The organism is Embleya sp. NPDC059237 (assembly GCF_042754105.1).
Classification (GTDB): Bacteria; Actinomycetota; Actinomycetes; order Streptomycetales; family Streptomycetaceae; genus Embleya.
Genome location: NZ_JBHZAE010000013.1, coordinates 115344 through 173014, shown reverse-complemented (window position 1 = coordinate 173014; position 57671 = coordinate 115344). Strand labels below are relative to the sequence as shown.

The following is a 57671-nucleotide window of genomic DNA, read 5'->3' as shown; positions in this document are numbered from 1 at the left end:
GGTGCGTACGGCGTGGTGATCCGCAAGCTGCGCTCGATCACCGCGAAGACCGTGGACAGGGAACCCAAGTGGCGCCACAGCGGGCGCGCGCTGACCACCGGCTACCGCCCGCCCTGGTGAGCGGATCGCCTTCGCGTAGTCCCCGATCCCGCGGCCGGCCCCAAGCGTGCCGCAGTCCTCACCGCAGAAGGGCACAACACACGATGGCACCCTCGACCAAGACGGCCGGTGACGGCAGCGGCCTGACCGAGATGTCCTGGGACCCGATCACCCGGATCGTCGGCAGCCTGGGTATCCACACCAAGATCGACTTCAAGCGGAAGCAGGTCGCCGAGTGCTACAGCACCTCGTCGGTCTTCCGCGGCTACAGCGTGTTCATGCAGGGCAAGGACCCGCGCGACGCGCACTTCATCACCAGCCGGATCTGCGGCATCTGCGGCGACAACCACGCCACCTGCTCGGTTTACGCGCAGAACATGGCCTACGGCGTCAAGCCGCCGCACCTGGCCGAGTGGATCATCAACCTCGGCGAGGCCGCCGAGTACATGTTCGACCACAACATCTTCCAGGAGAACCTGGTCGGGGTGGACTACTGCGAGCGTATGGTCCGTGAGACCAACCCCGGCGTACTGGACATGGCCGAACGCACCGAGGCGCCGCACGCCGCCGAACACGGCTACCGCACCATCGCCGACATCATGCGCTCGCTCAACCCCATCGAGGGCGAGTTCTACCGCGAGGCGCTGGCGGTCAGCCGCTACACCCGGGAGATGTTCTGCCTGATGGAGGGCCGGCACGTACACCCCTCCACGCTCTACCCGGGCGGCGTGGGCACCGTCGCCTCGGTGCAGTTGTTCACCGACTACCTCTCCCGACTGATGCGCTACGTCGAGTTCATGAAGCGCGTCGTTCCGCTGCACGACGACCTCTTCGACTTCTTCTACACCGCCCTGCCCGGCTACGAAGAGGTCGGACGGCGGCGGGTGTTGCTCGGATGCTGGGGTGCGCTCAACGACCCCGACCACTGCGACTTCACCTACCGGAACATGACCGACTGGGGCCGTCGCATGTACGTCAGCCCCGGCGTCGTGGTCGACGGCAAGCTGATCACCAACGATCTGACCGAGATCAACCTGGGCATCCGAATCCTGCTCGGCAGCTCCTACTACCAGGACTGGGAGGGCCGGGAGCCGTTCGTCACGCACGACCCGCTGGGCAACCCGGTCGACCCGCGCCACCCGTGGAACCAACACACCATCCCCGCCCCACAGAAGCGGGACTTCGACGGCAAGTACAGCTGGGTCATGTCGCCGCGCTGGTTCGACGGCACCGACTACCTCGCCCTGGACACCGGCGGCGGCCCGCTCGCCCGACTGTGGTCCACCGCGCTCAACGGACTGGTCGACACCGGCTTCGTCAAGGCCACCGGGCACAGCGTGGTGATCAACCTGCCCAAGTCGATGACCAAACCCGAAACCACCTTCGAGTGGAAGATCCCGCAGTGGAGCAACGCCCTGGAGCGCAACCGCGCGCGCACCTACTTCCAGGCGTACATGGCCGCCATGGCGGTGTACTTCGCGGAGAAGGCACTCGACGAGGTGCGCTCGGGCCGGACCAAGACGTGGGAGAAGTTCGAGGTGCCCGAGCAGGCGGTCGGCGTCGGCTTCACCGAGGCCGTGCGCGGCGTGCTCTCGCACCACATGGTGATCCGGGACGGGAAGATCGCCAACTACCACCCGTACCCGCCGACCCCGTGGAACGCCAGCGTTCGCGACACCCTCGGCACCCCCGGCCCGTACGAGGACGCGGTGCAGAACACGCCGATCTTCGAGGAGAACCCCCCGGAGAACTTCAAGGGCATCGACATCATGCGAGCCGTGCGCAGCTTCGACCCCTGTCTGCCGTGCGGTGTTCACATGTATCTCGGCGACGGCAAGACCCTGCAGAAGCTGCATGTGCCCACCGGGCTGAGCGGACTGAGCGGATGAACGCCGAACAGACCGGACTGCGGGTCGAGGAGATCCTGACCCGTCTCGGCGACAGCGCCGACCCGAAGGTGCGCGTCGGTGCCGAGGAACTGGTCCGCGCCCTGATGGACTTCTACGGCACCGGCCTGGCCCGGCTGGCCGCGCTGCTGCGCGACGCCGGCGCGGATCGACGCGCCGTGCTCGACGACGAACTGGTCACCGGTCTGCTCGTCCTGCACGACCTGCACCCCGACGACGTGCCCACGCGGGTCACGCGAGGCCTCGCGGCGCACCCCGAACACCGAGCCGAGTTCCTCGACTACGACGAGCACAGCCGGACCCTGCGACTGCGGATCACCGCCACGAGCGGCGGATGCGGATGCGCGAGCGCGAGTGGGAACGCCGCAGGCTCACCCGAGGGTGTGGAAGGGCTCCTGGCCGGCTACGCACCCGAGGTCGAACGGATCGAGATCGAGGACGCCCCGGCCGTGTCGCCCGAACCCGTGCTGCTTCAGATCGGCACCCGACCGGCCGATCCGGCCCGGGCGACACGGTGAACGCGCCGTTCCCGACGACCGCTCGACCGGCGGGAGGGCTGCGCCGATTCCGCCTCCCGACCGGGCCGCGCCCGGAACGCTGCGAGCTGTGCGCCCAGGAGGTCGGTGCCGGACACCGCCACCTCGTGGACACCGACGCGCGGGTCCTGGCCTGCGCGTGCCGGGGCTGCGCCATGCTCTTCGAGCGGCGCGGCGCGGCCGGCGGTCGCTACCGGGCGGTGCCCGAGCGCTACCTCGCCGACCCCGGGCACAGCCTGGACGAAGCCGCCTGGGACGCCCTGCAGATCCCGGTCGGCCTGGCGTTCTTCCTGCGCAACGCCGCGCTCGACCGGCTGATCGCCCTCTACCCGAGCCCGGCCGGCGCCACCGAGAGCGATCTGGACCCACAGCTGTGGCAGGCGGTGCTCGGCGAGAGCCGGCTCGCCGAGCTGCTGCGTCCCGACGTCGAAGCGCTGTTGTTGCGCCGCACCGACGGGTCGAGCGAGTGCTTTCTGGTCCCGATCGACGTCTGCTACGAGCTGGTCGGCCGGATGCGCCTGCGGTGGCGGGGCTTCGACGGCGGCGCCGAGGCCCGTGAAGACCTGGCCGCGTTCCTCGCCGACGTCCGTTCGCGCGCGCGGGTACCCGGAGGGGACGAAGCACCGTGACCGAGCTGGACTTCTCCTGCGTCGGCGTGCGCGCGGACGGGTACGCGGCGGGCCCCACGCTGGTCTTTCGGCTGCGGATCACCGCCGCCGAGCGGTCCCGGGTGCACGCGCTCGCGTTGCGTGTCCAGATGCGGATCGAGCCCGCCCGGCGTCGCTACGGGACGGTCGAGGGCGCCCGGCTGGGCGTGCTGTTCGGCGAACGTTCCCGCTGGGGCGGCACGCTCCACCCGATCGAGTTCGCCCAGGTGGCGTCGAACGTGCCGGGCTTCACCGCGGAGACCGAGGTGGATCTGGCGGTGCCGTGTACCTACGACATGGACATCGCCTCGTCCCGCTACTTCCACGCGCTGGACGAGGGAGAGGTGCCGCTGCTGATGCTCTTCTCCGGGACCGCGTTCACCGGCGCGGGTGGCTTCCGGGTGGAACCGGTGCCCTGGCACAAGGAGACCGCCTATCGCATGCCGGTCACCGTATGGCGGGAAATGGTCGAGCAGCACTTCCCCGGTTGCGGCTGGTTGCGGCTACCGCGCGAGGAGATGGACGCGCTGCTCGCCTACCGGGCTCGGCACGCGTTGCCCTCCTGGGAGGCCACGATGCGGGCGCTGCTGGCGAGCGCGGAGCCGGACACCGCGCCCGTGCGGGCCTTCGGTGTTCGCCGTGATCGCCCCGGCGCCTCGGACCGCACCCGCCTCACCGAGGGGAGTGAACGATGACGCTGTTCGAGCCCGCGATCCAGGAGCGGTTCGCCGTCGCGCGACAGATCGCCGACGCCGTGCTCTTCGAGGGCTATGTGCTGTACCCGTACCGGGCCTCGGCCGCCAAGAACCGGATGCGCTGGCAGTTCGGCGTGCTGGTGCCGCCCGCCTGGGGGCAGGGCAGCGGCGAACATCACGACCAGCGCACCGAGTGTTTGATCGAGCCTCGCGCGCAGGCGAACCTCTCGATCGAGCTGCGCTTCCTGCACGCCCAGCGGCGCACGGTGGAACAGGTCGGCGCCGACGGCGAGTTCGCGGCGGCCGAGGCGCTGGAGCTGCCTGATCGGGTGCTTGTCCCATGGGACGAGGGCGTCGAGGAGCGGGTCGAACTGGTGCTGCCGGTCGCGGCGTCGGCAGGGGACGGGTTGGTCCTGCCGTTCGATCGGGCCGAGCGCGAGGAGACCGAGACGGTCGAACTCGACGGCCGCGTGTGCGGGCGACTGGTCCGCCGACGGGCACGGGTCGAGGGGGAGATCCGGGTGCGCACCACCGAAATGCCCGGCCCGTACCGCACACTCAAGCTGACCGTCGAGGTGGCCAACACCAGTGGGTGGACGCCCGACGCGGGTGCCGACCGGGACGCCGCGCTGCCGTATGCGCTGGTGTCGGCACATGTGCTGCTCGGCCTGGACAACGGCTCGTTCCTGTCCGTGACCGACCCGCCCGAATGGGCCCGGGCCGCCGTCGCGACGTGTGCGAACCTACGGACCTGGCCGGTGCTGGCCGGAGAGCGGGACGACGTGATGTTGTCCTCGCCGATCATCCTGGAGGATCACCCGCGGGTGGCCCCGGAAAGCCCCGGCGTGCTCTACGACGCGACCGAGATCGACGAGATCCTCGCGCTGCGCACCTCGGCCCTGACCGAGCGGGAGAAACGCGAGGCACGCGGCACCGACGCCCGCGCGGGCGCCGCCGTGGACCTGGTCGACTCGCTTCCCCCGGAGGTGTGGGACCGGTTGCACGGCACGGTGCGGGCGCTGCGTGAGAGCACCGGGTCGGCCGGGCCGACGACCCTGATCGAACCGGGCACATCCGATCCGGGCACGTCGGGAACCGACCGGCCCTGGTGGGACCCGGCAAGCGACGCCGGATTCGATCCCGCCTCGGATCGGGTGCCGGTCGACGGGCGTTCGATCGGTCCCGGCAGTCGGGTTCGGCTGCGGCCGGGGCCGCGCCGTACCGACGCCCAGGACCTGTTCCTGCACGGTCGGGACGCCTTGGTCGAGGCGGTGCTGCACGACGTCGACGGCGCGGTGCACCTCGCGGTGACCGTGGACGGCGACCCCGGCGCCGACATCCGGCGGGCCCAGGGCCGGTTCCTGTATTTCCAACCGGATGAACTCACGGTCCTGGAGGACACGTGATCGGTCACGGTCCGCCGGCCGAGGGCGTCGAGCGGGTGCTCGTCGCCGGAGTCGGCAACATCTTTCTCGGTGACGACGGCTTCGGGGTGGAGACCGTCGCCAGGCTGACCGGGCACCCGTTGCCGGATGGTGCCGAGGTGGTCGACTTCGGCGTGCGCGGCGTGCATCTGGCCTACCAACTCCTGGAGGGCTACGACACGTTGATCCTGGTGGACGCCACCGCGCGTGGCGGCGAACCGGGCACCGTGTACCTGATCGAGGCCGCCGTGCCGGGCTCGGTCGAGACCGGTACGGCGCTCGTGGACGGCCATCGCATGGGGCCTGACGCGGTCCTCGCGCTGCTGGGCACGCTGAGCGCGGGTACCGGCGGCATCCCGCCTCGCCGGGTGCTGGTCGTCGGCTGCGAACCGGCCGACCTGGACGAGCGGGTGGGGCTCAGCCCACCGGTCGCGGCGGCCGTGGACGAGGCGGTCGCGCTGATCCTGCGGGTGCTGCGCCGGCAGGAGCCCATCGAATCACCGACCGGTGCGCCGGACGCGCCGGACGCGGTCGATGTCCGACCCGCCGCCGCGGACGCGGTGCGCGGTCTCGAGTCTGGAGAGGTGCCGACGTGCGAAGGATTCTGATCGGCGCAGTGGCCCTGTTCGGGCTTGTCGCGTTCGCGAACCGGGCGGACATTCGACGCTATCTGCGGATGCGAGCCATGTAGCCCGCCCCGCGAGGCATCCCCTCGACGGAGCCCCGCACTGCGGCGAACGGCGTACGTGCGGCGTCGGACACGGCGTGGGTGCCCGTGCGCGGCGCCGTCGGGGCCTGTAATGGAGCGCGGGCCCGTCGACTCGGTGAGCCGGCGGCGGTGGATCGTCGAGCCCGGGAGAGGGTCGATGCACGAGATGTCGATTGCGTTGGCCGTCATCGAGCAGGTCGAGGCGGTCGCCGCGCGAACCGGGGAGCGGGCCGCGCTGACCGTTCGGCTGCGGGTCGGCGAACTGGCCGGGGTGGTTCCCGACGCGCTGGCCTTCGCGTTCGAGGTCGCGCGCGCCGAGACGGTGCTGCGCGACGCGGAGTTGGTGGTCGAAGGCGTCCCGGGCCGGGCCCGCTGCGGCATGTGCGCCGTCGAGTGGGCGGTGGGCGTGCCACCCGACCTGTGCTGCCCCGAATGCGCGGGCGCGAGCACCGAACTGCTGTGCGGGCGCGAATTGCAGATCGTCGACGTGTGCTGGGCGGATCCGGTCCAGGCCGTCGGATATGCCCAGGCCACCCAGGAGGGTTGACTTAACATGTGCCGAGTCGACGAGTTGCGGCAGGCGGTGCTCGCCCACAACGATCGCGGGGCGAACGACCTGCGCGCCGAACTGGCCGCACGCGGGGTGATCGCCGTCAACCTGCTGTCCAGCCCCGGCAGCGGCAAGACCGCCCTGCTGGAGGCGGAGTTGCGCCTGGCCGGCGAACGCGCGGTGCCGGTCGCGGCGTTGACCGCGGACCTGGCCACCGACAACGACGCGACGCGGTTGGCCCGGTCCGGGGCACCGGTCAAGCAGATTCTCACCGACGGGCTGTGCCACCTGGAGGCCGCGCAGTTGCGTCGACAACTCACGGGCTGGCTGCCGGCGAAGACTCGCGTGCTGTTCGTGGAGAACGTCGGCAATCTGGTCTGCCCGGCCTCCTACGACCTGGGCGAGAGCCTGCGGGTCGCGCTCGCTTCGGTGACCGAGGGGGAGGACAAGCCGCTCAAGTATCCGTCCGCGTTCGGTCTGGCGAACCTGGTGGTGGTGACCAAGATCGACCTCGCCGAGGCGGTCGAATTCGACGAACACGCCTTCCTGGCCAACGTCCGACGGGTGAACCCCGGGGTCGAGGTGCTGCTCACCTCGACCAGGACCGGTCAAGGTGTCGGCGACCTGTTGACGCGCGCGGTCGCGGTGCTCGACGGCGGGGCGGTGCACACGCCGGTCATGGCACGGCACGCGGCGGACGGACCTACACACGCGCACGGATCGCCCGACACCGGGCCGGGGACCGGGAACGGCCCCGGGTACCGGCCCGGTCGTGAACCCGGGCATGAGCACGGGCACGCACACACGCACGAGATCGACCCGCGGCCGGTTCCGGCGCGGGAGCCGTCTTGACCGCCGCCGGGCCGACCCGGGTCGCGCAGCGGCGTCGGATCTTCGTGCGCGGCACCGTACAGGGCGTGGGCTTTCGGCCGTTCGTCTACACGCTGGCCACCGAGCTGGGTCTGGCCGGACACGTCACCAACACCGGTGCCGGCGTGCTCGTCGAGATCGAGGGCGGGCCGGCCGAGGTGGCCGCGTTCTGCCGGCGGATCGACACCGAGGCACCCGCGCTGGCCTCGGTCGAGTCGATCACCCATGAGGAACTCGCGATCGGCGGCGACACCGGATTCACGATCGTGGCTTCCGTGCCGCCCGAGCCGGGCGCCGCGCACCGCACCCGGATTCCGCCGGATGTCGCCACGTGCGCTCGTTGCCTGGCCGAACTCGAGGACCCCGCCGATCGCCGTCACCTGCACCCGTTCATCACCTGCACCGATTGCGGCCCGCGCTTCACCATCGTCACCGCGCTGCCGTACGACCGCGCGCACACCACGATGGCCGACTTCCCGATGTGCCCCGACTGCGCCCGCGAGTACACCGATCCCGGCGACCGACGCTTCCACGCGCAACCCATCGCGTGCCACGCCTGTGGACCCCGGCTGTCCCTGGTCGACGCGGACGGGGCCCCGATCGGCTTCGGCACCCTGGACGAGGCCCGGCGAATGCTCGCCCAAGGGGCGATCCTGGCGGTCAAGGGCATCGGCGGCTACCACCTGGCCTGCGACGCGGCCGACGAGGACGCGGTGCTACGGCTGCGCGAGCGCAAGGGGCGCGGCGACAAACCGTTCGCCCTGCTGGCTCGCACGCTCGCCGAGATCGAGCCGCACGCCGCGATCACGGACGCGGAAAGGGAGTTGCTCACCGGCGCGGCCCGGCCGATCGTGCTGCTGCGGCGGCGCCCCGCGGCCCGAGCCGCGCTGTCGGAGGCGATCGCCCCGCGCTGCCCCGATCTGGGCTTCATGTTGCCGTACACACCCCTGCACCACCTGCTCCTGGGGCTGCTCGACGACCGGGCCGGGCCACGCCTGCTCGTACTCACCAGCGGCAACGCGGCCGGCGAGCCGATCGTGACCGACGACGACGAAGCGCTGACTCGGCTGGCGACACTCGCGGACGGCTGGCTCACCCACGACCGACCCATCCGGGTGCCGCTGGACGATTCGGTGGTGCGGGTGGTGGACGGCGAACCACTGTTCGTCCGACGCTCGCGAGGCTGGGCGCCGCTGCCGATCCGGCTGCCGGTGGAGGTGCCCGCGACGCTCGCCGTGGGCGGGGACCTGAAGAACACGTTCGCGCTGGCCGAGGGCCGCGAGGCGTGGCTGTCCGGGCACGTCGGCGACATGGACGACCTCGCCACGCAAGATGCCTTCGAGCACACGATCGAACACCTGGGCGCGATCACCGGCGTGCGTCCGCAAGTGCTGGTCGCCGATCGCCATCCGGGCTATCGCTCCACCGGGTGGGCCCGGCGCGCCGCGGCCCAACGGCCGGTGCGGCTGGTCCAACACCATCACGCGCACATCGCCGCCGCGATGGCCGAACACGAACTGGACGGCGCCGCGCCGGTGTTGGGCGTGGCCTTCGACGGGACCGGCTACGGTGACGACGGCGCGGTGTGGGGCGGCGAGTTCCTGCTCGCCGACTACGCCGACTTCCATCGGGTGGCGCACCTGCGCTACGTGCCGTTGGCCGGCGGCGACGCCGCGGTGGCCCGGCCGTACCGGATGGCGCTGGCTCATCTGTACGCCGCCGGGATCGAATGGTCCGAGGATCTGCCCTGTGTGCGGGCCGGTTCCGACGAGGAACGCCGGGTGTTGGCGCGTCAACTCGAACGCGACCTGAACTGTGTGCCCACCTCCAGCATGGGCCGGCTCTTCGACGCGTTCGCGTCGCTGATCGGCGTCTGCCACCTGGCCGGCTACGAGGCACAAGCGGCGATCGAGTTGGAGGGCGCGGCCGTTCGGCGGCCCGGATCGGTTCACGGGTACACGTTCGCGCTGCTTCCGGGCGACGGCGAGGCCGATCCCCTGATCGCCGACCCGGGCCCGGTGTTCGCGGCGGCGATCGCCGACCTGCGGGCCGGCCGCGACCCGGAATTGCTCGCGGCGCGCTTTCACCGCGCGGTGGTCGATCTGGTGGTCGCGGTGGCCGAGCACACACGGGAGCGGTACGGGCCGACCCCGGTTGCGCTCACCGGCGGCGTATTCGCCAACGCGATCATTTCCTCCGCCTGCGGACGGGCGCTGTGCGAACGGGACTTCACCGTGCTGCGCCATCGCCTGGTGCCGCCGAACGACGGCGGGCTGGCGCTGGGCCAGGTGCTGGTCGGGGCCGGTCGGCGGGCGCCGAGCGAGTCGAGCCGCCCGTGAGCGTGCGCCCGATCACCCATGAGTCGACGACGCGCGAGCGTGGTCGTTGTCGCACGACGAGGAGAGAGCGATGTGCCTGGCGGTGCCCGGCAGAGTGACGAAGATCGAGGAACGGGACGGAACCCGGATGGGCCTCGTCGACTTCGGCGGCGTGGTCAAGGACGTGTGCCTGGAGTACGTACCCGACCTGAAGGTCGGCGAGTACGCCATCGTGCACGTGGGCTTCGCGCTGCAACGGCTGGACGAGGAGTCGGCCCTGCGCACGCTTGCCCTGTTCGACGAGATGGGGCTGCTCCAGGAGGAGTTCGGCGATCCCTGGGAGGCGGCGGGCGCGGCGTCCGGGGAGTTCGTCCGGCCGGAACCCGTGGTCGTCCCCGACCCGATTCCCAGTGATGTGTCGAAGGAGGCACTGCGGTGAAGTACCTGGACGAGTTCCGCAATCCGGAGATCGGTCGACGACTGCTGGACGAGATCCGGGCCACGGTGACCCGGCCGTGGTCGATCATGGAGGTCTGCGGCGGCCAGACGCACACCATCATTCGGCACGGCATCGACCAACTGCTGCCCACCGAGGTGGAGTTGATCCATGGGCCCGGCTGTCCGGTGTGCGTGACGCCGCTGGAGGTGATCGACAAGGCGCTGGCCATCGCGGCACGCCCGGGGGTGATCTTCTGCTCGTTCGGCGACATGTTGCGGGTGCCGGGCACCGATCGCGACCTGTTCCGGGTACGCAGCGAGGGCGGTGACGTGCGAGTGGTGTACTCGCCGCTGGACGCGCTCACGATCGCCCGGGACAACCCCGACCGGGAGGTGGTGTTCTTCGGCATCGGCTTCGAGACCACCGCACCACCCAACGCGATGACGGTGTATCAGGCCAAGCGGCTGGGCATCCGCAACTTCAGCCTGCTGGTGTCGCACGTGCGGGTGCCGCCGGCGATCGAGGCGATCATGAATTCGCCCGACTGCCGGGTACAGGGCTTCCTGGCGGCCGGGCACGTGTGCAGCGTGATGGGTGTGGAGGAGTACCCGGAACTGGCCGAGCGGCATCGGGTGCCGATCGTGGTCACCGGGTTCGAGCCGTTGGACATTTTGGAGGGCATCCGGCGTACGATCCACCAACTCGAGCGGGGCGAGCACACGGTGGACAACGCCTACGCCCGGGCGGTGCGGGAGCAGGGCAATCCCGCCGCGAAGACGATGCTGGCCGACGTGTTCGAGGTGACCGACCGGGCCTGGCGCGGCATCGGGGTGATCCCGGACAGCGGGTGGCGGCTGTCCTCGCGCTATCGCGACTACGACGCCGAATACCGCTTCGAGGTGACCGGGATCGACACCCTGGAACCGGCCGAGTGCCGCAGCGGCGAGGTGTTGCAGGGCCTGCTCAAGCCCAACGAGTGCGCGGCGTTCGGCACCACGTGTACCCCGCGCAATCCGCTCGGCGCGACGATGGTCTCCAGCGAGGGCGCGTGCGCCGCCTACTACCTCTACCGTCGGCTCGACGCCGCCGACGCCGCGCCCCGGGAGGCGACACCCGTTGGCTGAACTCACCGACCTCGCTCTCGTCGCGGGGTCTCGCGTACCCGCCGTGCCCTCCGCGCCGGACTTCTCCGGGTGGACCTGTCCGGCCCCGTTGCGCGATCATCCGCGGATCGTGACCGGACACGGCGGCGGCGGCGCGTTGTCCGCCGAACTCGTCGAACACGTCTTCGCCCCCGCCTTCGGCGGGCCCGTGCTCGCCTCGCTCGCCGACTCCGCGGTGGTTACCCTCGGCGGGGCCCGGCTGGCTTTCTCCACCGACTCGTTCGTGGTTCGACCGCTGTTCTTCCCCGGCGGCGACATCGGCGGTCTCGCGGTCAACGGGACGGTCAACGACCTGGCCATGAGCGGCGCCAAGGCGGCCTATCTGTCCGTGGGGTTCATCCTGGAGGAGGGCGTCGAGACGGCGGTCGTCGCGCGGGTCGCCCAAGCGCTCGGCGACGCGGCCCGAGCCGCCGGCGTCGAGATCGCCACCGGCGACACCAAGGTGGTCGAGGCCGGACACGGGGACGGCATCTACCTCAACACCGCCGGGATCGGCCTGGTCCCGGCCGGCGTCGATCTGCGCCCGCAGCGCGCCACCCCGGGGGACGTGGTGATCGTCAGCGGCGACATGGGCGTCCACGGAGTGGCCGTGATGAGCGTGCGCGAGGGCTTGGAGTTCGATGTCGAGATCCGCAGCGACTGCGCCGCGTTGGGCGGTCTGGTCGAGGCCATGCTCGCGGTCACCCCGGACCTGCACGTGCTTCGCGATCCCACCCGGGGCGGTCTGGGGGCCGTGCTCAACGAGATCGCGGCGGCGGCCCGGGTCGGGGTGGAGATCGCCGAACGCGACGTCCCGGTGCCACCCCAGGTGGCCAACGCCTGCGCCATCCTGGGCCTCGATCCGCTGTATGTGGCCAACGAGGGCAAGTTGGTCGCGTTCGTTCCCCGCGAGCATGCCGACGCGGTGCTCGCGGCGATGCGGGCGCATCCGCTGGGTGCGGGGGCGGCGGTGATCGGCGAGTGTGTCACGGCGCACCCGGGGATGGTGGTGGCGCGTACCGGGCTGGGGGGAACGCGGGTACTGGACATGCCGATCGGGGAGCAACTGCCCCGGATCTGCTGACCGGCGACACGACCGGCACACGACGGCCGCCTCGCATGCGACGCGGCCGTCGTACCCGGATCCTCGACTTCGGGATCGCCCGGTTCGTGGACGCCCGCGAACCTCCCCGGCAACGTGAGGGGCACGCTCGCCGAAACCGCCCTGGCGGCCGGTGCCGCACTCTTCGTGCATGGCAGCGGCGCCGGGTGGACGAACGCCGGCGCCACGCTGATCCCCGACGCGGTGGGTCTGGGGGCCGTGTGGGCGATCGGGGTGGCCGTGCGCAAACGCCGCGCGTACGACCGGGGACTGCGCGAGCAAGCCGAGGCCGCCGCCGAAGCGCGCCTCGAACAGGCCCGTCACGCCCTGGTCGAGGAACGGCTGCGGATAGCCCGCGAGATGCACGACATCGTCGCGCACAGCATGAGCCTGATCGCGGTCCAGGCCGAACTCGGGGGCTACGTCGCCGCAGCCCGCCCGGAACAGGCCCAACCCACGCTCACCTCGATCGCCGCCACCAGCCGCGAGGGCCTGCGCGAACTGCGCCGCCTCCTCGGCGTCCTGCGCGAAGCCGACGCCACCGCGGACGGCCACCTCCACCCGCCGCCGGGCCTGCGCGAGCTCGACGAGCTGCTCGCGAGCACCGAACGCGCCGGAGTACGCGTGACCGTCACCGCCACCGGCACACCCCGCCCCCTGCCGACCGGGCTCGACCTGTCGGCGTACCGCATCGTCCAGGAGGCGCTGACCAACGTGATCAGACACGCGCGCACCGACCGGTGCGAAATCCACCTGACCTGGGGCGCCGCCGAGTTGGCGATCCAGGTGAGCGACCTCGGCCGCGCGAGCCACACCCCCCATGCCGTGGGCCACGGCCTGACCGGCATGCGCGAACGCGTCAACCTGTGCGGCGGAACGCTCGAGGCCGGGCCGCGCGCCGACCGCGGCTTCCGGATCCTGGCCCGCCTGCCGATCGACGAACCGGTGGCCGCCGCGTGAGCCCGCTGCGCGTCGTGGTGGCCGAGGACCAGGCACTGCTGCGGAAGGTGCTCACCACCGCGCGCTGCGCGTCGTTCGCCTTCAACCCCAGCGGGTTGTACGACACGGACACGCTGCGGCGCCCGTCCGCCGTCGCCCACATCTCCGTCATGGATCCCGGAACGCCACCGGGATGACCCCACACCGTCACCCCGCACGCGAGCACCTCCGACTCCAGGCCCAGCCCATAGCGACAGGGCAGACCGGTGTCCAACGTGGCCTTCATCTCCCGCAGTTGGTTCGGCCTCAGCAACGTGCCCGCGAGCAACGCGCGAACGAACCGGTTCAGGTCGCGCCCGGTGGACAGAACCTCCCCGGAGGCGCCCGCCTGCGAGGGGTTGAATTCCGTGACGTCGAGCGGCTCGGGCTCCAGTTCGGCATAGGCGCGCGCGTGCGGCCCCGGGATCGCCGTCCACGTCCCGGGAAACGACGTGTGCCGCAGCCCCAGGGGTCGCAGTACCCGGCGCGTGACCTCCTCCGCGTAGGTACGCCCGGTGACCCGCTCGATCAGCATTCCCGCCACGATGTAGTCGGTGTTCGAATAGCGGTACCCCGTCCCGGGGGCGAAGTAGGGCGGCATTCGTATACCCGCCGCAAGCTTCTCCCGCGCCGTCCAGGTCCGGAACCGGCCTGCGTGAACCAGTCCTCGGTGCCCACATCCAACGCGTACACGTAGTCGTGCAGGCCGGAGCGATGATCCAGAACCTGCCGCACCGTGATGGCACCGCCGCCCGGCACCAGTCCCGGCAGATAGTGCTCGATCGGGACGTCCAGCCCGATCAGTCCCTCCCCGACCAGTTGCAGTATCACCGTCGCCACGAGCGTCTTGGTCGTGCTGCCGATCCGGAACGTCGCGTCCGGTGTCATCGGCACGCCACCGGGAACGTCCGCGAGCCCGGCCGCGAACGACCGGTGCAGACCCGGGACATCGACCCGGACCTGGGCGGCCGTGGTACCCGCGGCCACGAGCGCCGCCGAGTCCTCGTCCAGCCGGTCGGCAAGGGAGGGCCGGCGCCCCGCCGTCGCCTCACCGGACGCCGCGGCCGGTGTCGTGGCCGCCAAGGTCAGCAGGGCCACGACGGCAGCGGCCACGCCGCGACCGCGCGCACGTCGCGTCCCTCCGGTCGCCTGTCGAGAGCGGATCCCGGTCCGCCTGGGAGTTTTGCCTGTTCGTCGCATACTGCCAAGCCTCACCCCCGCCGACCGATCCGCGCATCGGTCCGCAAGCGTCTGCGCATGCTGCGCGCCGCGACGTACAAACCGGCTCGCGTGTACGTCGTGTGTCGACGGACGGGTGAGGGCGAGGGCGTCCCTGTCCACGGAGACGCCCCTTCGAACACCCACTGCGCGTGTACGTCCTCGACGCACGCCGCGCGGTGAGGTGCCGCCGCAGCCGGGTTGCCGGTCACCGCCGCGGCCGCGCCGGCCGCACTACGTCGCCGAGTTCCGACCGGCGGTACCGGCCGGACTCGGTCGACGCGGTCGAGAACCGAGAACTATTCGACAGTGCCGCAAAGGGGATCCGTGGCTCACCCCTCGATCACCGTGTCGACCGGCGGCCCGGCCAGCCACTCGGCGCCGGCCGTGAAGGCCTCCTGCATGTGCGGACTGGCCAGGTGCCGCTCGAATGCCTCGCGGCTCTCCCATTCCTCCACCACGACCCACTCCCGCGGGTCGGTCGCGCTGTTGAAGGTGCTGTAGGACACGTTGCCGGCCTCGGCGCGTGACGGCTCGACCAGCGAGATCGACTGTGCACGGACCTGCTCTTCGTACCCGGGCTTCGCGGTCAGCCGGGCCATCACGGTGATCCTCGTTCGTTCCACACGACAGGCAACGCCGTGATCCCGCGGTTTATTCGCTCGTGCCTTCGCGGAAGACCTTCCATCGTCACGGTCTTCGGGCCCTGCCGCCGGCCGCGCCGGCGGCGCGACTGTCAGGCGCCGTCGCGGCGTAGGGCACCGTTCGGCAGTCGGGAAGGCTCGGTGGTCCGGCTGCCGGTCGAGCGTCGTGATGCCGGGCGGTGCGGTTGGCGGGTCGGGGTCGGGGTCAGGATGGCGAGTGCTTGCGTGAGGCTGGTCAGTCGGACGGTGCCGCGGGCCGGCGTCGCGCCCCAACCCGCGCCCGCGGCGAGCACGGTGGTGCCGGGGACGTCGCGCAGCAGGTCGAGGGAACGCGTGTCCGCGGTGTCGGGGTTCTGGGACCACAGGACAACCGCAGAGGGTCGGGTGCGGGCGATCGCCCGGCCCAGGGCGTCGGCGGGGAGGGCGGCGCCGAACATGCGCGTGGGAATCCCGCGCTCGATCAGTGCGGCGTTGAGAGCGTGTAGGGGAAGGGTGTGGAGTTCCTTGTCCGTGCAGGCCAGGAGCACCCCGCGGGTGCCGAACGCGCACGGTCCCTGTGCTTCGGTCGTATGGCTGCGGCCACACGCGCGGTGCAGCGCGGCGAGCACGCACTCCGACAGCAGGTGCTCCACCTCCACGTACGTGTTCGGGTCCCGATTGCCTCTCCCGCCTTCCCATTTGCGCCCCATCCCGTACAACACCGGCTGGGCCAGGTCCTCCCATGTGGCCGCGACGCCGCGTTCGGTGATCGCCCGGTCCAGGATGTCGTGCACGGCCGCGCCGTCCAGTCGCATCGCGGCGCGCGCGAGGCCGCGCGCTTGACGGCTTGCGCGGGTACCGACGGCGAAGGTGTGACCTCCTCCGGACCGCCCGGCCGGGCGCTGTTTCGTCGGGCCGACCTTTCCGTTGCCGAGGACCGCGCGGGCGGCGTCGGCGACCGGGACGCCGTCGGCGACCAGCGCGCACATGCGCCGGAGGCGGGCCATGTCGTCGGGTGAGTAGCGGCGGTGCCCGCCGGCGCTGGTCCGGCTCGCGCCCAGGTGGTATCGCCGGTCCCACGAGCGCAGGGTGGTGACGGCCACACCGAGCCTGCTCGCGGCCGCGCCGGCCGTCAGGTCCAGCTCCTGTTCGGGATCGCCGGGGCCGATGCTCGTGGGCGGTGGTGGTTCGGACAAAGAATGGCCTCCCTCTATGGCTCTATGGTCGAGGTCCCAAAAAACGATGCATTAACGATGCAACTTGTGCAAGCGGCGGGTGGTGCGAACCATTGCGGTAGGGGGCCTCACGCATTGGAGGCGGTTGTGAAGTTGTCCGACGAGATGCCGGTGGACCACCGGCTCGCCTATGTCTACCGTTTCGGCGCCGGCTTCACCGGCATGGTGCTGTTGGTGTTCGGCGCCCTGGGATTCGCCGACCAGCTGACGTTCTTCGACACCTCCGGCGAACGGGTCGCCGGGCTCAGCACCAATGGCGCGCTGAGTACGATCTCCGTCGTCGTCGGCGCGATTTTGATCGCCGGCGCCGTGATCGGTGGGAACCTGGCCTCGACCTTGAACATCATGGTCGGGGCCTCGTTCATCCTCAGCGGCTTCGTGAATCTCGGGCTGATCGGCAGGGACGCCAACATCCTCGCCTTCCGTATGCCCAACGTGATCTTCAGCTTCTGCGTCGGTCTGATGGTGCTCACCTTCGGCCTGTACGGGCGCGTCAGCGGCAACCTTCCGCACGACAATCCCTACTGGCGCTCCCGGCACCCCGAACAGGCGGCCCGCGAGGACACGTTCCGCGAAGCCATCACCTCCGGGCGGACGTCGGGCGCCGTCGCCGCGACCGCGGCACATACCCCGATGCCGGCAGCCGCACACGGTCCGGTCGTGACCACGAACAATCCCGGCGCCCGCCCGGGCAGCGAATGACCAAACCACACCCCGCCGACCCCGGAGGACGTCGTGATCATCAGGAAGCTGTACAAGATGGGCCTGCGAAGCGAGCACGCGTACACCGCAGCGCTTGGTTCGATCGGCCTGACCTTCGCGTCGTGGCTGGTCAGCAACAAGGCCGAGGACGCGGAACGCGCCGACCGCTGGGGCATCTTTGTTGGCGAATGGGCGCCCACCTTCTTCGGCCTGGGCCTGGCACTCGCCCAGTACGAGCACCTTGCCGCGAGTGCGGACGCGCAGGACACCGAGGTCCCCGGATTCGCCCGCTCGGGCTGAACCGCGCCGGACGGAGACCGGATCGGGCCGAAACACGGGAATGGCCTCCTCACGACAGGTGCGTGGTGGCCTTCTCGGAAGGAAGCGCCGCCGCCACAGGTCGTAGCCGACCCGTCCAAGGGCGCGCGGGTGTGTGCGTCCGGCGGCGCGGCGTCCGAACACACGCCCATGAGCGATCGTGGCGGACGAAGACGACACCGCGTTTGCCACCGACGGGATTTGACCCCTTTTTGTTCCCGGTCGCGGTGTGGCGGTTCAGGCGTGTGCGGATACCGGACCGGGGAGATGGAAGCGGCGGCCGGTGTCGGGGTCGCCTTCCCACACGTACTGTTCGTGTTCGGTGAGGGTGACGCCGTGGTCCCAGCGGCTGATCCCGCCGTGCGCGGTCCAGGCGTCCCAGGCGGTTTCGAGGGCGTCGAACAGGCGGCGTGGTCCGCCTTGTTCGGTGCGTGCGCCGCCGTCGGGCCCGGTGGTGACGACGGCCCAGGAGGAGGTGCCGTCGTGGATCCAGGCGTTGACGCCGTCCCGGTCGGTGTCGGTGGTGTAGACGACGTCGGGCAGGGCCATGCGCAGCGCCCAGAGCAGGTTCACGTCGGTGTGTAGCGGGGTGATGTCGCGGTCGACGGCGCGCTTGTCGTCGGGCGGGCGGCCGGCGCGGACCTGGGTGTAGGAGCGGACGGTGGCGGCGGGAGCCGGTGTGTCGCGCGCGTTCATGAATTGGGCGAGGCCGTGCATCCAGCCGCGGGCGCTGCGATGGTCGTCGGCGATGGTGACGGCGAAGTGCCCCATGCGGCCGAGGGGGAAGACGAGGTCGCCGCCGGGGGCGGTCTGGTCGATCCAGGCCCAGGGGACGCGGTCGACGGCGTAGGCGGCGATCACCCGGTCGTAGGGGGCCGTTGCGGGCCGACCGAGGTTGCCGTCGCCGACCACGACGTCCACGCGCACCCCGGCACACTCCAGCCTCCCGGCCGCCGCGTCGGCGAGTTCCGGCGAGGCCTCCACGCTGGTGACCCGTCCCGAGGCGCCGACGCGGTGGGCGATCAGTGCCGCGTTCCAGCCGGTCCCGGTCCCCAACTCCAGGACCCGGTGGCCGGGTTCGACGTCGAGGGAGTCGAGCATGGTCGCCACGACCGCGGGCGCCGACAGGGACGACGATGGGATGCCGTCGGTGACCTCGGTGACGGCCGCGTTGTCGGGCCCGGCGTAGACGAGCTCGACCCACCGGGTCGGGGCCGCGCCGCGGTCGACGGGCACGTATCCGGTCCCGTCCCAGTCCCACAGACGGTCGGGCGCGAAGGCGTGGCGGGGCAGCGCGTCGAACGCGTCGCGTACCCACGGGGCGTCCTGGGGCCACGCACCGCGCGTGCGCATCGCCTCGTCCAGGATGCGGCGACGTTCCGCGAGTGGGTCGGTCACCTACTTGGGGTCCTTCTTGTGGCGGCCGTCCGGAGTCGGCTCCGGCGTGGGCTGTCCGTCCTTGTTCCCCGGAGGCGGGGTGCCCTGGGATGGGTCAGGAGCCGGTTTGCTGTGTTCACCCAGGCGATTTCCGCGTCCCCGACCGGCAGCGCGGTGCCGGTCGGGGACGGGACGGGGCCGGGTGTACGGATGTCGCGCCGATGCGTTCGGCGAGGTTCTTCAACAGGTCGACGGCATCCGCCCTCGCGGGTCGGTCCGTGCCCGGACGACGCGTGGGTTGCACGGTTGACGACCTGTCGGCGCCGTCGCGAAGCCTCGCCACGAGCCGGCGCGTGACTTCATGGTCGAACTCCGTCGGCGTCTCGGCTCGCGCGAGGCGCTCAAAGGATCTGGATGGACTTCACGCGCGGGGGACGGTTGGGGAAGGTGATGTCGGTCCACCTGTTGATCCTCACGGAGTCGCCGTTGACGTCGTAGTAGATCAGGTCGTTGTTGCCGGTCGAGATCCGGTCGACCCACCATCCGCCGAAGTCGGTCCTGCCGGCGTTCGCGTAGCAGTCGACGCTTTCCCGGCCGTCGAGGTGGGACCAGAGTTTCAGGAAGCTCTCGCCGCCGACGCATTCGACGTGGTCGATGGCGAAGGCGGTGCCGGTCGGTCCGGCGACGGTGAACGACGCCGCCGCGGCGAGCGCCATGACCAGGGAGCCGACGGCTTTCTTGACGTTCGAGATCACGGTTGTCCTCCATACGAAGCCCGGCACACACGGGCCGGCAGTGACGGTGACGTGGCGCCGGGACGGATCCGGCGCTCCGACGAGCCGTGGACCGGCCCGAGGACGATCTTCCTGCCGATCCGTGGCGGCGCACTTCGTATCCCCGAAGGTCGACCCGATCGAGTGACAACGCCCGCTCGGCAAGGACGACACGGCTCGAGGCCACGATGGCACCAACGGGCCTACCCACGCGCCTTCTTCGACCTTCACCTGCGCGGTGACCGAGGCGAACTCCGGAACGGCCCCTCGCCCTGCTTCCCCGAAGTCACCCACAACCGCGCCGACTCACCGCCTCCACCCACCATGAACACCGCCCCACCGTGTGCCACCGAGCGGGGAGAGCTGCCATGGCGACAAGGCGGGATGGCCGGTGGCGGCGCGCGGGCAAGGCGCGTCGTCGCAGTCGAGTACGACGAGTTCGACAGGCTCGACCACCCTCGTGGCATCCCCCACGGTCGATCAACCCTGTTGGGTGAGCTTGTCGGTAGGGACGATCGCGTAGAGAGCGCCGAAGCCGAGCGGTTTCTCTCGAACGCACCCACGAGATTCTTCAGGCCAGGGCACGGCTCACCATGCGCCCGGGTCACCATGGGCGCCCACGCCTGGTTGGGCGGCCCATCGGTCGCGGTCGCGCAGCGGGGGCCGACTGTACGTCCGGCTCCGTCTCCTGTGCCTCGGGGGCGACACGCACGCCGGCTACCTTCGGTGCCCGCGCCCGCCCCGCGTCGACGCAGGCCGAGGCCGACGAGAAACCGGGCTACGTGCCCACGTACGAGACAGCCCACTGTCGGCGCGACCCGTGGTCGCAATGCCGGGGGCCGGACCGCGACTCCCTCGGTCCGGCCCCCGGCGCGAGGGCTCTACCTGCGGGTCGGGACCGGGGCGGCCTTCAGCGCCTCCCGTATGACGCGCGCGCCCTGCTCGGCCATCTCGCCCATGGCCCCGGCGAGTTCGTCGGGCATCACGTCGATCGTCCGGACGAAACGGCTGTGCCCTTCGGCGTCGGCGAGGACCTGCATCGAGGCATGATGGTGCTTCGGCGCCATCGAGCCGCCGATCACCGCGTAGGCCACCCGGCGGGCCGCATCGTCGTGAGCCATGTGCGTTTCTCCGGTAGGGGGACCTGTCAGGAACCGGTGGTCAGGCAGAACGGATGCCCCTCCGGGTCGGTCAGGACGACCCACTGGTCCTTGCCGGGTTGGAACGCGGGCTTCGACGCTCCGAGGGCGAGGATCCGGTCGGTCGCCTCTTCCAGGTCGACGACCGTGAGGTCGAGGTGGGCGTGCTTGGCATCGTGGGGCCAATCGGGGGCCCGGTGACCCTCGACGCGTACGAACGCCAGGCCGGGGTGATCCCCGTTGGCCAGGGAGGCGAAGTCCTCGCCGCTGTGGGTGATTTCCCAACCGGTGACCCTGCTGTAGAACTCGGCGAGCCGAATCGGGTCACCACAATCGATGACTACGGTGCTGATCTGCGCAAGAACGGACATGATGGCGACTCCTCGAGTGTGGTGCGGCGTCGAGTACGACATCGCCGAGCTTGCCTGGCACGCCCGTTCCCGGTCTTGAAGATCCTTGCGCGGGACGACTGTCGGACCTCCGACGTAGCGTTCGACAGTGCTCACCACCACGGTCCTCGCCACTCGGCCCGACTTCCGCGTCACCACCGTCAGTTGCCGGGACGACCACACCCGCTGGTCACAGACGGAGGTGCGTTCGGACTACCGGGTGGTGCTCGTGCGGCGCGGCCGGTTCCGGAGGCAGGCGGCCGGCACCCCGGCCGAGGTCGACCCGACCGTGGCGTATCTCGGCGTACCGGGCGAGGAGGAGCGATTCGCACACCCGGCCGAAGGGGGCGACGAGTGCACCTCGATCAGCCTGACACCCACGCTGTGGCGGACCCTGGCCGGTGAGGACGCCCGCCCGGCCCGGCAGAGCGTGTACGTGGACGCCCGCCTCGATCTGGCCCACCGTCGCGTCCTCGCCTCCGCCCACACCGGCGACGTGGACCACGCCGTGACGGAGGAACTTCTCGCACTGCTCGCCGCCACCGTCGGACAGGCCGTCGACGGAGCCGTCCCGACCGGCGCGCGCCCCGGCCGGGACGAGGGGCCGCTCGTCGCCGCGGCCCGGCGGGCGATCGGCGAGGCCCACCCCGCTTCCGAAGGACTGCTGCCGCTCGCGGAACTCCTCGGCGCCTCGCCCTACCGGCTGAGCCGCGCCTTCACCCGCGAGCTGGGAGTCTCGCTGACCCGCTATCGCAACCGGGTCCGTGTCGGCCGCGCCCTCGACCGTCTGGACGCCGGTGAGGAAAGCCTCGCCACCCTCGCCGCCGACCTGGGCTTTTCCGACCAGGCCCATCTTTGCCGAACCATGCGCCAATATCTCGGCCACACCCCGACGGCACTGCGGCGGCTCCTCGCCCCGGAATGAAGTTCGTCGATGGGGACGACGGCGGCCTTGCCGTCGTCCGTACGGGTGCCCACGTACGACCAACGGTCGTCGAGACATGCGATGGTCACCGGTGTTCCCTCGACTTCGGGACCATCGCCCTTCGGGGTGTGCAGTGTTTTGTCTCCGGGGCGGGCGACGAGCACTCGCTCGCCGTCGGGACTCACGGCCAGATCCGCCGGGTCGTTGCCCACCGGCACGGTCGGCCGGTGCGGGGTTGGCGAGCACCGTGACGACGCTGCCGCCGGTGTGGTCGGCCACGCACACGCGACCGTTGGGGCAGACGGCGACGTCGATCGGTTGGTGTCCGACGGGGATGGTCGCGGGCCGGCGGGGGTGGGGTGCGCCCGTGGTGGGGTCGATGTCGAGGATGGAGAGGCTGTCGGATCCGTAGGCGACGACATAGACGCGGCCGGTGATGGACTGCCCGGGGCTGCCCCGGGCCGGAACGCTTCGGCCTGCGCGTCGAACCGGACGGCGACCAACCACGTGTGGTTCGAGGACCCGTCCGGCCCGACATGGCCCTTGTCGGTAACGGACCGGCACGCGATGACGGCCTGAACTCGTAGGGCATCGCGCTTCGGGCGAGGGACTGTGAAAACCAACGATGGAACTTGATCATGAAAGTGACGCCGAGAGATGACTGACGTGATGTCAGAGCCTGTGCAGGACAGTGCGATTGAAGACATCATCGAAGCCGCCGTCGACGGCCGGTGGATCGACGAGTTGGTGGGCCGTGTCATGGGCTACAGCGAATGGATCACCGCCCTCACCCTGCCCTTCGCCGGCCGGCAGATTCACCACACCGTCCGCGCCCCGCGTCCACCGCTACAACCAGGCGCGGTACACCGGTAGTACCCCGGCAGGGCGTGTTCGTGTCCGGTCGGTTCGAGCGGGGGCGTGGGCTGCTAGGCTGCCGGCGATCGGCATTCGAGGCATCGAGGAGTTGCAGACGTGGCGGGCGAAGACGACATCTCCGGCTGAGATCCGGATGTGACGGCCCCGGCCGGCGCCCCAGAGGCACCGCCGACGTGGCCGCTTTCGTCGTACCCCATTTCCCGCACCTGCCGGGCGGAGTTCAGGCTCCGCACTCCCGTCTCCGAGGTCGCTTGCGCGCCGGAGGCGCCATGCCCGGCGGGTCGACCACCGACGACATCGGACGGACGACCATGCCTCAGCCCGCTCTGCTAGCCCACGATCTCGTCCTCTCCCTGGGCGGCCGACGCGTCCTGGACGGCGTCTCCCTCACCGCCTCCCCGGGCCGGCGCATCGGCCTGATCGGGGAGAACGGCGTCGGCAAGTCCACCCTGCTGCGGGTGCTCGCAGGTGTGGACGAAGCCGACTCGGGGACCGTCACCCGCCCCGGCGATCTCGGCTACCTCCGGCAGGAGATGCCCTTCGACGCAGACTCCACCCCGGCCGCGGTGCTGGACGAGGCGCTGCGCGAAGCCCGCGAGGACCTCACCGAACTGGACCGACTGGGCGAGGAGTTGGCCCGCGTCGCGGAGGACGATGCGAGCAGGCACACTCTCCTGGACGCCTACGGGAAGCGGCTGGAGCAGGCTCGCGATCGGGAGTCCTGGGACGCCGACCGCCGCGCCGCACTGATGTTGGCGGGCCTGGGCCTGGGCGCCCTCACGCCCGACCGCAGGCTCGGCACGCTCTCCGGCGGGCAGCGCGCCCGATTGGCTCTGGCCACGCTGCTCATACGGCGGCCATCCGCACTGCTGTTGGACGAGCCGACCAACCATCTCGACGACGATGCCGCGGCCTTCCTCGAGGGGCAGGTTCGCGGCCTGTCCGGGACCGTGGTGACCGCCACCCACGACCGGGCGTTCCTGGACGCCGTCTGTACCGACCTGATCGACCTCGACCCCGCGTTGGACGGCCCCATCCGCTATGGAGGCAACTACCGCGCCTATCTGGCCGAGAAGCACGCCGAACGGGCGCGCTGGGAGCGGCGTTACGCCGAGGAGCAGGAGCAGTTGGCGGACCTGCGCCGGTCGGCGGGCGTGACCGCGCACCGAGTGGCACCGGACCGCGGCGCCCGAGCTCCGGGTGGCGAACCGATGAACGCGGCAGCCGAGACGCCGGAGTCCGCATCCACTGCCCGCCCCGTGCCGCCATGCCGCGAACGGAGCAGCGGCATCGGTGGTGGCGGCAGGCTGCTGATCCGGGAATGGGGTCCGCGTTCGGGGCCGACGGTCATCCACCACCACGGAACGCCGCGCAGCAGCGCTGCCGTTCCCGGCGGATGGCAGGGGCCGAACCGTGCCGGCGTACGGGTGGTGGCCTTCGACCGCCCGGGGTGCGCCCGCTCCGACGGCCGACCGGGGCGCACGGTGGGCGACGCCGCCCGATGGACGGAACGGGTCGCCGACGCGTGCGGCATCGGCCGATTCGCGGTCATGGGCGTCTCGGGCGGCGGGCTCCACGCACTGGCCGCCGCGGTGCTGTCGGGCGACCGGGTCGACGCACTGTGCGTCAGCGTGGGCATCGGCCCGGTGGAGGCCGCCGGATTCGACGCGGCGGACGGCATGAGCCCCGAGACAGTCGAGGAGATCACGCCACACACCTCGGAGAGGCGGAGCTGAGAAGGTTCGTGGGGACCGCCGCCGGTGGCGACGCACCGCTGGACGCCTGGCTCGGCTGGCTTCCCGCCCCCGACCGCGAGATCCTCCCCGGCTGACCGAAGACCGAGGCATCGCCCCGCGCACCCCACCCGCAACGTGTCCGCGGGGAGATGCGCCTCGGCCGGCGCGGAGGCCGCCGGCTTTCGTTCAGCCGACCGGTCGGCCGTCCTCGGTCACGGCGACCACGAACCAGTCGGCGGGAAGCGTGACGGGGCTGAGGTCCGGATGGCGCTCGCTCATCACGAGGTCGGTCCGGCCCTGGTCGAGGATCTCCAGTCCGGCGCCGCGCAGCAGGTCGGGCAATTCCCCCGGCGCGACCTCGGCGGGGCGCAGGTTGTGCTTGCGGACCTGGCGCAGCTTCTCCGGTGTTCCACCGGGCCGTTCGGCGACCTGCCGGAGCACCTCCTTCGCGGCGGCGGTCGGCTCGATCACGAAGCCCCGTCCGCGCCTACCGAGCAGCAGGGCGACGGCGGCCGCGACGGGTGCCCGATCGGCCGGATCGCTCTGGTGGAGCACGGCCCGCAGGTAGACGTTCGCCTCGCCGAGCCGGTCGCCGAGCCCCCGCACCTCTGCCAGGTCGGTGAGATCCAGTTGTTCGAACTCGGCCACCGCGTCGCGGTCCGCGCGCCGGGCGTGTGCCACGGCCGAGGGAGACAGGTCCACGCCCACCGCGCGAGGGAATTGCCCGGCCAGGTACCGGGTTTGGGTGCCGTTGCCGCAGCCGAGGTCGACGATCGGCAGCGTCGGATCGGCGTGGGCCGCGAGCAACTCGGTGTGCGGAGCCGCCGTCAGCGCCGCGTCCGCGTCCCAGAACGCCGCACCCGGCTCGCCCGTGTTCTCGGCCCAGAACCCCTCCCACGCGCGCATGTAGCGTTCCGAAGTGCCCATCGGCAGGTCTCTCCCGTGTTCGTGGCAGTGCGTACAGCCTCCGTACCGGCACGCGCACCGACCCAAACCACCCGACCGGATCCTTCACACCACGTTCGACGCCGTGTGCCGGCCACAGGACACGGGGTGTGACCCACGGGACCGTCCGGACCTTCGAGCAGAGACCGAGGACCCCGGTCGCCAGAAGCGCCAACTCTTCTGCCCGGGGGAGGAGTTCGGCTGCCGTCCAGCCATGTGGATGGAGCGGGTGATGGGTGTTGCCGTCAGGCGCGGTGTTCATATGGTAATAGCAGGCCACGACCCGCGATCCGACCACCATGATCCGCAGATCGCGGCCGGGGTTGGCCATGTAGCGCTGTACACACAGCGCCTGGTGGCGTTGCAGCAGGTGCCGGACGAGAATGCCCGTTCGGGTGCCGGGCCCGCCGGGGTGCGGGCTGTCGGGGCCTGCCGCCCGCCGGCGCAGGATGTCGACCGACGCGTGGCCGTGGGGCGGCTTGACCTCCGAACTGCCGCTCACTCCCACCGGAAAACCGGACATGGCCGAACTGCGCCGCCGGGTCGTGTTCGCGAACGGGGAATGACGCCGGTGGGGGTCGCACGCGGACGCTGGCGTGTGCGTCCATGGCCGACATTTTCGAGCTCGTGCTCGCCGTGGACCTGCGCGATGAACTGTCCGAGGACGAGCTCACCGAGCTCCGATGGCACGTGGGGCTCGGTCCGAAGCCGGAGATGCTTCACATCGTGACCGGGTTTCCGTACGTGTACGAGGGTGATGACGGCGCGCCTGTCTTCGAGGACCGGCCCGGCCTTTGCTGGGCCGTCACGGTGAGGCGTACAAGGCAGGCGGTGCGCTTGTGTCGGTTCTGCTTCGGCGGCGGGACGGAAGGTGGGCCCCGACCAGTCGGCAGGAGATCCACCCGGACGAGTTCGATCTCCTGGGCGAGTTGCTCGGTTGGCCGGCGGCCAGGGCCGGTGATCGTCATCTCCGCATCGACGGCGGTGTCGATCTGGGGTGGACCCGGTTCCATGAATCGCGGCAGGCCGAGCCGCTGGTTGTGCGTGACGGCGCAGTCGTCTGGCCGTAGGGGCGGCGCGAGCGGAGGCACGCGGCGATCTCGCCGATCGGCGCGGTCGGGGCATGCACCGTCGGGAGACCCGTGGACGCGCGGTAGGGCGGCGGCGCGTGGTCGTGCCGGCCGTGCGGGTCGAGGGGACGAGGCCGTTCGGACCGGTCGAGCGGTCTTGATCATCACCCCGTTCGTCGCGGCGGGTCGGGGGTCGGATCGTCGACGAAGGCGACGTCGATCAGGTGCGGTTCGGGGGATTCGACGGCCGAGGTCAGCGCGGCGCGCAGTTCACGTGTGGTGTGCACCCGGGTGGCGGTGACGCCGTATCCGCGTGCGATGGCGACCGGGTCGAGACCCGGCAGGCGCAGGCCGGGTACCGGACCCGCACCCACCCGGGTCTCCACGTCGTGGAGGATGGCGTATTGCCCGTTGTTCAGGACCACCACGGTGACCGGGGCCCTGTGATGGACCGCGCTCCACAGGGCCTGGACGGTGTACTGGATGGCGCCGTCACCCAGGATCGCGATCACCGGTCGCCGAGGCTGGGCCAGTTGCACCCCGACCGCTCCGGCCATGCCGAAGCCCAGGCCACCGGCTCCCGCGAGGTGGTATCCGCCGGGGTGCTCCACGGGCACGCGTGCCCAGAACTGCTCCTGTTGGCGATACGCCTCGTTGACGATGACGCTCTCCGGGGGCACGACCTCGGCCAGGGTCGTGAACACCTAGTCGGCGGTGAGGAGTCGCGGAGCCGCGTCGGTGTACGCCAGTGGAAGGACGCGGCCGCCGGGAGCGGCGCGGGCGGTGGCCGGCAGCGCGGAGGCGAGGAGTTCGGCAGCGGCGGCGGGTGCGCCGAGATAGCAGTCGCCGACGACGGCGGTGGCCGCGTCCTGGGGATCGGCGGTGACCGAGACCAGTTCGGTTCCGGCGGGCAGGTGCGGAGCCGGGGCGTCGACGAAGTAGCGGAACACCCGGCAGCCCAGCGCCACGACCAGGTCGTGTCCGGTGAACAGGGCGGCGGTGGAAGGCGCGTCGGGGCCCAGCGTGCCGCGGAACGCGGGGTGGCCGGTGGGGAAGCCGCAGCGGTCGGGCAGCCAGTCGATCCACACCGGGGCGCCGAGCCGCTCGGCGAGCGCGGTTGTGTGGCGATAGCCCTCCTCCGTGTCCAGCGCGGGGCCCACGACCAGTGCCGGGTTGCGTGCCGCGCGCACCCGATCGAGGAGCCGCGCGAACGCCGAGGGATTCAGGACGCTGTCGGCGAAGACGTGCCGCGGCAGGGTGTACCGGGCATCGAGCGGATCGCACTCCCGGTGCCAGTCGTCCATGGGTACCGAAACACACACCGGGCCCGCGGGCGACAGTCGGGCCAGGTGGATGGCCTGACTCAGGACCGCGGGCACCCGGGCGGCGCGGACCGGCTCGGCGGCGAACTTGACCGTGCCCAGCGGCAGGACGTGGGGGTGTTCGTTGGTCAGAACCGCGCGCGAGTGTACGAGCGCGCGTGTCTGTTGACCCACGAGGGCGACGACGGGGCTGTGCGCGTGCTGGGCGTTGACGAGCGCGCCCATCGCGTTGCCCAGGCCCACCGTGCTGTGCAGACTCACCAGCGTGGGCCGACCGGTGGCCCGCGCGTGACCGTCGGCCATCGAAGCGGCGACGACCTCGTTCAGGCCCAGGATGTAGGAGAAATCCGAAGGCAGGTCGGCGAGGAACGGGATCTCGGTACTTCCAGGGTTGCCGAAGAACGTGTTCATCCCATGCAGGCGCAACACGTCGAGCACGGCGTCGCGGACGGTGGGCATAACGGGGGTGCTCCTTCGCACGGTGAGGTGAGGTGACGTTGGGCGGCGCCGCGCCGGGGCCGGCCGGCGATCCGCGATCGGGCGGGGAGGCCGTGCTGCCGGACGCCGCCCCGCGCCCGGCGGCACGATGGTGAGGGCGATGTTCCCCGTGCGCTAGCCGCCGTGGTTCACGAAGCCCCAGTAGTCCGAGACGATCGACTCCAGTTGCCGGCTCGAGGCGAGCATCCGTGCCGGATCCTCACCATGCGCCAGGCTGTGGGTGATCACCTCGACGGTGTTGTCGACGAACTCCGCGGACGGTTCGCTTCCCCACCACTCCATGTACTCGAGGAGCGGCTTCGGCACATTGTTCGCCTCGCGCGCCGCGGACGCGATCCGATCGAACAGGGCGCACCACACGGCGAGATCGCTGTGGAGGTAGAGCGCCACCGCTCCGGGCGTGCCGAGCAGGCCCGGTGCGACCAGGCTGCTCACGGCGCGTCCCAGGCGCCCTTCGCCCGCGAGGGTCAGGTCCTCCGGTCCCAGATCCACCGATCGGGCCGCTTCGTTCAGCAGTTTGCGCGCCTCGGTCACCGTGCGGATGACGAGGGAGAACAGGTCGAGGGACGTCTGGTCGTGGTGTCGGGCGACCAGCAGTCCATAGGTGACCAGTTCGGACTCCTGGCAGTTGAACTCCGCGATGACCAGCCGGCGCAGCAGGTCCCGGTCCGCCTCCTGGGCGCGCACGCGTGTCACGGTCTCGTTGTCGGCGATGCAGCGCTCCACGTCGGGTCGCATACTTGCGATCAATTCCTGGGCTTTCACGATGTTCCTTTCTCGGTGTCGTGGACAGGGCCGTCGAGACCTCTCGGATACGGGTCCGTGTGTCGCCCGGGTCACGTCCCGGCTTCGATCGCCGTGGGCAGCGCCCGCGCGCCCTCGCGCCGTGTTCGACGCCGTCGCACGACCGCGCGGGGAGGGTTCGTACGCCTCTCGGCCCGAAGGGGATCGGTGGCCGCGTTGCCCGACGCGACAGCGATGCGTCGTCCCACGGTCGTGGGACGGCCGAGCCGTGCGGCTCCCGATCGCACTCGACCGGGACCATTCGTGTCCCGCTGTCGAAGATCTCGAAATCGAAGGAGCCCGCCGAATCGGATGTGTGGGGATTCACGAGCCGATGGAAACCTTCGCCGGATCGCTACCCGACTCGACCGGGGCCAATCGGATCGAGAGGGCCGGATCGAAATAAATTCCTTCGCGTGGTGAATGAACATCCGTCGACCATTCCGGTTTTCCCGGAAGGCATCGCGACGGCTCGCCCGGTGCGACGCCTTCGACGATCACGACGCGTGCCCGGGACGGTGAGGGCGTGGGTGCAGATGCCACGGCCGCGGCGCGGCTGCCGTGTTGTGCCCAGCCTCGACCCGGGCTTGATCAGGCCCGGTCGGACCCATTTCCTCGATCCCCGTCGGTTCGTACGGGGGCGAGGAATCCATCGGATGCGAACCCCGTCCCGGAGTCGATGCCGCGCCCTCTTCGGTGCTCGGGCGATTTTGGGGAGCATTCTTCGAATCGATCAATGGCCCGAATCCATTGATCGATTACCGCCCGCTCGCAACCCGAGAGAAAGTAGAGGCGAGAAATAACCCGCGTTGTCGACGGGAGGCGCGATCTTCATCGTTTTCGGCCATTGTCGGAAAAAGAAGCATCGATCGCCGAAATCGGTGCAGGGATTCGGCGAGCCGCCCGACAGGCCGAGCGGACACCGGACGCCCTCGCCGGAGTATCCCCGCCGCCGACTCGTGCGGGCCCTGACGGATGCCCGCGTCCGGACGGTGGTCGGCCACGGGCGCCATCGCGCCGATACGGTATGACGGCACGTCAGAACAGGATCTCCAAGAGGCGTCTCGCCACCGAGCGCGAGCGTCGGCGGGTGCGTGACCGCCGGCAGCCCGCGTCGTACCCCGGCATCGGTGACCCGTTTGGGCGGAACCTCCTACGACAGCGACCCGCGACCCCTCGGCGAACACCGCGGATTCACGATCTGGAAGGGCATGCCGATCACCGGCCCCCAGCACGGGTCACCCGTTCCGACGCCCGCCCGCCTGCCTGCCTGCCCGCCTGCCCGAACCGGATCGGGCGCGCCGCCGCGACAAACGGGACCCGGCACTACGACCCACTGCGGCGCCGCCGACCTGCCGCTGTCGCGCCCGCGGGGGTGGGCGGGTGTTCAGGCGTACAAGCGTACGGAGTTGGTCTTGGTGAGGCTGGTCCACAGGCCGGAGTTGCAGTTGTTGATGTCGAGGTCCCAGTCGACCTTGCCGGTGCCGTTGCGCCCGGTATACCCCTTGATTCCCGCGCCGCCGGTCTGGCAGTTCAACACGGTGTAGTCGCCGACGAGGCCGGCCACGTTGTAGGTGCCGTAGCGGTAGAAGTCGTACACCTTGGGGTGATTGGGTGTGTCGTCCCAGATGTCGCCCTTGTAGATGCAGACGTGGCCCGGGTCACAGACGCCGGCTCGGATCGCGGGGGCGATCGACGGCGCGGCGGCTGCGGCGGGCGATGCCCACGTGCCCGCAACGGTCGACACGGCCAGTCCGAGGCCGGCGAGCAGTACAACCGGCAGGCGACGTCCCGGGACGTGTCGACGGGGGCGGGGTCGAATCAGGTCGACGTTCATATGCGATTCCACTGCCCTGTCCTTCCGACGGCGGCCCGTCCGCTACGGTGCGGGCCCTTCGGGAACTGTGGTCCCGGTGTGCGGCTTTGTGCCATCCGCCGATCGAGTGCTGTACGGATCCGGAGACCGGGCGAGGAGCGGTGTGTGGGTGGTGGATCGCCCTGGACGCATGGCGCGATTTCGACCGAGGGCTCGGTGTCGGGCCACGCCCGAACGTGTGGGGTGTGCGTGCCGTGATCCGGCGGCTATTCGACTTCCGCGAACATCACGTGTGCCGGGGATGTCGCGGAACTCCACGACCGGGACCTTCTCGTTCTGGAAGACGGCTCGGTAAGACAGCCGACCCGACCCGGACCGTCCGTCAGCAAGAATTCACTCCAACGGGGGAATCGGGGCGATTTTGGCGCGGCTGCGGGAGCGCGGCGCGATGGTGGATGCGAAGACGACGTCCGCCTCCGTGCTCGGATGCGGTTCGGCATCGGTGGTTCGGGGCCGTCGTCCTTGTCATTCGCGGTCACGGCTCGTCTCAGGGGGACTCATGGTCGGCGTTGTGCGTCGGGACGTCCACGCGGAGGGTGTGGGAGGAGGCGTCGGGCTGACCGCCCTGATGGTCGCCGCGGCGCGGGCGATCGAGACCCGACGCCGCGACAGCCTGGCGCGGGACGTCTACGCGGAGCACTTCGTGCGGGCCGCCCCGGCGTCCGCCGGATGGCCGGTGCGCATGGAGCAGGTCCCGGATGGGGACGAGAACCCCCTGTGGGGGCGCTTCGCACGCTACTTCGGTCTGCGGACGCGGGTCTTGGACGACTTCCTCCTTCGGTCGGTGCATGCCGGAGCGCGCCAGGTGGTGCTGCTCGGGGCGGGGTTGGATGCTCGTGCGTTTCGCCTCGAATGGCCGTCCGACTGTGTGATCTTCGAGGTCGACCGGGAGGGCGTACTGGCATTCAAGCACGACGTGCTCGACGGTTTGTCCGCCGTGCCGAAGTCGGCCCGTGTACCGATCCCGATCGATCTGCGCGGTGACTGGGTCGGTGCGTTGACCGATGCCGGGTTCCAGCCGGGCGCTCCCAGCGTCTGGCTGGCCGAAGGGCTGTTGTTCTACCTGCCCCGCCTCGCCGAGACGTATCTCATCGACACGGTGGATCGGTTGAGCACCGGAGGCAGCGCACTCGCGTTCGAGGTCAAGCTGGAGAAGGATCTGTGGGAGTACCGGGACAGTCCGATCTACACCTCGACGAAGCATCAGATCGGCATCGACCTGCTCGCGTTGTTCGCCCACGGCGCGCGACCCGATTCCGCGGGCGAGTTGGCCGGCAAGGGCTGGTCCACCTCGATCCACACCCCGTTCGACTTCACCCGTCGGCACGGGCGCGGCCCGTTGCCCGAACACAACGACGCGCTGGCGGGCAATCGCTGGGTGTTCGCGAGCAAGCCCGCACGATGAGCGGTTCGTTCGTCGTCGCCCGACCGTGGGCCGATCCCTGCTCGCCCGCGCCCTACGGGATCAGGACGGGTTTCACCACCAGGCCCGCGTCGCAGTCCCGTTCGGCGTCGTTGATGTCGGTGAGCGGGTAGGTGCGGATCAGCTGGTCGAAGGGGAACAGCCCGGCCCGCCACAGCGCCGTCAGTCGAGGAATGAGCAGTGCGGGGACCGCGTCGCCCTCGCAGATGTGGACGATCCCTCGGCCACGGTCGAGTGATCCCGGCGCGAGCGACAACGCGGTGTGCAGGCGGGCCACCAAGCCGAGCCGGCCGGTGGGGCGCAGTGCCTCCAACGCGTCGTTGATCAACCGCTCGGAGCCCGTGGTGTCCAGCGCGTAGCGGGCGCCGCCGTCGGTCAGTCGCCGGATGCGATCGGCCAGTCCGGTTGTCGCGGCGGGCAACGGGATCGCGCCGAACCGCTCGGCCATTCCCAGCCGTTCGCGACGACGATCGACCGCCACGACCAACGCTCCGGCGGCGACGGCCGCCATGGTCGCGGCCAGGCCCACCGCTCCCGCGCCGAAGACCGCGAGGGTGTCGCCGGGGCCGATCCCGAACGAGTTCAGCACCGCGCCGGCGCCCGTGAGGAATCCGCAGCCGAGTGGTCCGAGCAGTTCGATGGGCAGGGCCGGGTCGACCCCGACCGCGTTTCGGGCCGAGACCATCGCGTAGGCGGCGAACGCGGACTGGCCGAACCATCGCGGCGCCAACTGCTCCCCGGCCGCGTCGGTGAAGCGGGCCGCGTTGTGTGATCGGCCGCCGTAGAGGTTGAGTGAGGCGAAGGAGTCGCAGTAGGCCGGGGACGCGCCCAGGCAACTCCGGCAGTGCCCGCAGGAGTCGAAGCTCAGCACGACATGGTCGCCGACCTGCGATCCGGTGTCCGGGCCGCCCGTCTCCAGCACGACTCCCGCCCCTTCGTGGCCGAGCACGGCCGGGAGCGGTGAACGGCCGGCGGAGTGCCGCACCGCGAGATCGGTCCGGCACATTCCGCAGCCCGCGATCTCGACCAGTACCTCACCGGGCCCCGGACCGCCGTCCAAATTCACCGTCTCGACGACGAACCGGCCGTCGTAGGAGCGCAGTACCGCGGCGTCGAATCTCACGGCCGCTCCCTCGACGGCGGATCCGCGTCCGGTCGGCGGCCATCCGGCTCCCGGTCCCGTGGCTGCTCGGTCGCCGGCTCCGCGCTCGCCCCGGGGCGGTGCACCACGAACGGTCTGAGGTTCCCGTACAGCCCCCAGGGACCGCCTGCGACGCCGACGCCGCTGTCCTTCACCCCCGCGAAGGGTTGCGCGAGGGACAACTCGGCGTGGTGATTGATCCACGCCGTCCCGCACTCCAGCCGCTCCGCGACCGCCTCCGCCCGGTCGAGATCGGTTCCCCACACCGAGCCGCCGAGCCCGAAGCCGGTGCCGTTGGCCGCCGCCACGGCCTCGTCGAGGTTGTCGTACGCCAACACCGGCAGGACCGGGCCGAACTGTTCTTCCGTCACCACCGGGCTGTCGGGCGGGACATCGGCCAGGATCGTCGGTGCGAAGAAGTAGCCCGGCCGGTCGAGCCGCCGACCGCCCGCCGCCGCTCGCGCGCCATCGGCCAGCGCCCGCGCGGTGTACCGCTCGACCCGTGCCAGTTGGGGAAGGTTGTTGACCGGCCCCATCCGGGAACCGGGATCGAGCCCGGGGCCGACCACCACCGCCCTCGCGCGCTCCGCGAGGGCCTCGACCACCCGCGCGTACAGTCGGGCCGGGGCGTACACCCGTTTGATCGCCATGCAGACCTGCCCGCAGTTGCGAAACGCGGCCTGGAACAGCCGATCCGCGATGCCGTCCACATCCACGTCGTCGAGCAGCACGGCGGCGTCGTTGCCGCCCAACTCCAGGGTCACGCGCGCCAACGAAGCGCCCGCACCGCGTGCGACGGCCCGCCCGGTGGGAACCGAACCGGTGAACGTCACGTGTCGGATTCCCGCATGGGACGCGAGGCACGCGCCGAGCGGCTCTCGGCCCGTGACCACCGTCAGGACGTGCTCGGGCAGGACGGACGAGACGACCGACCCCAGCAGCTGCGTCGCCAGGGGAGTGAACGGGGAGGGCTTGAGCACCACGGTGTTGCCCGCCGCGAGCGCGGGCGCGAACTTCGCCGATGCGAGTTGGAGCGGAAAGTTCCACGGGACGATCGCGGCCACGGGACCGAGCGAGCGCCAGCGGACCTCGCTGCGCACCGGTCGGCCGTCGACGATCGGGTGCACGCCCGGATCCAGCGCGGCGAAATACCGCAACCGCGCCGCCGTGCGCGCGACCTCCGCGTGCGACTCGGCCAGCGGCTTGCCCTGCTCCCGGGTCAGCAGCGGCGCGAGGTCGCCCGCGGCCGCCGCCACCGCGTCCGCCGCCGCGAGCAGCGCGGCGCTCCGCGCGGCCGAGTCGGCTCGCCAGGTGCGCCAGGCATGGTGGGCCCGTACGACGACGGCGTCCAGTTCCCGCGACCGCCGATCCCGCGCCTCGTCGAAGGGTTCACCCGTCGCCGGGTCCACGACGGGGAAGCGTCTGTCGCCGGACTCGGACACCTCGCGCGATACCTCGATCGTCACGACGGCGCTCAGCCCGTACCGGTGGTGTGCGCCCGGGCATGCCGATCCATCTCCGCGCGGAAGTCGGCCACCAATCGCCCCTCGATCCGCCCCCTGTCACGGTCACCGCCCGCACAGACCGCCCCGCGCACGCCCACGATGTCCGTATGCATGGCGGTGAGTTCGCGGAGGTCGCCGACCTTGATGCTGCCCGCGAGGGCGGCGAGCAGATCGGCCTGGTGGGCCAACCGGACGAACTCCGCACAGGCATCGGGTGGAACGTGGTCGAACAGCCGTGTCCCGTCCTTGATCGCGGTGTCGAGCATGGCCGCGTCGGAGCCGGAGCGATGCGCGATGTCGGGGAGCGCGAGCGGATTCACGCACCCGATCCGATGGGCGTCGGCATAGCCGGAGGCGACGACCAACGCATCCGGGCGGTAGTCCTTCACCGCCCGAACGACCCCTCGCATGACCTCGACGGCCTGTTCGGGCGTCGTACATCCGTACAGACCGACCTTGATGTAGCCGGCCCCCGAGACGACCGCGCCCAACGCGGCCTGGGCCACGGTCCCCGGTTTGTACGGGACGTCGCCCACCGTGGCGGAAACCGGCTTGTCCGCCGGGACCACTTCGCGGATCTCCCGAATCACCCAGGGGTAGTTCGCGCCGAGCGATCCCTCGTCGGGCTTCTTGACGTCGACGATGTCGAGATGTGCCGCCGCCTTCGCGCAATCCAGGGCTTCCTCGACACTGTCGGGAGAGATGAGAAGCAACAACGCGGACTCCTTCCGCCCCGCATGCTCGTCATGAGCCGATGCGGAGTCGCCTGGGCCACCTGTGGTTCGCTCATCATCACGACGACTCGACGACTCCGGTAGGGCGCACGAAGCGCACACAGATCACCACACGGGTGCGCGCCCCCGCACGCGCCGCCCACGCGGGCGCGAGCAAATCCCGGACGAACGACCGCCGTTGTGACCGCGCGCCACCCGGTGGCCGGCGGACGCGCCCCCACCGGCCGGAGCGCCGAATCGATCGTCGAAGTGCACGGAAACCGGCAACTCCTCTTCGTCGACGCCTACGTCGCGGACGCCGGCGCGTCCCGCCGACGTCGACCGAGAACGCGATGAAGCGCCGACCGGCGGGCAACGGAATCGGCGTCACCGTTGCCAACTGCACCTTGTCGGCACCGGGATTGCCCGCGGTGTACGCCGTCACGGCGTGGTTTGTGGTCGAGGAACCGCCCGACCACTGACCGAGTACGCCCGCGAGGTTTTTGACCTGGGCCCAATCGCCCGGGACACACCCGCTGCCGACCGGCGGCGTGGTCGACGCGGCCGGCGACGTGACCCAGCCGTTGCACGCGGTCAACCAGGCCGGATCGGCGGTGTACGTCTCGCCCACCGGCGGAGCGCCGGTGTAGTTCGTGAGCAGGGTCGGCGTCGCACCCTGGCCGTTCTCGAAGCCCTCGGCGAAGATCGCCGCGGGTGCCTGCGGTACACCCGGTGTCCCGGGTGCGGCCTGCGCGGTGCCGACGGCCGGCAGTGCGGTCAGACCCGCGACCGCCACCGCGATGGATATTCCGACGCCGGTGAAGCGTCCGGTGCGCCGCCTTCTCATCGTGAACCCGCGGCGCGCCGGGTAACCGGTCCACCGGATTCGACTCCGAGTGGACCATTCGTGTGGACCGGACCACGCCTACCGTTGCGGTCATGATCGAAAAACGCGGTGGGACCGTACTGACCACCCTTCTCCACCAGACTCCGCCGTTTTTGCCCGCGTCCGCCGAAGTGATGACCATGACGGTCGAGTTGCCGCCCGGCGACGCGGGTACGCCGCCGCATCGGCACTCGGGTCCGGTCTTCGGTTACATGCTCGAAGGCGAGATGGTGTTCGAGCTCGAAGGCGAACCCGAGCGGGTCATTCGCGCCGGCGAGGCGTTCTGGGAGCCGGGCGGCGACGTCATCCACTACCAGGCGGGCAACAATCTCACCGACGCGTGGAGCCGGTTCGTGGTGGTCATGGTCGGCGTCCCCGGCGAACCCATGCTCACCCTCGTCGAGGCGGCGGAACTGCTCGCGCGGCAGGATCGCCGGGTGCCTCGACCGACGAAGTAACCGCCGAACCCGTACACCGGCCGGGTCGCCGAAGCCTCGGCCCGTCCCCCCGACAGAAAGCCGAAGTTCCGAACATGCATATTCTCGTTGCCGGCTCGACCGGCGTCCTGGGCAGCCGGGTCGTCCCCGCGCTCGTCGGCGCGGACCACCGGGTCACCGCGCTGACGCGCCGCCCGGAGGCCGCGGCCGATCTGCGGGCACACGGCGCCGAGGTCGCGTTTGCGGACGTCTTCGATCGCGAGGCGCTCACCCGCGTGGTGGGGCGGGCCGAGCCCGACGTCGTGATGCATCAACTCACCGATCTGTCCGCGGTCGACCTCGCGGCCAACGCGAGGATGCGCATGATCGGCACCCGCAATCTCGTCGATGCCGCACAGGCGGCGGGAGTTCGGCGCATCGTGGCGCAGAGCATCGCGTGGGTGTACGAGGCGGGAGACGAGCCCGCCGACGAGACGACGCCGCTGGACGACACGAGCGTCGAACCGCGACGCGGCACGATCGAAGGGGTGATCGCCCTGGAACGAGCGGTCCGCGAACTCCCCGAGTGGGTGGTGCTGCGCTACGGCCTGCTCTACGGCCCGGGTACGTGGTTCGCGGCTGACGGGACCAAGGCGGCCGACGCGCGGGCGGGCCGGTTGCCCGGCGGCCCGGACGTCTCGAGTTTTGTCCACGTCGACGATGCCGCCGCCGCGGCGGCGGCCGCGTTGCACTGGCCGAGCGGCGTGGTCAACGTGGTCGACGACCAGCCGGCGACCGCCGACGAATGGGTGCCGGCGTTCGCTCGGGCAGTGGGCGCGCCATCGCCCGCCGCAGCGGCCGGTGTGCCGCACGCCGCCTGGGCCCGAGGCGCGGACAACCACCTCGCCCGCAAGCACCGGGGCTGGATCCCGACCCATCCGTCCTGGCGGTCGGGGTTCGACACCCTGTGAGTCGGCGAGGGCACGCGCATGATCGCGGCGCGAGGTAACGAGCCGGGGTATCGATGTCCGGACCGTGCGCCCCGACCACCCGGGAGCAGCGTGGTGATCGTGTCCGTCCTCGAACCGTCCTTCACCCGATAGCGGCACCGTCGGGGCGACTTCGTCCCGGCGTGCCGGCGTCCCGGCCGGCCGGGGGGATCCGTCGGTAGACGGAGGTCAGCAATTGCGTCTTCGCCGGGCCCGAGACCCGCCACCGCAGGTGCCATTCGTCCTGGGACACGACGGTGAACTCCCCGTCGTAGAAGTCCGCTGCGCAGGGGTGGCGGGTACTCCAGCGGCCGGTACGCAGGTCGAGGTCGTGGAACGGCCTGCCGTCGGCGAAGAGTACGTCGGCGGTGCCGTCGGCGCGCGGCACAAGCCGGTGACCGCGGCTCGCCGGGTTGGTCACGCCACCCCACTCGAACTCGCCGGACTCCTCTTCGAGCAGCTCGTCGCCGACGCGCCGAAACTCCGCGGTGCCGATGAAGGAGCCCCGGGCGCCGGAGAGTTCGTCGATTACGGTGCGGTCGATGGACCAGCGGCCGACGAGATAGGCGACGGCATCGGGGACGGAACACATGCGTCCATGATCCGTCATCCGCTTCGACCCCGAGCGGCCACCCTGGTCACCGACCGTCGCCGCCGCCGCTTCGCACCACATCACCGCAGCCGTCTCCCGACCCCAAACCCCGGCGGCCCGCGGTCGCCACGACCGACGACCACTTGTACATGACGACACGCGAAGGACCCGCGGGTTTTGCCCGCGGGTCCTTGCGATTCACCCGGCGTATCCGTCAGCGGACGGTCGCGTGGATCGTGCTTCCCGGCCTATACGTAGGCCCACCACACCCAGCCCTTGACCCCACTGGCGTTGTGCTTCACGTAGTACCACCAGTTCGCCTCTCCGGCGTTCTTTTGGCAGTACACCGTGACAGTGGCGCCCTTCTGCAGCAGTCGATGCACCGTGGAGTTGGCGTTCGGCTTGGCACGCAGGCGAACATTGTTGCCGGAAATCTTCGCCGTCTGGTCCCGGAAGTCGACGTCGCACGACGGGTGCGATGCGGCCGACGCCCCGGGAGCCACCGCCACCGCGCCGCCGGTCAGAAGCACCCCGGACGCGACCGCCACACCTACTCGCCGTCGCAGCTTCGCGGACTGCCACCGGAAACCGCGTTCTGACGTAACGGATCTCATCAATCCCCGTTCCTGCCCGCACATGGCGCGGACACACTGGGTCGGCGACACATCGGCCACCGCATGATCACGGTCGGCGGATCACGCTAATGGCCCGCCCCACGACCGGCTATCCGGATCACGCGCACGCCACCGACGCGGGACGTTCGACGTCGGGGGTAACGACGACCCTTGGCCGAGTCAGCCCCGTGACGGGCCGTTCGCGGGGGTCGACGTGTACGTATACGGCGTCGGAGGTGCGCTGCGGGATGGGGGCGGCGCCGTCGACCGGTGGCCTGCCCGACCCCCGGAGGTATCCGTTTCGTTGGGTCCTTTGGGGGAGGGATGGCCCGGCGTGGTGGGTGACCACGGCATGGCCGAACCCGTCTTCGCGCCTGCGTTCCGTGAGGGCCGGGAGGCGGGTCGTCGTCGGGCCCGCCGTGTGGGGGCCGGCTCGACGACGACCGCGCACCGCCGCGCCGCCGCTCGTACCGTCGATCGAACGAGCGCAGGGATCACGTCCGAACGGTTTGGACGTCGCCATCGTGGTTCGGCACTGGATCCCGGGTGCTGAATCGGCCGGAACATCGGGGATGTGACCACCACTTCGTGACCCAACACCCGCGACCCCCGGATCGGTCGAGGCGGTCATCGCGCGGTGCGGCGGCCGACGGCTGCGTGGTGTGTTCCGCGGAACCCCGCGACCCGCTTCCCGAGGGGACGAACCCGGGACAACGGGTCGGGACGTACGTCAGACTTTCCCATGGCTCGGCCCCGGGACGACCGTCCCGGGAAACGATGTTCGAGTAGGGAATACTCATGAACATACCTTGGCCAAGGCACCACCGAGCGACCCTCCCGACAATCCTGGCGCTGCTGCTCGCGTTAGTCGTGGCCGCGCCGGGGACGTCCCGCGCGGCCGCGGATTCCGGCGACACTGGTGTCATCAGCGACCCGGCCGCCTGCCCGTGCACGTTGTGGCCGTCGACCGACGGGCCCTCGTTCGGGCCGGATCCGGACACCGCCGCCACCGAACTCGGCGTGAAGTTCCAAGCGGACCGGGCCGGTTACGTGCTCGGCGTCCGCTTTTGGAAGGACGTCGCCAACACCGGCACGCACACCGGCACCCTGTGGTCCGAGATCGGCGTACAACTGGCCACCGCCACCTTCATCGCCGAGTCCGAGTCGGGCTGGCAGCAGGTGAACTTCGCCCAGCCCGTCGCGGTCACCGCCGGCACCACGTACGTGGCCTCGTACCACGCGCCCAACGGCAGGTACAGCAACGACCAGAACGGCCTGACCGCCGCCCGCGTCCGCGGCCCGCTGACCGCGCCCGCGAGCGAGGCCGTCGGCGGCAACGGCGTCTACGTCTACGGGAGCGGGTTCCCGAACTCCACCTGGAACGACAGCAATTACTGGGTCGAACCGGTTTTCGGCACCACCGACACCCGCGGCCCCGCGCCGAAGGTCCTCGACTTCTTCCCGAAGGGCGATCGGGAGGTGCCGATCGACACCGTGTTCACCATCACCTTCGACCGAGAGGTGCAGCCCGGGACCATCCATTGGGGGGTCTACCGGGGCGAGACCGACAACTACCGCGGCACCATGACCTACGACCCCACGACCGGCGTCTCCACCTTCGTTCTCGACTACGCGCTGGAGCGCGCCAAGTCCTACACCGTCGATGTGGTCGGTGTGAAAACCCTCGACGGCACCCTGCTGTCCGAGGTGAGGTGGAGCGTCAGGACGGTCGGCAGCCAGTCCCCCCTCTGAGGCGGCCCCGCACCGTCCCGTTTGTGCATGCATCCGTGACGCGCCGGCCGTCGGTGACGGACGATCGGCGCGTCGCGATCCACGCCGACGCCACCCGAGTGGCCGCCGCGTGGGGGATGGCGGTGGCAGTCCCGACCGGCCGTTCTCGGCGACGTTCGTAGCGAACCTGGGTTGTCCGCCCCAGCGGATGCTTCGGTCACCGCCCTCGAGCGGAGCTTGGTGGCCACCGAGGAGACGTAGACGATGCGACCGCCGTCGTGCTTACGTCGACCGGCCCCGCGCAGGGCGACGAAGGTGGCGCGGGCGTTCAGGTCGAAGACGTGCGCGTAGTCGTCGTCCGCGGCGTCGGCGAGGGGGCCGCGGACGAGGCCGGCGGCATTGTGCACCAGGACGTCCAGGCCGCCGTAGTGCTGCGCGGCCGCGTCGATCAGCGCGCGCGCAACTCGCGCTGGGAGGCGGCGCGCATTGCCATGGCGCGCCGGGCCGGTTCCTCGACGGCCGCGACCACCCGTCGGCGGCCTCCGCGTCCGCGTGGTCGTTGACGACGACGGCCGATTCGTCGGCGGCCAGGCGTAAGGCACAGGCCCGTCCGATCCTGCGGGAACTCTCCGTGACGACCGCGACGCGCTGGTGCTCATTGGGCATGACGACGCCGTTTCAGTCGAGACCAACTGGTGTCCGGACTGTCGGGGCCTGCACCACCTGTTTCGATCCCCACAGGTGGCACCGCTCCTGGCGAGGAGCCACCAACGACGGCTCGTTGGCCAACGCCCGCGATCTCGACCCGGGACAGGTCGCCGAATTCCCGACCCGCTGGGCGCCGGGCGACGCGGGGCGGAAATGAGAACCCACCCGCGCCGGCGGCGGTCCGCCCCCGGCGTGGTCATGCTCATGAGCGTGGGGGGCGGCGACGGTCGTGGCGTTGGGCGGATGCGGATCGACGCGGGAAACGACCTCCGCCCCTGCCCCGTCCACGGCAAGTGTCACCGCGAGCGGGGTCACCGCCACCGCCGCGCTTCGGTTGCCCCACGACGGCCGACGCGAAGTCGAGGTGACGTTCGCCCTCCAACCGGGCTTCCACATCTACGGCGTCGATCTCCCGGAGGGAGGAGTCGACGGTCTGAGCATCCCCACCCGCATCGGAGTCCGCGGCGACCTCGCCGCCGACGGCACGCCCGCGACCGGGAGCTTCGACGCGGCCTCTGTCCGCCACACGCACGATCCACGACCCCCGGCACGAGCCCGGGCCGGCCGCGCACCGTGGTGCTTTCGGGGCGCGGCCGTTGCTCGGCTCAGGCTGTGGTGGGGGCGTTCCAGTCGACCAGCTGCACGATGACTCCGTTGGGGTCGCGGACCTGGAAGGCGCGCTCGCCCCACTCCTCGTCGGTCAGGGGCATCGTGATCGTGACGCCTTCGGCGCGCAGGCGCGCCAGTTCGCCTTCGAGGTCCTCGACGACGAAGGCGAGGATCAATCCCGTGGCGTGCACGTCGCGCTGGTCGGCCGGGAGGCTTTCCAGCCCTCGACGCAGGAAGATGACGTTCATCCCGGCGTCGTCGCGGGTCAGGGACGCGAAGCCGTCGGCGGCCATCTCCTCGCGGAATCCGAAGTGCTCGACGAGGAAGCCGGCGGACGCCGGGACGTCGTCCACGTTGAGCGATACGGCACTGGACGTGACCTTCATGAAAGATGCCTCCGAGAACACGACGAGCAACTTCTCTGTACGACGTACAATGTACAGCGTATAGGGTTGAAAAACGAGAGGACGACCATGTCGACGGAAAGAACCGGCTCGGGCGACCCCGCCCACACCCTGCGCCTGCTGTGGCGCGACGCCTCCTCCGACCGTCGCCGAGGACCACGACGGGGACTGAGCGTCGACGCAGTGGTCGAGGCGGCCACGACCATCGCCGACGCCGAGGGTCTGGAGGCGCTGACCATGCGCCGAGTGGCCAAGGACCTCGGCGTGGTGCCGATGACCCTGTATACCTACGTCCCCGGCAAGGCCGAGCTCCTCGACCTCATGCTCGACGCCGCCTACACCCGGATGCCCCGCTCCGACACCACCGGACAACCCTGGCGCCGGCGCGTCACCGCCATCGCGGACGAGAACATCGCCCTGTTCGACCGCCACCCGTGGGCCGTGACCGTCTCCACGATCCGACCTCCCCTGGGGCCGGGGCAGATGGCGAAGTACGAGCACGAACTATCCGGACTCGACGGCCTCGGCCTGGACGACGTCGAGATGGACGACTGCCTGACCCACCTGCTGACCTTCGTGCAGGCGTGCGCCCGAGTCGACGCCGACGCCCGCGCCGCCCGAAACGACAGCGCCATGAACGACCGACAGTGGTGGGAGCTGAACGCCCCCCTGCTGGCCCGGGTGCTCGACGAGAAGACCTATCCCACGGCCGTCCGGGTCGGCGCGGCCGCGGGCGCCGCACACGGAAGCGCCCACGACCCGGACCACGCCTACTCCTTCGGCCTGCAACGTGTCCTCGACGCCTTCGCCGTCCTGATCGACCGACACGAGGACGGGGCGCCGACCGCGACACCCGACGGAGCAACGCCCACCTGAGCAGGATCCGACACACCGCGAACCGGCACACCGCGAACCGACGCACCGGAAAACGGTCTGGCGAGGTCGTGCACACCGCATGGCGCCGCCGGCCGTGATCACCGCTGCGCGGCGACCAGTTCCCGAGCCTCCTCGACCGTCTCCACCGCCGGCGGCGAACCCATCAGCGGCTTGCGGGCCGTCTCGGTCATCGTGAGCGCGGCGGCCAAGCCGACGGCCGCCGCGAGCATCATGTAGAAGGCGGGCATGTAGTCGTTGCCCGTCCCGTCGACCAGCGCCTCCGCCACGAACGGAGTGGTGCCACCGAACAGCGAGACCGAGATGTTGAACGAGACGGACAGCGCCCCGGAGCGGATCTCGGTCGGGAACAGGGCGGGCAACGCGGCGGACATGGTGGCCAGGAAGCAGACCAGGACCAGGCCCAGGATCAGCAGGCCGATGAAGATCGGCACCAGGTCGCCCTGCTTGATCAGCACGAAGCACGGGATCGGCAGCACCATGAAGCCCACGCACCCGGTGATGATCACCGGCTTGCGGCCGATCCGATCGGTCAACCCGCCCAGCGGGTGGATCACCGCGAGCAGCACGATCATCACCACGACGATCTGCAGCAGGCCGTGCGTCTCGCTGTAGCCGAGGGTGTCGGAGAGATAGGTCGGCATGTACGACAGCAGCATGTAGTCGTTGATGTTGTACGCCGCGACCAGCGCGATGCAGATGACCATCGCGCGCCGTTGGCCGAGGAAGATCCGCTTGAACTCGCGCACCGTCTCGTTCCCGTGCTCGGCCTCCTCCGCTTCGGCCTCGGTCGCCGCCGACCGCTCCATCACCTTCGCGAACGCCGGCGACTCCTCCAGCCGCAGCCGCAGATACAGCCCGATCACCCCGATCGGGCCCGCCACCAGGAACGGGATGCGCCACCCCCACGTACGCATCTCGTGATCGCTGAGCACCGCCGTCAGCAGGGTGACCAGGCTCGCCGCCAGGATGTAGCCGATCAGCGTGCCGAACTCCAGGAAGCTGCCGTAGAACCCGCGCCGCTTGTCCGGCGCGTACTCGGCGATGAACGTACTCGCGCCGCCGTACTCGCCGCCGGCCGAGAATCCCTGGAGCATCCGGAACAGGACCAGCAGGATCGGCGCGAGGAAGCCGATCGTGCCGTAGCCGGGGATCAGCCCGATGCACAACGTGCCGCTCGCCATCATCAGCATCGTGATCGCGAGCACTTTCTTGCGCCCGATCCGATCGCCGAGCGGCCCGAAGAAGAAGCCGCCGAGCGGCCGGACCAGGAACGCGGCGGCGAAGGTCGCGAACGACGACAACGTCTGCGCGGTGTCGTTCCCTGAAGGAAAGAACACCTTCCCGATCGTGACCGCCATGTAGGCGTAGATGCCGAAGTCGTACCACTCCATGGCATTGCCGAGCATGGTCGCCTTGACCGCGGTGTCCACGGTCTTGGCGTCGACGACCGTGATGTCTTCCTCGCGCACCTGTCTCCCTCGTCCCGGAACCACCCCCGCGCTCCAGGTTGGGGCAGGTGGACATGCGAAAGGGGGCACGACACAGACTTCTCTGTAAAAAGCACTGAACCGCCCGAAAATCGGGTGAATCGGTGTCAGTGGACCTCGGGCGGACCGGGTCTCCGCAGTGACCCCGGCCCGGGCCGCCATGGTGTCCCGGGTGACGGCGTCGAGCAGTTCGGAGCGGTGCGCGGGACCGCCATTCCAGGACGCACGGATCACGTCACCGAAGACGCGAGTCGCCGGTGTCGACGACATGGCTCCGGTGATGAAGCAGCCACCACCACGGGCTGCCTGTTCGGGGCCCCTGCGGGCAACATGTCGATCGGGGCCCCGGGGCGACTACGAGCGCGGAATGGGCTGGAGGCGCGCTTCGATCCGGTCGGCTATCCACGAAACGGTCGGATGGGCGTATCCCACGGCCCGAATGAAGGCGTCGGCTTCCTTCGAATCCGTCCACACGATGCGGTGGCCGTTGATCGTGCACAACACGGTTCCGGCCGTCAGGGCCGTGCGTTCGTTGGCGCTCTCGAAGACCGCCGCCTGGGTGATGTAGCTCATCAGGGCCGCGGCTCGTTGCGGCAACGTCGGATGCAGAGGCCGCTTGAAGCCTCTGCCGTACACCGCCGCTTGGAGAGAACTCAGCAGGCGTGGATCCCGTTCGCGGCCGGTTCCTCCGACGGAGGCGTTGACCCGGCGCAGGTGGTCGTCCGAAAGCGCGTACACCGGTTACAGGCCCGCATCCTCGAAAAGGGGGAGAAGTTCGTCCAGGGCGCCTTCCAGGGCCTGCTCGAACTCGCGCTGGGAGGCGTAGTCGAGAGGGGGGACAGGGATGCTGTCGGTCCAGTCGACTTCGGCAGCCGGACCGGGCTCCGGGTACGCACTAGTCATGCGCCCATGGTGGCATGCCGAAGGCTGTCGTGTGCAGGGGAGCGCCGAATACGGTCGGGTAGCGGCGCCCGTGCCGGAGTCCGGGCGGAGGGCTGTGCCGCCCGGTCGGCCGGCCCGACTGAGCGACGGCACCGAGAACGGCGAACTCGCCGCCGCCCTCGACCTCGGACTGGGATAACCCGCTCGCCCCACCCGAGAAAGGTCGCGGCCGGACCGAGCGTGGTCCGCGGTGGGGTCAGGACAGGCCAAGGTGCCTGGCGATCATCATCTGTTGTACCTCGGTGGTGCCTTCGCCGATTTCCAGGATCTTGGCGTCGCGGTAGAAGCGACCCACGGGGCTGTCGTTCATCACGCCGGAGCCACCGAAGATCTGGGTCGCGTCCCTGGCGTTGTCCATCGCCGCCCTGGAGGAGACCAGCTTGGCCATCGCCGCCTCCTTCGAGAAGGATTCGCCGCGCAGCATCGAGGCCGCAGCCGAGTAGTAGGCCAGGCGTGCGGTGTGGGCGCGCGTCTCCATGTCGGCGATCTTGAACTGGATCGACTGGTACGCGCCGATGCGCTGCCCGAACGCCGTCCGCTCCTTGGCATGGCGCACACACTCGTCCACGCAGCCCTGGGCCATCCCCGCTCCGACGGCCGAGATCGCGATCCTGCTCTCGTCCAGCACCGACATGAACTGCGCGATGCCCAGGCCGCGTTCGCCGAGCAGGTGCTCGGCCGGCACCCGGCAGTCGGCGAAACCGAGTTCGTGGGTGTCCGAGGCGCACCAGCCCACCTTGGAGTACGACGGCGCCACCGTGAAGCCCGGTGTGCCCGACGGCACGACGAGCGCGGAGATCTCCTTGGCGCCGTCGGCGCGGGTACCGGTCACCGCCGTCACCGTGACCAGGCTGGTGATGTCGGTGCCGGAGTTGGTGATGAACGCCTTACTGCCGTTGATCACCCATTCGTCGCCGTCGAGTTGCGCCTTGGTGCGGGCCGCCGCCGTGTCGGTCCCGCCGCCGGGTTCGGTGAGCCCGAAGCCGGCGATCCGCTCGCCGGTGCACAGGGCGGGGAGCCAGCGTTCCTTCTGTGCCGCGGTGCCGAAGCGATGGATGGGGATCGCGCCGAGCGTCACGCCCGCGGACAGTGCGACGGCCACCGAGCAGTCCACTCTGGCCAGTTCCTCGATGGCCAGACACAGGGTGAACACATCCCCGCCCATGCCGCCGTAGCGTTCCTCGAAGGGCAGTCCGAACAAGCCCATGCGGCCCATGGCGGCGACCAGTTCGTAGGGAAACTCCTCGCGTCGGTAGATATCGGCGATCACCGGAGCCACCTTGGCGCGGGCGAAGTCGGCGACCGTCTCGCGCAGCAGCCGGCGTTCCTTCGACAGGCGTGAGCGTGTCATCGTGCTCCTTCGGGGGGATCGGACGTGGACCCGGAGCCGGCCCCGGCGACCGCCCGTCGGGCCGTCGACGAGAGCAGGCCCGGTACCGGTTCGCGGTGGGGGTACAGCGATGTGTACCAGGGGCACCGGCAGTCGGCTGCGGAATCGGTCGATGTGGACGTGCGCGGTGTTGCAGGGCACCGCGAGCAGCTCCGCGCCCCAGCCGACGAGGGTGAACAGCGCCTGCCGGATCGGCAGGAGGGGTGCGTCGTCGCCCCTGAGCAGCGCGGCGGTCCGGTCCGGGAAGCCCGGCTCGGACAGCATCAGGATCCGGGGGTGCTCCCGGTCGCTGCCGGCCGCGACGCGCACGGCCGCCGGCCGCAGGAACTCCGCCGTCGCCGCCGGTCCCCTCCCACCGAGCACACCGAGGGTGCGTGAGCGCGCCACCTCAGCCGGCCTGCTCCCCGATCAGCCGCTGCGCGACGCGCTCGGGGATGTGGGCCGCCGCCAGCCGCGTGCCCACGGAGGCGGGACACCACCAGGTGAGCACAAGCTCGCCGGCGTCGACGACACCGGTGATCGTCGCATCGGTGTCGCCCGGGTGCCCCGGCCCGGCGAAGTCCCGCCACACCGTGTCGCGCAGCGTCCAGGCCACCCCCGACGGAAGCAGCGCGGCGGCCGGATCGCCGAAGTGTTCGTAGCGCACCCGGGCCGGCTCGGCAGCTCCCGCGGCCCGTACGACGCTCGCTCCCCGCGCGAGCGGGGTCACCAACCAGCGGTCCGCTTCGGCCAGCGGACCGATCACCCGTGCCGCGGGCCTGCGCGTGGTGTGATCGAGGACGTCCACGACCAGTCGCCCGCCGCCGAACTCCTCGACCAGCACGTGCGCGATCGCAGCGGCGACGTCGCGGGCCGTCGCCGCGCGCACCGGGCAGTGCGCTTCGAGCGGTTCCTCGGCGATCGGCTCGGGTGCGGGCGAACCCGGGAGGACACAGCCGGCCCCGGCGACCTCCGGGCCCGCCTCGTCCTCGACGCCGGCGGGCTCGGCCGGGTGGTCCAGGAACGACGCGGCAGGCGGCAACCGGACGTCGGAGCCCGCCTGGAGCTGTCCCAGCCCCAAGGCCAGGTCCGCCAACAGCACCCGCCAGGACTCGACGTCCGCGGCCAGTTCGTGCACCACGATCAACAGACCTGCGGGCCGGGTGCCCCGGTCGACCACCGCGGCCCGCAGCAGCGGACCCCGATCGACGTGCAGCCGGGCCCGCATCCGGTCGGTGAGCCGACGCAACACCTGCCCCTGCGCGCCCGGGTCCCGGCCGGCGAGGTCCACCCGCGAGACGTGGACCGCACCGCCGAGGCCGCCCCGAAACTGCCGCCAGCCCTGATCCCCGTGGCCGAACCGCAGCCGCAACGCCTCGTGATGCAAAAGCAGTTGCAACCACACCCGCTTCACGTCGGTGACCGGGAAACCGGACTCCGAGGTCAGGAACAGGGCTCGGGCCCGGTGCGCGGCCCGGACCGGATCCCGATCGAGAATCCGACGCTGTACCGGACGGACCGCGACCGAGCGATCGGAAACCGCGTCCGCGGTGACGCCCCCGCCCCGCGAGCCCGGGGCCTTCGGGCGGTGCATCCCGCGCAGAGCCCACCGATCCACGGCGCCCGCGACCCTGGGGATCTCCGCCACCTGCACCCACTGCGCCGGTACCAGTGCGGGCGGCAGGGCATCGGCCACCGCGGCCGCGAGCCGGTCGCCCGACGCGCTTCGGTCGGCGACGTAGTAGACCGCCAGCCGGGCGCCCGTCCGGTCGGCGTCGGCCGGGTCCGGATAGCCGATCCTGGCCAGCATCCGTTTCACCTGCGCGGTCTCCACCGGGGCGCGCAGCTCCGCGTCCGCCTCGGCGACGTCCAGATGCCCGAGCCGTACCTCCCAGCGGGTCGGCGCCTCGTAGTTGTGGAAACCGCGCTCCGCCGTGTGAACGTAGGTGCCCACATCGTTGATCATGCAGTTCGAGCTGCAGAACCCGGTATCGGTGGGCTGCGCCCAAAACGACGAGCGCTCGCGCAGGAAGGCTCGCACGTCCTCCTTCGTCACCGCCGAGTAGCGGAAGTAGTCGACGACCTGGACCGCGTTCACCGCGGCGGCGTCGACCGTGCCCGCGGCCCGGTGGTACACCTCCCGGCCCAGCCGCAGCTTCTCCTCGATCTCGGCCACGTCGAAGATGCCCTGCTCGTGGAACCAGGACAGCCGCTCGTCCATGATCTGGCCGCGGGAGAGCCCGGTGACCACCGTGGGGATGTCGCGCTGGTGCGCGAGTTCGGTGCTCAGGTCCAGGAGGGAGCGGAAGCACCCGTTGCACACGCTCTTGTGCTCCTGGAGCGAGTTCAGGAAGATCCGCTTCTGGTCGGCGTGGGTGGCGGTGACGTGTTCGATACCCAGTTCGGCGGTGACGGTCTCGACGTTGCGCAGCGCGGTCCGCGAGATGAACCCGTTGTCGAAGGTGAAGGTCATCACCCGCAGACCCAGCCCCACGAGCTGGTAGAGCACATACGTGCTGTCCTTGCCGCCACTGAACAGCAGCAGGCAGTCGTAGTGCGATCCGCGCCCCCGCGCGGCCTCGCGCAGCCGCGGCGCCAGCTCCCGCGGGTCACGGAAGTAGGCGTGCATCGCCGATCGATGGGCGGCGTAGCGCGCGCACAGCGAACAGACCCCGTCCGGGTCGAAGCGCAGTCCCGGGTACGCCGCGCTGATCCCGCACCGGACACAGGCGCGGGCGCCGGCCGCCGCGGGGTCGGCCTCGTTGAACACGACGGCGCAGTCGAGGACGCCGTCCTGGTCCAACACGGCCGTCCGCACCCGGCGTTCGACGGACGCGGTCTGCTCGGCGTCCAGTGGCTGGTCGGTCATGTCAGCTCCCGAAGAGGTCGTCGTCGGCGTCGTCGTCGGCGAGCAGCAAGCGCTCGACCAGGTTCGACAGGCCCTCGATCGTCTGGTTCGCCAGGAAGTCCGCCAGCGGGACGGACACCCCGAACTCCTCGGTCAGTCGCGCCAGTACCGAGATCACGGCCAGCGAGGTGCCCACGTCGAAGAACCGGGTGTGCACGTCGTCGACCGGGGCCGGCAGCGTACGCGCCCAGATCCCGGCGATCGTGCGTTCGGTGGCGGTGCGCGGTGCGACGGCGTCCGCGTCGGGTCGGGCGGGGGGCCGCACGGGCACGGTGAGCGCCTTGCGGTCGATCTTGCCGCTGATGGTGCGCGGGATGAGCTCCAGCGGCACGATCACCGCCGGGATCGCGGCGTCCGGCAGGTGCTCGCGCAGATGCTCGCTCAGCCGGGAGCGAAGCTCCTCGGGATCCGTTCCGGAGCCGGTCTCGACGAACGCGCACAGGTACGGCGGGGCGTCGTCCGGCTCGACCGACACGACGGCCGCCTCGGCGACCGACGGGTCCTCGCGCAGGAGCTGCTCCACCCCGTCCAGCTCCACCCGCACGCCGCCGACCTTGACCTGTCGGTCCCTGCGGCCGAGGAAGTCGAGCGTGCCGTCGGGCAGCAGGCGGGCGAAGTCCCCGGTCCGGTAGACGACTTCGTCGTCGCCGCGCCGGGTGGGGTCGGCGATGAAGGCGCGTTGGGTCTCCTGCGGCCTGCGGTGGTACCCGAGGCTGCGGTAGGCCGTACGCAGGTATATCTCGCCGACCCGCCCCGGCGGTACCTCCCGGCCGCGTTCGTCGAGCAGCAGGACGACGGTGTCGGGCATCGGGCGCCCGATCGGGACGGACCTGCCCCGGGCATCGGCGGCGGTGACGAAGTGGAAGGTCTTCGTCATGGTGGTTTCCGAGGGCCCGTAGAGGTTCAGCAGCCGGATCCGCTCGCCGAAGCGGTCGAACCAGCCGGCGGCGTCGGCGGGCAGCACGCGCTCACCGGACAGGGCCACGCACTTCAGCGCCTCGAACCCCGGCCGGACCGTGTCGATCGCGCCCGCCAGGGCGCGAAGGACCGAGGGCACGCAGTGGATCAGATCGATCCGTTCCCGGTCCAGCCACCGGCACAGGGCGACCGGGTCGAGCCGGACGTCCTCGGCCGGCACGCATACCGTCGCGCCCACGCTCAACGGCAGGAGCAGGTCGCGCAGCACGGCGTCGAACGCGGGCGAGATCAGCTGGCCCACCCGCCATCGGGGACCGGCGCCGAGCAGCTCCGCCTCCCAGCGGATGTAGTGGTCCACCGCACTGAGCCGGCCGAGAATCCCCTTGGGCCGGCCGGTGGAGCCGGAGGTGAAGAACAGGTAGCAGGGATCGTCCGGCGCCGGCACGTGGGGCGGGTAGTCGTTCCCGGGTCGGTCCTTGACCGTGCCGAGATCGACCAGGGCGGCCCGGTCGCACGTGTCGCGCACGTCCTCCCCGAGGTCGCCGTCGTCGGTGCCGACGACCAGGAGATCAGGGTCCGCCTCGCGCAGCGTCCAGCCCAGCCGATCCGGCCGGGTGCCCACGTCGAGGGGGACCACCACACCGCCCAGCCGCAGGACGGCGAGCAGGGTCGCGGTCAGCTCGGCCCGGTCGCCGGCGAGGATCGCGACGACGGAGCCGGCTCGGGCTCCGCACCGATACAGCTCGGCCGCGACGGCGTCGACGCGTTGATCCAGTTCGCGATAGCGCAGTGAGCCGTGCGTGGTCTGTACGGCGACTCGGTCGGGGAAGCGGTCGATCGCGCGGGCGACAAGCGACTGGATCGGTTCGAACGCCATTGCGGTTTCCTTTGCTCGACCCGCGTTCACACGTGACCGGGAAGGTTGAAGGTGTCCAGCAGAATTCCGAACGTCAGGACGACGAGCAACAGATCGTCGTCCAGGTGCGGATGCAGGTCGAAGCCCGCGTTTAGGCTGCGCGAGCGCAACTGCTCCACGACCGCCGGATCGAAGTAGCCCTGACGGGCGATGCGCGCCGGGGACAGCAGGTCGTCGACCCATTCGACGTTGCGCCGGAGCAGCCGAGGGCTCGCGGGCGCGCGGAACCCGTACTTTTCCCGGCGGATGATCTCCCGTGGGACCAGTCCCTCCGCGGCCTGTTTCAGCACGAGCTTCTCGCCCCGCGCGCCCACCTTGAGCCGGTTGGGAACCTGCGTGGCGAAGTCGAGCACGGCGCGGTCGAGGAACGGGTAGCGGGCCTCCACGGAATTGGCCAGGGCCATCCGGTCCCCGTGGTCGGTCAACAGGTGGTCCGACAGCCGCAGGGTGAAGTCCAGATAGGAGCGCTGACTGAGCCGCGGCCTGCCCACCAGGCGCTCGTGGTCGACGACCGGGTGGTGCAGACAGTCGAACTCCTCGAAGGCGGCCCGGGCCTGCTCGGAGTAGAGCTCGAATTTCGTGTCCCGCCACGCGTGGTACCGGCGCTCGTAGAAGAGCTCCGGGTCGCCCCACAGCCGGGCGCGAAGGTCGTCCTCGAAGGCGTCCTCCAGCGGATCGCCCGACACCACCGGGCCGCGCCCACCCGCGTCGAACCGGTACCCGGGATACCCGCCGAAGAGTTCGTCGGCCCCCTCGCCGGTCAGGATCGCCTTGACGCCGTGTTCTCGCGCGAGCGCCGACAGGACCAGCGAGCAGGTGTTGTAGGTCTCCTTCACCGGGCACTCGGCATGGCGCACCATGCGCTGGAGTTCGGCGACGGTGTCCTGCTCCGTGAAGACCGCCTCGTGGTGCACGGACCCCACCTTGGTCGCCATCAGGCGCTGATACCCGGACTCGTCGATGTCCGCGTCGGGGAAGGTGATGGAGAAGGAGCGGGCGGGGAGCCCCGATTGCGACGCCAGCGCGCCGATCAGCGAGGAGTCGAGGCCGCCGCTGAGATAGAAACCGACCTCGACGTCGGCCCGCATCCGGAGCCGAACGGCCCGAGTGAGAAGTTCACGCAGATGTTCCGGGTAGAACTCGTCGGGCCGATGCGCGACGTCGTCGCGGGGATAGTCCAGGGCCCAGTAGCACCGGTCGGTGACGACACCGTCCCGCACGATCAGGTAGTGGCCGTTGCGCACGCTCTCGATGCCGCGGAACATGGTGCGCGGACTCACCAGCCCGGGGAAGGTGAGGACTTGGTCCAGACCGGTGAGGTCCACGTCGCGCGGTACGCCGGGGTGTTCCAGGATCGACTTGATCTCCGATCCGAAGACGAAGTGCCCGCCGGTGTCCGTGTAGTACAGAGGAGTGATCCCGGCGTGGTCGCGCGCGAGGAAGAGCTGTCGCCGGCGCCGGTCGTGGATCGCGAACGCGAACTGGCCGTTGAGTCGCGCCAACAGCTCGGGCCCCTCGTCCTCGTAGAGGTGCAGGATCACCTCGACGTCGCAGGACGACTCGAATCGGTGGCCCCGGGCGAGCAACAGGGCGCGCAGCTCGACGTGGTTGAAGATCTCGCCGTTGCACACCATCGTGACGCTGCCGTCCTCGTTGGACATCGGCTGCCCGCCGCCGGCGAGGTCGACCAGACTCAGCCGGCGGCAGGCCAGTGCCACGCCGTCCTGGATCAGGGCGCCCGCCGCGTCCGGGCCGCGGTGCGTCAACGTATCGCTCATCCGCTCCAGTACCTCGGCCGTCGTCGGTCGAGCGTTGTGCAGGACCATGGACCCGGTGATGCCGCACATGTCAGATCCGCTCCTTGATCGCCGGCGACAGGGGCATCGTCGATCGCAACGCCCGGGCGAGGACCGGTCCGATCACGCGCAGCGCCGCGGGGCGCATCATCCGCAGGTGCTCGCTGTCCACCGGCACCACCGCGATGTCCCCGCCGATGCAGGACCGCCACCGTTGCCCGGCCTGCGTTCCTCGGCCGCCGGGCGCGGCCTCGAAGAGCAGCAGCGAGCCGTCGAAGAACTCCGGGACGATCCCCGGATCCTGCAGGAGGCGGATGTTGTTGCCGGTGGCCCGCAGCAGCGCGGCCACCGACTCCTCGTCCAGGGCCGCCATCGCCTCCCCACCGTCGAAGGCCACCAGCCGGACGTCGGAGGGCTCTTCGGTGTCGCGATCGGGGGCGCCCGCCGGCCAGGCGTCGATGGCGGCGAGCAGAGCGACCGCATGCCCCGACGCGCGCAGTCGGACCGCGACGGCATGGGCCGCGGCTCCGCCGAAGGACCAACCGGCAAGCAGATACGGCCCGTTCGGTTGGATGTCGACGATCCGCGCGCAGTAGTCCCGGACGAGCTCGGGGAAACTACCGGCCAGGGCGGTGGAGCCGTCGAGGCCGCGCGCCTGGAGGGCGTACACCGGGTGTCGGGCCGGGATGTACGGCAGCAGGCCCGCGTAACTCCAGCCCAGGCCACTGCCCGGATGGATGCACCACAGCGGCCGACCCGTTCCGCCGCGTAGGCGGATCAGCGGGCCGAGCAGGTCCGCCGTCGCGGGCCGGTCCCGGAGCAGCTGCGCCACGGTGGGTCGCACGAACAACTGCTTCAGGGTCAGTTCCAGTCCCAGGGCCTCCTTGGCTCGGGTGAGCAACCGCGGCATGAGCAGCGAGTGCCCGCCCAACTCGAAGAATCCGTCGTCGATGCCGACCGTGTCGACGCCGATCACCTCGGCGAACACCTGGCACAGCGACGCCTCCGCCGGGGTACGCGGTGCCCGCCGGTCACCGACCGGTGCGTCGGTCTGCGGCGGCGGAAGAGCGGCGCGGTCGAGCTTGCCGTGTGGGGTGAGCGGCAGTTGGGCAAGGACCACGACGGCCGAGGGGACCATCGGCGCGGGCAGCGCGTCGGCGAGGGCCGCCCGGACGGCTGCCGGGCTCACGCTCGCGACCGGACCGGTCGGGACGACATACCCGATCAGGCGTCTGTCGTCACAAGAACGCTCGTGGACCACGACCGCGCACCGGGAGATCCCGGGCAGGGCCAGCAGCGCGGCCTCCACTTCGCCCGGCTCGATGCGGTGGCCGCGCAATTTGATCTGGTGGTCCGCCCGCCCGACGTATTCGAGTTCGCCGTCGGAGCGCAGCCGGACCAGATCACCGGTGCGATACATCCGGGTACCGGCCCGGCCGAACGGATCCGCCACGAAACGCTCGGCCGTCAGCGCGAACCGGCCCGGATAGCCTCGGGCGAGGGCCGGACCCGCCACGTACAGTTCGCCCGCGACGCCGCTCGGCACCGGGCGCAACCGCTCGTCCAGGACGTACAGGCTCAGGCCGTCGTGGGGGCGGCCGATGGGAACCGGTCCGGGCGGTGTGGGCTCGCCCGGGTCGAGCCGGAACCGGGCACAGTCCACGGTCGCCTCGGTGGGGCCGTAGAGGTTGTGGACCACGACGTCCGGGTGTTGCTCCCGCCACCTGGCCAGCGCCTCCCCGCGCAACGCCTCACCGCCGATCAGCAGGCATCGGGTCGGCGACGGATCCACCGGCATCGCCGCCATCAGGTCGAGATGGCTCGGCGTGACGTCCAAGAGGGAGTGGCGGAGCGGGCCGGTGTGGGGCCCGGCCAACTCGTCCAACCGCACGTGCCCGCCGCTCACCAGTGGGGTGTACAGGGCGGCCACCGTCAGGTCGAAGGACAGCGAGGTATGGACCAGGCTCGACCCGGCCGCGCTCGGATACGCCGCCCGTGCCTGTTCCACATAGGCGGCCAGGGAACGGTGTTCCACCACCACGCCTTTGGGGCGGCCGGTGGAACCGGAGGTGTAGATCACATAGGCGGCGTTCGCCTCGTGAGGCACACCGGCCCGCAAGCCGCGGGTCGGCCCCGCCTCGGGCGGCATATCCGCCGCCTCGTGCCGCCAGGCGGCGATGTCCAGAACGGGGACGGTGCCCGCCCCGGCGGGGCCGGCCGCGCTCCCCGTGGTGATGAGCAGCGAGGGCGCCGAGTCCGTGAGCATGAAGGCGATCCGGGCGGCCGGGTAATCCGGGTCCACCGGCAGGTACGCGGCGCCGGCCTTGAGCACGCCGAGCATGGCGACGACCGCGTCGATGGAGCGGGGCAGCAGCAGCGCCACGATGTCCTCGGCGCCGATACCCCGGCCGCTCAGCCATCGGGCCAGCCGGTCGGCCCGCGCGTTCAGTTCCCGGTAGGTCGTCCGTGCCTGCCCGGCAATCAGTGCCACCGCCTCCGGAGTACGCGCCACCTGCGCCTCGAAGAGCCCGGGGAGCAACTGCTCCCGGGTTCGAGCCGGGGCCGGGCGGCACGCGCCGAGGAGGGCGCCGCGCTCACCGGGCCGGAGAATCTCCACGTCGCCGATGGAGCGGTCCGGGTCCGCAGCCATGGCCGCGAGCACCGACTCCAGCCGTTCGACCATGTGTTCGGCGGTGATCGAGTCGAACAGATCGCGGGCGAACTCCAGGCCCCCCTCCAGGCCGTCGGGGCTGCCGTCGTCGGTCTGTCGCTCCCGGAGATGGAGCGACAGGTCGACTTTCGAGTCCGGGTTGTCGATCGGTTCCTCGATGGCCGGCAGGCCCGGGAGGTACGGGAGGTTCGTGGTGCGGTCCTCCAGGACGAGCATGACCTGGAACAGCGGGTTCCACGCCGCCGAACGAGAGGGGGCGAGCACGTCGACGAGCCGTTCGAACGGCACGTCCTGACGTGCGTACGCCGCCAGGTCCGTTTCCCGTACCCGGGCCAGGAGTTGCCGGAAGGACGGATTACCGCCGGTGTCGGTGCGCAGCACCAGCGTGTTGACGCACATCCCCACCAGATCGTCCATCGCCTCGTCGGACCGGCCGGCGACGGCCGAGCCGATGGGGATGTCGGTGCCGGCGCCCAGCCGGGTCAACAGGGCGGCGAGCCCGGCCTGCAACACCATGAAGAGACTGACCCGCTCCCGTCTGGCCAGCTCGATCAGGGCCAGGTGCGTTCGCGGTGCGATCAGCATCGGGATCGTCTCGCCGCGATGGGAGGCCGCGGCCGGCCGCGGCCGGTCCACGGGCAGCGCCAGATTCTCCGGGATGCCGGCCAAGGCGTCGCGCCAGTAGGCCAGTTGCTCGCTGATCAGACTGTTCGGATCAGCCTCGTCGCCGAGCAGCTCACGCTGCCACAGGGTGTAGTCGATGTACTGGACCGGCAGCGGATCCCAGCCCGGCGCCCGCCCCGCGCACCGCGCCT

At 70.7% G+C, this 57671-nt stretch carries 52 protein-coding genes and 2 pseudogenes (2 of these 54 cut by a window edge); 25 read left to right on the top strand and 29 right to left on the bottom strand.

From position 1 onward, the window contains the following. The 15 genes from ACFXKZ_RS34565 to ACFXKZ_RS34495 all read left to right on the top strand — a co-directional run. On the top strand, window positions 1-120 hold the 3' end of the coding sequence (locus ACFXKZ_RS34565) for a hydrogenase expression protein HypE (protein WP_380005857.1). 966 nt of this gene lie to the left of the window's left edge; 120 of the gene's 1086 nt are visible here — the last part of the coding sequence; the start codon falls outside the window, past its left edge; the stop codon is at window positions 118-120. 83 nt (window positions 121-203) lie between these two features. Next, window positions 204-1988 (top strand): nickel-dependent hydrogenase large subunit, encoded by a 1785-nt coding sequence (locus ACFXKZ_RS34560; RefSeq protein WP_380005855.1) that lies wholly within the window; start codon window positions 204-206, stop codon window positions 1986-1988. Further along, the gene (locus tag ACFXKZ_RS34555) at window positions 1985-2524 is read left to right on the top strand and encodes a hypothetical protein (protein ID WP_380005853.1); all 540 of its coding nucleotides are present in this window, start codon (window positions 1985-1987) and stop codon (window positions 2522-2524) included. The genes ACFXKZ_RS34560 and ACFXKZ_RS34555 overlap by 4 nt, the downstream gene beginning before the upstream one ends. Beyond that, a complete protein-coding gene (locus ACFXKZ_RS34550) occupies window positions 2521-3171 on the top strand; it encodes a DUF5947 family protein (RefSeq protein ID WP_380005851.1) in 651 nt (216 codons plus the stop codon). Before ACFXKZ_RS34555 ends, ACFXKZ_RS34550 begins: the two co-directional genes overlap by 4 nt. Next, complete coding sequence (locus ACFXKZ_RS34545) at window positions 3168-3884, top strand: DUF6084 family protein (protein WP_380005849.1); 717 nt, start codon at window positions 3168-3170, stop codon at window positions 3882-3884. Before ACFXKZ_RS34550 ends, ACFXKZ_RS34545 begins: the two co-directional genes overlap by 4 nt. Further along, window positions 3881-5290, top strand: a complete 1410-nt coding sequence (locus tag ACFXKZ_RS34540) for a hypothetical protein (protein WP_380005847.1) — start codon at window positions 3881-3883, stop codon at window positions 5288-5290. The genes ACFXKZ_RS34545 and ACFXKZ_RS34540 overlap by 4 nt, the downstream gene beginning before the upstream one ends. Next, window positions 5287-5916 carry a hydrogenase maturation protease gene (locus ACFXKZ_RS34535; protein WP_380005845.1) on the top strand — a complete coding sequence of 210 codons (630 nt, stop codon included), beginning with the start codon at window positions 5287-5289 and terminating at the stop codon, window positions 5914-5916. The genes ACFXKZ_RS34540 and ACFXKZ_RS34535 overlap by 4 nt, the downstream gene beginning before the upstream one ends. Further along, complete coding sequence (locus ACFXKZ_RS34530; RefSeq protein ID WP_380005843.1) at window positions 5901-5999, top strand: DUF6893 family small protein; 99 nt, start codon at window positions 5901-5903, stop codon at window positions 5997-5999. Before ACFXKZ_RS34535 ends, ACFXKZ_RS34530 begins: the two co-directional genes overlap by 16 nt. Window positions 6000-6174: 175 nt before the next feature. Next, window positions 6175-6564: a hydrogenase maturation nickel metallochaperone HypA gene (locus tag ACFXKZ_RS34525; RefSeq protein ID WP_380005841.1), complete on the top strand. Its 390-nt coding sequence runs from the start codon at window positions 6175-6177 to the stop codon at window positions 6562-6564. 6 nt (window positions 6565-6570) lie between these two features. Further along, window positions 6571-7419, top strand: coding sequence for a hydrogenase nickel incorporation protein HypB (gene hypB, locus ACFXKZ_RS34520; RefSeq protein ID WP_380005839.1), 849 nt, complete (start codon window positions 6571-6573; stop codon window positions 7417-7419). Continuing rightward, on the top strand, window positions 7416-9776 hold the full coding sequence (gene hypF / locus ACFXKZ_RS34515) for a carbamoyltransferase HypF (RefSeq protein WP_380005837.1): 2361 nt from the start codon (window positions 7416-7418) through the stop codon (window positions 9774-9776). Before hypB ends, hypF begins: the two co-directional genes overlap by 4 nt. Window positions 9777-9846: 70 nt before the next feature. Next, window positions 9847-10194 (top strand): HypC/HybG/HupF family hydrogenase formation chaperone, encoded by a 348-nt coding sequence (locus ACFXKZ_RS34510; RefSeq protein ID WP_126642477.1) that lies wholly within the window; start codon window positions 9847-9849, stop codon window positions 10192-10194. Further along, complete coding sequence (gene hypD, locus ACFXKZ_RS34505; RefSeq protein WP_380005835.1) at window positions 10191-11318, top strand: hydrogenase formation protein HypD; 1128 nt, start codon at window positions 10191-10193, stop codon at window positions 11316-11318. Before ACFXKZ_RS34510 ends, hypD begins: the two co-directional genes overlap by 4 nt. After that, entirely contained in the window at window positions 11311-12420 is a 1110-nt protein-coding gene (gene hypE / locus ACFXKZ_RS34500) for a hydrogenase expression/formation protein HypE (RefSeq protein WP_380005833.1), read from the top strand. Before hypD ends, hypE begins: the two co-directional genes overlap by 8 nt. Before the next feature lie 114 nt (window positions 12421-12534). Then, the gene (locus tag ACFXKZ_RS34495) at window positions 12535-13398 is read left to right on the top strand and encodes a sensor histidine kinase (protein WP_380005831.1); all 864 of its coding nucleotides are present in this window, start codon (window positions 12535-12537) and stop codon (window positions 13396-13398) included. Here the strand turns inward: ACFXKZ_RS34495 and ACFXKZ_RS34490 are convergent. The 3 genes and pseudogenes from ACFXKZ_RS34490 to ACFXKZ_RS34480 form a co-directional block, all read right to left on the bottom strand. Next, window positions 13298-14304: pseudogene (locus ACFXKZ_RS34490) on the bottom strand (serine hydrolase domain-containing protein). The gene ACFXKZ_RS34495 and the pseudogene ACFXKZ_RS34490 sit on opposite strands and share 101 nt — an antisense overlap. Window positions 14305-14966: 662 nt before the next feature. Then, on the bottom strand, window positions 14967-15236 hold the full coding sequence (locus ACFXKZ_RS34485; protein WP_380005829.1) for a putative quinol monooxygenase: 270 nt from the start codon (window positions 15234-15236) through the stop codon (window positions 14967-14969). A 134-nt stretch (window positions 15237-15370) separates the two neighbouring features. Beyond that, window positions 15371-16453: a MerR family transcriptional regulator gene (locus ACFXKZ_RS34480; RefSeq protein ID WP_380005827.1), complete on the bottom strand. Its 1083-nt coding sequence runs from the start codon at window positions 16451-16453 to the stop codon at window positions 15371-15373. 3 nt (window positions 16454-16456) lie between these two features. On the opposite strand from ACFXKZ_RS34480, the gene ACFXKZ_RS34475 reads away from it, so the two are divergent. Both ACFXKZ_RS34475 and ACFXKZ_RS34470 read left to right on the top strand, forming a co-directional pair. After that, window positions 16457-17194, top strand: coding sequence for a DUF4383 domain-containing protein (locus tag ACFXKZ_RS34475; RefSeq protein WP_380005825.1), 738 nt, complete (start codon window positions 16457-16459; stop codon window positions 17192-17194). Window positions 17195-17251: 57 nt separating this feature from the next. Then, window positions 17252-17494 carry a hypothetical protein gene (locus ACFXKZ_RS34470; protein ID WP_380006105.1) on the top strand — a complete coding sequence of 81 codons (243 nt, stop codon included), beginning with the start codon at window positions 17252-17254 and terminating at the stop codon, window positions 17492-17494. Window positions 17495-17749: 255 nt separating this feature from the next. On the opposite strand, the gene ACFXKZ_RS34465 is transcribed toward ACFXKZ_RS34470, so the two are convergent. The 4 genes from ACFXKZ_RS34465 to ACFXKZ_RS34450 form a co-directional block, all read right to left on the bottom strand. Next, window positions 17750-18910, bottom strand: coding sequence for a methyltransferase domain-containing protein (locus tag ACFXKZ_RS34465; RefSeq protein WP_380005823.1), 1161 nt, complete (start codon window positions 18908-18910; stop codon window positions 17750-17752). Between the two features lie 380 nt (window positions 18911-19290). Then, the gene (locus tag ACFXKZ_RS34460; protein ID WP_380006103.1) at window positions 19291-19605 is read right to left on the bottom strand and encodes a beta/gamma crystallin domain-containing protein; all 315 of its coding nucleotides are present in this window, start codon (window positions 19603-19605) and stop codon (window positions 19291-19293) included. 938 nt (window positions 19606-20543) lie between these two features. Then, window positions 20544-20783: a hypothetical protein gene (locus ACFXKZ_RS34455; protein ID WP_380005821.1), complete on the bottom strand. Its 240-nt coding sequence runs from the start codon at window positions 20781-20783 to the stop codon at window positions 20544-20546. A gap of 26 nt (window positions 20784-20809) precedes the next feature. Further along, window positions 20810-21172: a VOC family protein gene (locus ACFXKZ_RS34450; protein ID WP_380005819.1), complete on the bottom strand. Its 363-nt coding sequence runs from the start codon at window positions 21170-21172 to the stop codon at window positions 20810-20812. Between the two features lie 127 nt (window positions 21173-21299). Here ACFXKZ_RS34450 and ACFXKZ_RS34445 point away from each other — a divergent pair, with 127 nt between their 5' ends. From ACFXKZ_RS34445 to ACFXKZ_RS34435, 3 genes are all read left to right on the top strand, one after another. After that, a complete protein-coding gene (locus ACFXKZ_RS34445) occupies window positions 21300-22115 on the top strand; it encodes a helix-turn-helix domain-containing protein (protein ID WP_380005817.1) in 816 nt (271 codons plus the stop codon). A 657-nt stretch (window positions 22116-22772) separates the two neighbouring features. Further along, a complete protein-coding gene (locus ACFXKZ_RS34440; protein ID WP_380005815.1) occupies window positions 22773-22988 on the top strand; it encodes a hypothetical protein in 216 nt (71 codons plus the stop codon). A gap of 314 nt (window positions 22989-23302) precedes the next feature. Further along, window positions 23303-24727, top strand: a complete 1425-nt coding sequence (locus tag ACFXKZ_RS34435; RefSeq protein WP_380005813.1) for an alpha/beta fold hydrolase — start codon at window positions 23303-23305, stop codon at window positions 24725-24727. 186 nt (window positions 24728-24913) lie between these two features. Here ACFXKZ_RS34435 and ACFXKZ_RS34430 read toward each other — a convergent pair whose 3' ends face one another. The 5 genes from ACFXKZ_RS34430 to ACFXKZ_RS34410 form a co-directional block, all read right to left on the bottom strand. Next, window positions 24914-25654: a class I SAM-dependent methyltransferase gene (locus ACFXKZ_RS34430; protein WP_380005811.1), complete on the bottom strand. Its 741-nt coding sequence runs from the start codon at window positions 25652-25654 to the stop codon at window positions 24914-24916. 1252 nt (window positions 25655-26906) lie between these two features. Then, complete coding sequence (locus ACFXKZ_RS34425) at window positions 26907-27446, bottom strand: thiamine pyrophosphate-dependent enzyme (protein ID WP_380005809.1); 540 nt, start codon at window positions 27444-27446, stop codon at window positions 26907-26909. Continuing rightward, entirely contained in the window at window positions 27447-28523 is a 1077-nt protein-coding gene (locus ACFXKZ_RS34420; protein ID WP_380005807.1) for a thiamine pyrophosphate-binding protein, read from the bottom strand. A 153-nt stretch (window positions 28524-28676) separates the two neighbouring features. Continuing rightward, complete coding sequence (locus ACFXKZ_RS34415; RefSeq protein ID WP_380005805.1) at window positions 28677-29327, bottom strand: hypothetical protein; 651 nt, start codon at window positions 29325-29327, stop codon at window positions 28677-28679. 1405 nt (window positions 29328-30732) lie between these two features. Beyond that, the gene (locus ACFXKZ_RS34410) at window positions 30733-31182 is read right to left on the bottom strand and encodes a hypothetical protein (RefSeq protein WP_380005803.1); all 450 of its coding nucleotides are present in this window, start codon (window positions 31180-31182) and stop codon (window positions 30733-30735) included. A 538-nt stretch (window positions 31183-31720) separates the two neighbouring features. Between ACFXKZ_RS34410 and ACFXKZ_RS34405 the strand changes: the two genes are divergently transcribed. Then, window positions 31721-32626, top strand: a complete 906-nt coding sequence (locus ACFXKZ_RS34405; protein ID WP_380005801.1) for a class I SAM-dependent methyltransferase — start codon at window positions 31721-31723, stop codon at window positions 32624-32626. A 52-nt stretch (window positions 32627-32678) separates the two neighbouring features. Here the strand turns inward: ACFXKZ_RS34405 and ACFXKZ_RS34400 are convergent, their stop codons facing one another. From ACFXKZ_RS34400 to ACFXKZ_RS34385, 4 genes are all read right to left on the bottom strand, one after another. Then, complete coding sequence (locus ACFXKZ_RS34400) at window positions 32679-33767, bottom strand: NAD(P)-dependent alcohol dehydrogenase (RefSeq protein ID WP_380005799.1); 1089 nt, start codon at window positions 33765-33767, stop codon at window positions 32679-32681. Continuing rightward, complete coding sequence (locus ACFXKZ_RS34395; protein ID WP_380005797.1) at window positions 33764-35251, bottom strand: aldehyde dehydrogenase family protein; 1488 nt, start codon at window positions 35249-35251, stop codon at window positions 33764-33766. The genes ACFXKZ_RS34400 and ACFXKZ_RS34395 overlap by 4 nt, the downstream gene beginning before the upstream one ends. A gap of 8 nt (window positions 35252-35259) precedes the next feature. After that, window positions 35260-36006: a (5-formylfuran-3-yl)methyl phosphate synthase gene (locus ACFXKZ_RS34390; RefSeq protein ID WP_380005795.1), complete on the bottom strand. Its 747-nt coding sequence runs from the start codon at window positions 36004-36006 to the stop codon at window positions 35260-35262. A 76-nt stretch (window positions 36007-36082) separates the two neighbouring features. Continuing rightward, window positions 36083-36850: a hypothetical protein gene (locus tag ACFXKZ_RS34385; RefSeq protein ID WP_380005793.1), complete on the bottom strand. Its 768-nt coding sequence runs from the start codon at window positions 36848-36850 to the stop codon at window positions 36083-36085. A gap of 92 nt (window positions 36851-36942) precedes the next feature. On the opposite strand from ACFXKZ_RS34385, the gene ACFXKZ_RS34380 reads away from it, so the two are divergent. Next, window positions 36943-37347, top strand: a complete 405-nt coding sequence (locus ACFXKZ_RS34380) for a cupin domain-containing protein (protein WP_380005791.1) — start codon at window positions 36943-36945, stop codon at window positions 37345-37347. Window positions 37348-37421: 74 nt separating this feature from the next. Next, a complete protein-coding gene (locus ACFXKZ_RS34375) occupies window positions 37422-38276 on the top strand; it encodes an NAD-dependent epimerase/dehydratase family protein (RefSeq protein WP_380005789.1) in 855 nt (284 codons plus the stop codon). Between the two features lie 121 nt (window positions 38277-38397). Here the strand turns inward: ACFXKZ_RS34375 and ACFXKZ_RS34370 are convergent, their stop codons facing one another. Both ACFXKZ_RS34370 and ACFXKZ_RS34365 read right to left on the bottom strand, forming a co-directional pair. Then, on the bottom strand, window positions 38398-38886 hold the full coding sequence (locus ACFXKZ_RS34370; protein ID WP_380005787.1) for a DUF6314 family protein: 489 nt from the start codon (window positions 38884-38886) through the stop codon (window positions 38398-38400). Between the two features lie 248 nt (window positions 38887-39134). Beyond that, entirely contained in the window at window positions 39135-39434 is a 300-nt protein-coding gene (locus ACFXKZ_RS34365; RefSeq protein ID WP_380005785.1) for an SH3 domain-containing protein, read from the bottom strand. Window positions 39435-40298: 864 nt separating this feature from the next. Between ACFXKZ_RS34365 and ACFXKZ_RS34360 the strand changes: the two genes are divergently transcribed. Continuing rightward, window positions 40299-41252 (top strand): DUF4082 domain-containing protein, encoded by a 954-nt coding sequence (locus ACFXKZ_RS34360; RefSeq protein WP_380005783.1) that lies wholly within the window; start codon window positions 40299-40301, stop codon window positions 41250-41252. On the opposite strand, the gene ACFXKZ_RS34355 is transcribed toward ACFXKZ_RS34360, so the two are convergent. Then, the gene (locus ACFXKZ_RS34355; protein ID WP_380006101.1) at window positions 41153-41890 is read right to left on the bottom strand and encodes an SDR family NAD(P)-dependent oxidoreductase; all 738 of its coding nucleotides are present in this window, start codon (window positions 41888-41890) and stop codon (window positions 41153-41155) included. The genes ACFXKZ_RS34360 and ACFXKZ_RS34355 overlap by 100 nt on opposite strands. Before the next feature lie 654 nt (window positions 41891-42544). Next, window positions 42545-42934: a VOC family protein gene (locus tag ACFXKZ_RS34350; RefSeq protein WP_380005781.1), complete on the bottom strand. Its 390-nt coding sequence runs from the start codon at window positions 42932-42934 to the stop codon at window positions 42545-42547. A gap of 87 nt (window positions 42935-43021) precedes the next feature. Here ACFXKZ_RS34350 and ACFXKZ_RS34345 point away from each other — a divergent pair, with 87 nt between their 5' ends. After that, window positions 43022-43828, top strand: coding sequence for a TetR/AcrR family transcriptional regulator (locus ACFXKZ_RS34345; RefSeq protein WP_380005779.1), 807 nt, complete (start codon window positions 43022-43024; stop codon window positions 43826-43828). Between the two features lie 98 nt (window positions 43829-43926). Here ACFXKZ_RS34345 and proP read toward each other — a convergent pair whose 3' ends face one another. The 9 genes and pseudogenes from proP to ACFXKZ_RS34300 form a co-directional block, all read right to left on the bottom strand. Further along, window positions 43927-45342 carry a glycine betaine/L-proline transporter ProP gene (gene proP, locus ACFXKZ_RS34340; protein ID WP_380005777.1) on the bottom strand — a complete coding sequence of 472 codons (1416 nt, stop codon included), beginning with the start codon at window positions 45340-45342 and terminating at the stop codon, window positions 43927-43929. 348 nt (window positions 45343-45690) lie between these two features. Continuing rightward, on the bottom strand, window positions 45691-46074 hold the full coding sequence (locus tag ACFXKZ_RS34335; protein ID WP_380005775.1) for a hypothetical protein: 384 nt from the start codon (window positions 46072-46074) through the stop codon (window positions 45691-45693). A gap of 3 nt (window positions 46075-46077) precedes the next feature. Next, window positions 46078-46239 (bottom strand): hypothetical protein, encoded by a 162-nt coding sequence (locus ACFXKZ_RS34330; protein WP_380005773.1) that lies wholly within the window; start codon window positions 46237-46239, stop codon window positions 46078-46080. 235 nt (window positions 46240-46474) lie between these two features. Then, window positions 46475-47629 carry an acyl-CoA dehydrogenase family protein gene (locus ACFXKZ_RS34325; protein WP_380006099.1) on the bottom strand — a complete coding sequence of 385 codons (1155 nt, stop codon included), beginning with the start codon at window positions 47627-47629 and terminating at the stop codon, window positions 46475-46477. A gap of 165 nt (window positions 47630-47794) precedes the next feature. Continuing rightward, a pseudogene (locus ACFXKZ_RS34320) lies at window positions 47795-47977 on the bottom strand (aspartate racemase); the annotation flags it as partial. Window positions 47978-48056: 79 nt separating this feature from the next. After that, on the bottom strand, window positions 48057-50516 hold the full coding sequence (locus ACFXKZ_RS34315; protein ID WP_380005771.1) for a condensation domain-containing protein: 2460 nt from the start codon (window positions 50514-50516) through the stop codon (window positions 48057-48059). 1 nt (window position 50517) lies between these two features. Further along, a complete protein-coding gene (locus tag ACFXKZ_RS34310) occupies window positions 50518-52350 on the bottom strand; it encodes an amino acid adenylation domain-containing protein (protein ID WP_380005769.1) in 1833 nt (610 codons plus the stop codon). 26 nt (window positions 52351-52376) lie between these two features. Next, entirely contained in the window at window positions 52377-54236 is a 1860-nt protein-coding gene (gene asnB / locus ACFXKZ_RS34305) for an asparagine synthase (glutamine-hydrolyzing) (protein WP_380005767.1), read from the bottom strand. A gap of 1 nt (window position 54237) precedes the next feature. Beyond that, window positions 54238-57671: the 3' portion of an amino acid adenylation domain-containing protein gene (locus tag ACFXKZ_RS34300; protein ID WP_380005765.1), read on the bottom strand. The gene runs 445 nt beyond the window's last position; 3434 of the gene's 3879 nt are visible here — the last part of the coding sequence; its start codon lies off the right edge, out of view; its stop codon occupies window positions 54238-54240.

Bases quoted from the DNA above. Each gene is read 5' to 3' on its own strand.
- ACFXKZ_RS34560 (WP_380005855.1), top strand. From the start codon at position 204: ATGGCACCCTCGACCAAGACGGCCGGTGACGGCAGCGGCCTGACCGAG.
- ACFXKZ_RS34555 (WP_380005853.1), top strand. From the start codon at position 1,985: ATGAACGCCGAACAGACCGGACTGCGGGTCGAGGAGATCCTGACCCGT.
- ACFXKZ_RS34540 (WP_380005847.1), top strand. From the start codon at position 3,881: ATGACGCTGTTCGAGCCCGCGATCCAGGAGCGGTTCGCCGTCGCGCGA.
- ACFXKZ_RS34525 (WP_380005841.1), top strand. From the start codon at position 6,175: ATGCACGAGATGTCGATTGCGTTGGCCGTCATCGAGCAGGTCGAGGCG.
- hypB (WP_380005839.1), top strand. From the start codon at position 6,571: ATGTGCCGAGTCGACGAGTTGCGGCAGGCGGTGCTCGCCCACAACGAT.
- ACFXKZ_RS34510 (WP_126642477.1), top strand. From the start codon at position 9,847: ATGTGCCTGGCGGTGCCCGGCAGAGTGACGAAGATCGAGGAACGGGAC.
- ACFXKZ_RS34485 (WP_380005829.1), bottom strand. From the start codon at position 15,236: ATGGCCCGGCTGACCGCGAAGCCCGGGTACGAAGAGCAGGTCCGTGCA.
- ACFXKZ_RS34475 (WP_380005825.1), top strand. From the start codon at position 16,457: ATGGCCTCCCTCTATGGCTCTATGGTCGAGGTCCCAAAAAACGATGCA.
- ACFXKZ_RS34470 (WP_380006105.1), top strand. From the start codon at position 17,252: ATGGGCCTGCGAAGCGAGCACGCGTACACCGCAGCGCTTGGTTCGATC.
- ACFXKZ_RS34460 (WP_380006103.1), bottom strand. From the start codon at position 19,605: ATGGCGCTCGCCGCGGCGGCGTCGTTCACCGTCGCCGGACCGACCGGC.
- ACFXKZ_RS34455 (WP_380005821.1), bottom strand. From the start codon at position 20,783: ATGGCTCACGACGATGCGGCCCGCCGGGTGGCCTACGCGGTGATCGGC.
- ACFXKZ_RS34450 (WP_380005819.1), bottom strand. From the start codon at position 21,172: ATGTCCGTTCTTGCGCAGATCAGCACCGTAGTCATCGATTGTGGTGAC.
- ACFXKZ_RS34440 (WP_380005815.1), top strand. From the start codon at position 22,773: ATGACTGACGTGATGTCAGAGCCTGTGCAGGACAGTGCGATTGAAGAC.
- ACFXKZ_RS34435 (WP_380005813.1), top strand. From the start codon at position 23,303: ATGCCTCAGCCCGCTCTGCTAGCCCACGATCTCGTCCTCTCCCTGGGC.
- ACFXKZ_RS34430 (WP_380005811.1), bottom strand. From the start codon at position 25,654: ATGGGCACTTCGGAACGCTACATGCGCGCGTGGGAGGGGTTCTGGGCC.
- ACFXKZ_RS34420 (WP_380005807.1), bottom strand. From the start codon at position 28,523: ATGCCCACCGTCCGCGACGCCGTGCTCGACGTGTTGCGCCTGCATGGG.
- ACFXKZ_RS34410 (WP_380005803.1), bottom strand. From the start codon at position 31,182: ATGAACGTCGACCTGATTCGACCCCGCCCCCGTCGACACGTCCCGGGA.
- ACFXKZ_RS34405 (WP_380005801.1), top strand. From the start codon at position 31,721: ATGGTCGGCGTTGTGCGTCGGGACGTCCACGCGGAGGGTGTGGGAGGA.
- ACFXKZ_RS34385 (WP_380005793.1), bottom strand. From the start codon at position 36,850: ATGAGAAGGCGGCGCACCGGACGCTTCACCGGCGTCGGAATATCCATC.
- ACFXKZ_RS34380 (WP_380005791.1), top strand. From the start codon at position 36,943: ATGATCGAAAAACGCGGTGGGACCGTACTGACCACCCTTCTCCACCAG.
- ACFXKZ_RS34375 (WP_380005789.1), top strand. From the start codon at position 37,422: ATGCATATTCTCGTTGCCGGCTCGACCGGCGTCCTGGGCAGCCGGGTC.
- ACFXKZ_RS34370 (WP_380005787.1), bottom strand. From the start codon at position 38,886: ATGTGTTCCGTCCCCGATGCCGTCGCCTATCTCGTCGGCCGCTGGTCC.
- ACFXKZ_RS34360 (WP_380005783.1), top strand. From the start codon at position 40,299: ATGAACATACCTTGGCCAAGGCACCACCGAGCGACCCTCCCGACAATC.
- ACFXKZ_RS34355 (WP_380006101.1), bottom strand. From the start codon at position 41,890: ATGAGCACCAGCGCGTCGCGGTCGTCACGGAGAGTTCCCGCAGGATCG.
- ACFXKZ_RS34350 (WP_380005781.1), bottom strand. From the start codon at position 42,934: ATGAAGGTCACGTCCAGTGCCGTATCGCTCAACGTGGACGACGTCCCG.
- ACFXKZ_RS34345 (WP_380005779.1), top strand. From the start codon at position 43,022: ATGTCGACGGAAAGAACCGGCTCGGGCGACCCCGCCCACACCCTGCGC.
- ACFXKZ_RS34330 (WP_380005773.1), bottom strand. From the start codon at position 46,239: ATGACTAGTGCGTACCCGGAGCCCGGTCCGGCTGCCGAAGTCGACTGG.
- ACFXKZ_RS34325 (WP_380006099.1), bottom strand. From the start codon at position 47,629: ATGACACGCTCACGCCTGTCGAAGGAACGCCGGCTGCTGCGCGAGACG.
- ACFXKZ_RS34315 (WP_380005771.1), bottom strand. From the start codon at position 50,516: ATGACCGACCAGCCACTGGACGCCGAGCAGACCGCGTCCGTCGAACGC.
- ACFXKZ_RS34310 (WP_380005769.1), bottom strand. From the start codon at position 52,350: ATGGCGTTCGAACCGATCCAGTCGCTTGTCGCCCGCGCGATCGACCGC.
- asnB (WP_380005767.1), bottom strand. From the start codon at position 54,236: ATGTGCGGCATCACCGGGTCCATGGTCCTGCACAACGCTCGACCGACG.